The organism is Corynebacterium sp. Marseille-P3884 (assembly GCF_017942225.1).
GTDB lineage: Bacteria > Actinomycetota > Actinomycetes > Mycobacteriales > Mycobacteriaceae > Corynebacterium.
In genome coordinates this window covers 112,314-167,371 of sequence record NZ_JAGKSD010000005.1, presented here as the reverse complement: position 1 = coordinate 167,371, position 55,058 = coordinate 112,314, and the positions used below count along the sequence as shown (strand labels likewise).

Sequence of the window (55,058 nt, the reverse complement as noted above, 5' to 3'; positions counted from 1 at the left end):
CTTCGCGATCCCTCGGGCTTGACCCTCAATGCGCTTCATACGGCCGAGGTAGCGCTCCTTGTCGTTGATGTATCCGTGCTGATGAGAATCGGTGTCGACAGACATGGGCATGTCCTTACTTCTGGCGTTCCAGGACGGAACGCGTGCTGGCTTCGGGTGTGAGGTCGATGCGCCGCAGGAGTTGGGCGTTGAGCGCGACGACCACGGTGGAGGCCGACATCAGGATCGCGCCGATCGACATTGGCAGGACGAATCCCACCGGTGCCAGGATGCCGGCCGCAAGCGGCACGGAGATGAGGTTGTATCCGGCGGCCCACCACAGGTTCTGCTTCATCTTACCGTATGCGCGTCGTGAGAGCTGGATGATGGAGAGCACCGACCGGGGGTCGGAGCTGGCCAGGATCACCCCGGCCGAGGCGATGGCGACATCGGTGCCGGCGCCGATCGCGATGCCGACGTCGGCCTGGGCCAGTGCCGGGGCGTCGTTGACGCCGTCGCCGACCATGGCGACCTTCTTGCCCTCGTGCTGCAGTTGGGCGACCTTGGCGGACTTGTCCTCGGGGCGGACGCCGGCGAAGACGCGGTCGATGCCGAGCTCCCGTCCGACCTCGTTCGCCACGGCCTCGGCGTCGCCGGTGATCATGACGACCTCGACGCTCAGGGCGTGGAGGGCGTCGACGGCGTTGCGGGATTCGGGGCGGATCTCGTCGGCGAGCTTGAGGCCGCCGACCACCTGGCCGTCGCGGAGGACGTGCAGGATGATCGCGCCCTCAGAACGCCATTCCTCGGCTGTGCCGACCTCGTGCTGGCCGGTCTCCTCAAGCAGCCGGGGGCCGCCGACGCGGACCTCCTGGCCGGCGACAGTCGCGGTGACTCCGACGGCGGGCGAGGATGAGAAGCCGCTGGCCTGCTGAAGGGCGAGGCCCTTGTCCTTGGCGGCGGCGACGATGGCCTTGGCGAGCGGGTGCTCGCTGTCGGCCTCGGCCGAGGCCGCGAGGGCGAGGACCTGGTCGGCGTCGAGGTCGCCGGTCGGTTCGACGCCGGTGACGGTGGGCTCGCCCTTGGTCAGTGTGCCGGTCTTGTCGAAGAGCACTGCGTCGACCTGCCGCATCGACTCCAGGGCGAGGCGGTCCTTGACCAGCACGCCGCCGCGGGCGGCGCGCTCGGTGGCGATGGAGACCACGAGCGGGATCGCCAGGCCGAGGGCGTGGGGGCAGGCGATGACGAGTACGGTGATGGTACGGACCACGGCCTCGTCGGGCATGCCGATGAGCGTCCAGACGACAGCGGTGACCAGCGCCGCGCCGAGAGCGAACCAGAACAGCCAGGCCGCGGCCTTGTCGGCGATCCGCTGGGCGCGGGAGGAGGAGTTCTGGGCCTCGGTGACGAGCCGGTTGATCCCGGCCAGGGCGGTGTCGTCGCCGGTGGCGGTGATTTTCACCCGCAGGCCGGAGTCGGTGGCGACGGTGCCGGCGGTAGCTGTCTCGCCCTCGCCCCGAGAGACCGGGCGGGACTCGCCGGTGATCATGGACTCGTCCATGTCGGCGCGGCCGTCGACGATGGTGCCGTCGGCCGGAACGCTGCCGCCGGGGCGCACGATCACGACGTCACCCACAACGAGGTCGGCTGGGGCCACCTTAACGACGTTCTCGCCCTCGACGCGCTCGGCCTCGTCGGGCAGCAGTGCAGCCAACGAGTCGAGCGCCGAGGTGGTCTGGGCCAGGGAGCGCATCTCGATCCAGTGGCCCAGCAGCATGATCACGATCAGCAGCGCCAGCTCCCACCAGAACTCCAGCTCGTGATGGACAAGCCCGAGGGTCGCGGCCCAGGAGGCGAAGAAGGCCACCGTGATCGCCAGAGCGATGAGCAGCATCATCCCGGGCTTGCGGGACTTCAACTCGCTGACGGCGCCGGTGAGGAAGGGCCTGCCGCCCCAGACGTACATGACGGTGCCCAGTACCGCGGCGACCCAGCCCGCCCAGCCGGGGACCTCGTAGCCCAGCAGCATGGAGAACATCGGCGAGAGGGTGACCGCGGGGATGGCGATGACGAGGTTGATCCAAAACAGCCGGCGGAACTGGCCAACGTGGTCCCCGTGGCCGCCATGGCCGCTGTGATCTCCGTGGCCGCCATGGCCGCTGTGATCTCCGTGGACACCGTTCTCATCGAGGCCCGTGTGGTCTGAGTGCTGCCCGTGGTTCATGGCGTGGCCCTGGTGTCCAGTGTGCTGGCCCTCGTGCGTGCCGTGCGCCTCCGCCGAGGCGTGTGCGGACACAGACCCGTGGTGATGCTCGCCGTGAGCGGGTGCATCGGTTCCGTGACCGTGGTGCTGGTGTGAGTTCGGGTCCGTCATCGTTCTTCTCCTTCGTCATCGAGCCATGCCGCTCACCCGGTCGCCGGGCAAGCGAACGTCGGCTCAGGGCGCTGGTTGGATCTCGCTCTCGACGACCCACTTGTGGTTCGTCATCTTCATGCCGTCCGTCTCGTAGTCGACCATGTAGACCGTCTCATCGGTGGACGAAGCGATGGTGGCCCTCGCGCCCTCCATGCCCTCCATGTGCTTGGCGAGCAGCGTCACCGCTGTGCCATCGGTCAGGCGCTCGTCGCCGGCATCCTCGATTTCTTCCTGCACGACCCACTTGTGGTCCGTGACGGGGTCGCCGCCACCTGCGTTAGTGTAGTTCACGGAGTACGTGTACGTGTCGAATGCGCCGGAGATCGTCGCTGTCGCACCGTCCATGCCTTCCATGTGGTCGGCCGTGAGCTGTACCTCTGTGCCGACCGGGTATGTGGGGTCACTGGCTTCGGCGATACCCTCGGGTGCCGGTCCGCCGTCCATCGGGTGCTCCATCGAGTGATCCATTTCCTCATCTCCGCTTTCTGCATTGTCGCCGCCGTGGCCCTGCTCCTCAGTAGCCGAAGGGTCGGTCTGCTGGTCTTCGTCTGCTCCGCTGCTGCAACCGGCGAGCACGAGTGTCACTCCGAGCACTCCTGCTGCCAGCCCTGCTCGCAGTCTCCTCTGCATGTCAGCTCCTTTCATCATGACACCTACCCTATACCCCCCAGGGGTACTAGTCAAGGATTGCGCGTTGTACCGGCGTGAATCGATCGAATTGTCCTTCTCAGAGGGACTGCTCATGTTGGATGGGCAATGCGGCGATGAGGGGATGGTCGAAGCCCGCCGGTCCGATCTTCGCGGCTCCACCGGGAGAACCAAATTCGTCGAAGAACTCGACGTTGGCCTTGTAGTAGTCAGACCATTCGTCGGGCAGGTCGTCTTCGTAGTAGATGGCCTCGACGGGACAAACCGGTTCGCAGGCTCCGCAGTCAACGCATTCGTCGGGATGGATGTAGAGCGAGCGTTCGCCCTCGTAGATGCAGTCGACAGGACATTCGTCGATGCAGGCGCGGTCCTTGACGTCCGCGCAGGGAAGCGCGATCGCATAGGTCATGGCTGCTCTTCTTGGTCGGGTGCGGTTCGGCGGCGAGAGTCGGTGGGGAGTTCGGAGAAGTCGTCAGTCTCTGCCGGATCTGCGGCCGGCTAAGGAATGCGCAGGCGTAGGACGGTGGCTGCAAGGCTGAGGGCGATGATGATCGCACCGAGGACTGTCATCGTTCCTGACAGGGTGAGTACCGGCACGAGCAACCCGGCGACGATGGTGGGCACGCCGAATGCCAGGTAGGCGACCGTGTAGATCACAGCCATCACGGCGGCGCGTTCCGACGATGCCGTGTGGGGCATGAGTGTGCGCAGCACCCCGAGGAACGCTGTGCCGAACCCGGAACCGACGATCGCGACCGACACGACGTAGGCCGGGTAGGAACCGAGTGCGAGGGCGACGATGCTCGCTGCGGTGCCGAATGCCAGGGCGCTGGTCGCATACAGGCTGATGGTGCGGGCGGAACGCCGCTGCAGGACGGACGAGGCGGTGATTCCGGAGATCGCCAGTGCGAAGATGACGATGCCCGCGTGGGTGTGCGTGGAGCCCCCGAGCTCACTGCCGACGAGGCCGGCTCCGAGCGCGAGGAAGAGTCCGTTGGTCGCCCACCCGGCGATAATCGCGGGCACACCGGCGGTGAACATGCGGCGCAGGTGCAGTGGCACCATAAACCGCGGGCGGAGGTCGCCACGTCGTATCCGGGTCTTGGGGACCAGTTCCGGTGTGCTCCACACCGTCGCTGCCACGGTGAGGAAGGCGAGCACGAGCGGGCCGAAGACCGCAGCTGTCGGTTCGGGGGTGAGATCGAGGAGCAGCGCAGCACCGAGTGCCCCGGTCCCGAGACCGATCATCGGCCCGATCGTGTTCCACAGGGCTGCGATGTTCGGATGCGACGGCGGCTCGAAGTCGATCATCATCGCCGACAGGGCCGGGATGAGCAGACCCGCTGCGAGTCCTTGCAGAGCGCGGGCGACCAGGAGTGTCGCGAGGCTGTCGGCGAACCAGAACATGGCCAGGCTGAGTGCCAGCGCCAGGGAACCGGCGGTTACGACCGGACGTCGGCCGATGTGATCGGAGAGCGGTCCGAGGTAGAGCAGCGCGGCCAGGAGGGTGAAGGTGTAGACCGCGAATACGAGTGTGGTGGCGACGGGGACGAGTCCGAGCTGTTCTGCGATCTGGGGGTAGAACAACGACGGCGCGCTGGCAGCCGCCATCATGAGAATGGTCGCTGCCATCGCGAGCGCGAAACCCCGCCGCGGGATCTGCCTCGTATAGTCGCCCGCCATCGTCTATGCCTGCAGGCCGTGGAGCTGCTGACCCCACTGGTAGACGGTGCCGACCGCGTCGATGCCGGTGACGCCGACGACGGTGCCGTCGGTCTCGTGGCGCACGATGAACTCCTCGCCGGCTTCCACCTGGGCGTCTGCACCAGCGGTGTACCCGACTCCGGAGATCATCTGACCGTAGACCAGCGCCATGTAGGGGCTGCGCGGCAGGTAGGTGCCCGGATCGTCGCTGATGTCGAGGTCGTGCAGTGCGGCCTGTGCGGCGTGCGTGCCCTGCGCGGCGGCGTCTTCCCAATGGTCGATGCGCCAGACGCCCAGTGCTTCGTCGTGATGCGTAGCTACACCTCCGGCGGCGTAGACGTGGTCTGCTGCGGCACGGAGGCGATCATCGACGTCGATGCCGTTCGTCCACGGCGACGGGGCTGCGGGCGTCGTGCCGAGCGCAACGAGGAGTAAGTCGGCCACGATGCGTTGATCGTCGTCGAGGGTGATGGCAACACCGGATTCTGTTTCGTCGACATGCTGGAGAGTGCGACCGAATCGAGTCTGCACCTTGGCGGCATGGTCAGCGGCGAGGCGCTCAGCCACCGGCGCCCCAAACGCTCCGATGCCGGGAACAGAACTGCGAGAGACCAGCATGACCATGTGTCCGTCGGCTTGCAGCGACGAAGCGGTCTCGGCTGCGATGATTCCGCCGCCATAGATCGTCACTCGCGCCGGCCGTGCCAGGCTGGTCAGCAGATCGCGGATACCCATGGCATCTTCCAAGGAGTGCAGAGCAGTGACCCGGCCTTGTCCGACGTCGTCGCCTTCGAGTACACCCGCGGGCAGAGAGCGGGGCACGCTCCCTGTCGCGACAATGAGCGCGTCGTAGGAGACCTGCGCGCCGGAGGTCAGTTGGACCCGCTTCGCCGTAGTATCGACATCGAGCACGGTGTCGGCGATGACCTCAATCTGAGGTAGCGGGAGCTTGATCATCTCCGGCGGGGTCGGGCCGAACGCGATTCCTTTGATGAGCATTCGCGTGTAAGGCGTCTCCCCGGTGCGGGTCACCATCGTCACCCGGACGTCGTCACGTGTGGCGAGAGTGCGGGCGGCTGCGGCTCCGGCTGCTCCTGAACCGAGGATGAGGACGTGTTGTGTGGTCATAGGGAAACTCCTGGGCTGCAGGTCGTGATCGATTTGGTGTGCGGGCGTCAGGAGCGAACGAGACGGGCGATGGCCTCGGATGCCTCGCCGAGCCTCTGCTCGCTGACTGGTCCACCGGCGAGGGCGGCGTCGAGGACGCAATGCTTGAGGTGATCGTCGAGCAGTCCGAGGGCGACGTTTTCGAGTGCCCTGGTGGCTGCGGAGATCTGGGTGAAGATGTCGATGCAGTAGCGGTCCTCATCGATCATCCGATCGATGCCGCGGATTTGGCCTTCGAGGCGCCGCAGGCGATTGCGGTACGTCGCCTTGTCGCTGATGTATCCGTGGACGGACGGATCGCCGTCGCCTCCCGCCGGGCAAGTGTCGATGTGAGGTTCGGTCATTGAGGTCGGGGTGGTCATGTCGGTTCGCTCCGATCAGGCGCCGGGGTGCCGCAGCGGTGCCGCGGCACCCCGGCACGCTGGTGGATTACGCCATGTTGGCGGCGTATTTGGCGGGGTCCGAATCAAATGCGGGGCCGCAGCCGGCGCAGCAGAAGTAGTAGCGCTCGCCCTTGAAGTCGCGGTAGAGGCCGGCGGCCTCGGCGGTCTTCTTGCTGACCGGGGTGCCGACCATGACCGGGCAGGTGGTCATGTCATCGGCGCCCCCGCCGAGCAGGTTCTCGCGTCCACCGTTCTCGGCGGCGGGGTTAGTCTCGTTCGTGCTACAGCAGTTGCTCATTTTCTGGTGTTCCTTCTGTATCGGATTCGTATGGATGGGTGGGTTCTGTATCGGATTGGTATGGATGGGTGGGTTCTCGTTCGTCACTTCGTGGCGACGCTCTTGAACCCGCGCAGGCGGAGGCTGTTGCCGACGACGAAGACGCTGGAGAACGCCATCGCCGCGCCTGCGAGCATGGGGTTGAGCATGCCCAGCGCTGCGACTGGGATCGCGGCGGTGTTATAGGCGAATGCCCAGAACAGGTTGGTCTTGATCGTCGAAAGTGTCTTCCGAGACAGACGGATCGCGTCGACCGCGGCCCGCAGGTCGCCGCGGACCAGGGTGATGTCGGAGGCCTCGATCGCGACGTCCGTGCCGGTGCCCATCGCCAGGCCCAGATCGGCCTGCGCGAGCGCGGGGGCGTCGTTGACGCCGTCGCCGACCATCGCGACGATCTTGCCCTCGCCCTGGAGACGGGTGACGACGTCGACCTTGTCCTTGGGCAGCACCTCGGCGATGACCTCCTCGATGCCGACCTCGGCGGCGATCTGGCGGGCCACGGCCTCATTGTCACCGGTGAGCAGCACCGGGGTCAGGCCGATCTCCTTGAGCCCGCGGATCGCCTCCGCGCTCGTGGGCTTGACGGTGTCGGCGACGACGAGGATGCCGCGCGCAGCACCGTCCCAGCCGATCGCGACGACCGTCTTGCCTTCACCCTCAGCTTGAGCCTTCGCCCGTGCGACCTCCGGAGAGAGCTTCTGTGACCAGTCGGCCAGCAGCGACTCGCGTCCGACGACGACCGGGGTGCCCTCGACGATGCCCTGCACGCCCTTGCCTTCAACATTGGCGAAGTCCTCGGGCGTGGGCAACTGGCCGACTTCCTGGGTGGCGCCCTTGGCGATCGCCTGCGCGATCGGGTGCTCCGAGGAGTCCTCCAACGCACCCGCGAAGCGCAGCAGCTCGGCACGGTCCACACCGGATTCGGTGATCACATCTGTCAGGGTCATCTTGCCGCTGGTGACGGTACCGGTCTTGTCGAGCACGACGGTATCGACCTTGCGGGTGGACTCCAGCACCTCTGGGCCCTTGATGAGGATGCCCATCTGCGCCCCGCGGCCGGTGCCGACCAGCAGCGCGGTCGGAGTCGCGAGTCCCAGCGCGCAGGGGCAGGCGATAACGAGCACGGCGACCGCTGCGGTGAACGCGGCGGCGACGGGGAATCCGGCTCCCAGCCAGGCGCCGAGGGTGATGAACGCGACGACGATGACGATCGGCACGAACACGCCGGAGATCGTGTCAGCCAGACGCTGCACCTCGGCCTTGCCAGTCTGCGCATCCTCGACGAGCTTCGCCATCTGCGCAAGCTGCGTGTCCGAACCGACACGGGTCGCCCGCACGACAAGGCGGCCGCCCGCGTTGACGGTGGCACCGGTGACCGAGTCGCCCTCGCGGACCTCGACCGGTACGGACTCGCCGGTGAGCATGGAGGCGTCCACCGCGGAGGAGCCGGAGACCACGATGCCGTCGGTGGCGATCTTCTCACCCGGACGAACGATGAACTCGTCGCCGACCTGGAGGTCAGAGGTGGGGATCTTCACCTCAACGCCGTCGCGGAGCACGGCGACTTCCTTCGCGCCGAGCTCCAGGAGGGCGCGCAGCGCGGCCCCGGCCTGGCGTTTGGAGCGCTTCTCGAAGTAGCGGCCGGCGAGGATGAACATCGTCACGCCCGCGCCAACTTCGAGATAGATGTTCGCCGCGCCATCCGAGGGAGCGATCGTGAACTCGAACGGGTGCGTCATCCCGGGTGTGCCAGCGGTTCCGAAGAATAGTGCGTAGACGGACCACAGCAGTGCGACCGAGGTGCCCATCGAGATGAGTGTGTCCATCGTCGCGGTACCGTGCTTGAGGTTCGTCCATGCGGCCTTATGGAACGGCCAGGCTGCCCAGATGATCACCGGGGCGGCAAGCGCGAGTGAGGCCCACTGCCAATATACGAACTGCAGTGCGGGGATCATGGCCATGGCGATCACGGGAACCGTGAGCACAATGGCGCCGACTAGCCGATGGCGCAGCGAGGTGAGCTCAGTGTCTTCCTCCTCCCCGGCCTCGGTCTCCGACGTGTTCGCCGTGGTGCCCTTGGGCTTGGGCAGCGCAGCCGTGTAGCCGGTCTTCTCGACCTCGGCGACCAGCAGGCCCGGATCGTAGCCGGCAGGCACGGTGACCTTGGCCTTCTCGGTGGCGTAGTTGACCGTGGCCGCGACGCCCTCGAGCTTGTTCAGCTTCTTCTCGATCCGGTTCGCACAGGAGGCGCAGGTCATCCCGCCGATCTCCAGCTCGATGTCCGGCCCACCGATGGGGGGCGCTAATGTACTCATCCTCTTCCTTCTCTCTTCATCTCTCGTGCGACGCCAGGCCCTGCGGGTCAGTGGCCGCCGGTATGCGAATCGTCTGTCTGCGAGCCGTCACCATGCTCGGCGTCGATCACGAACTCGGCGGTGTGCACCTGCCCATCGACCTGGAAGTCCAGGTAGAGCAGGTAACGGTCGGCGGTCGGGGCCTCCGCTGCGAATCCGATCTCGGGTCCGGCCGTGTCCCTGGCCTGGGGCTCGTCGCCCTCGGCGTGGACGTGCAAGTAGGCGAGGTCGCCTTCGCGCAGCGCCACCAGGTGGCCAAACGCGCCCAGGTAGGGCTCCAGCGTGGTCACCGGCTGACCGTCGCGCTCGACCGAGATGGTGAGCTCGCTTGAGGTGCCGGCGGTAAGGTCGCCATTCAGGGAGACGGTGTATCCGTCGACCTCGTCGGTGGTCTGTGACTCGGTCTCAACAGGGGCGAAGTCGCCCGCCACCTCGACGGCGCGAGTCAGGGTGATCCCTTCGGCTCCCTCGCCCTCGGGTGTGAAGTCGGCGTACACGCGGTAGGTGCCCGCCTCGTCCCAGGTCCACGGCACCGACCAAGTGCCTGTGCTCGTGTCAAGCTCGGGGTGCACGTGCTGGAAACCAGTACCATCGGTGCGAACGGCGATCAGATGCAGGTCCTTCTCGTGCGCGGTAGTGTACTCGGTCACCGCTTCGCCGGACTCGTCGAGGATCTGGAAACTCAGGTCTCCATCCTCGCCTGCAGCCGTGGGAGCCTGGACTGGGGAAAGTACGAAGCCGTCCGCGCTTGCGGAGACCCCGTTCAGAGTGGGCTCCGCAGTTTCTTGCGCAGCGCCGCCGTGTCCTTCACCGTGTGTGTTCACGTCACTTCCTTCTGCCCATGCTGCTACGAAGCTGTCAGGAATGACGGCGCCGGCAAGGCCGAAGGCCCCGCCGAACGCCACCACCAGCCCGGCCCCGTAGAGCGCAAGCCGTCCTCCGGCCTTCATCAGACACGCACCGCCGAGTAGCCGGCCTCCTCGACCGCCGCGAGGACCTTGGCATCGTCAATCTCGCCCTCGGCGGTGACGTTAAGCTTGCCGGTCTGCGCGCTGACCTGGATGTCCTGGACGCCGGGGATCTCACCGACTTCCTCGCGGACCGACATCTCGCAGTGCCCGCAGGTCATGCCCGTCACCTGGTAATTGTTCGAAGCCATTATGTATCCTCCTTGTGTCTCTGTAGTACCCCTACCGGGTACCTGTACAAGTCAACAGTATACCCCTGGCAGGTATTCCGCAAGAAGGGGGTGGTCGTATGAGCCACATCGCACGCGTGCTGCAGACGATGGCTGGAGCGTCCGACATGCGCCTCGTGGCGAAACGATGCTGCGGGGCGACCCGCTGGACGGTGTCGCTGCGCGTCGGAGAGTAGTGGTCCCGGTCTAATGAGAACCGTGGACTTCCTTGCCACGTCGGCGAAGGCAGTGACGACCGGTACGGGCCGGACACCACCAAACACCGATCAGTCGCTGGTGCTCATGGTACGAAGCCGGCCATGTCAACTGGATTCGCAGGCGTTCGAGATTGGTGAGTGGAACAGACGAATCCCAGCTGGAGTGCTCAGTTACGCCGGAGACAGTTAGCAGCCCCTGTGCAGGCATTAGTCAGGAAAAATAACCCCTCACAGGTTGCTGGCACTGACGCTTTTAAAAACAAAGGGTTCGGCGCACTCGTGCAGGCGGCCCGGGAGTCTCAGGAAGTCTTCGAAACCATCACGGCAGATCCAGGCAACCTCAATAAGTTCCTGGAGGTGCTAGCGCACATGATTGTCGCCGCCAAGGACGAGCAGCAGTCAAAGTAATCATCACGATAGGCACCCTGTATTAGTGATTACCGGTAGGGGTGCCCTCATCTAGTAGTTACGTGGCGAGAACGGATGATTACCGTAGGAGTTGCACTCTTAGTACTCTGAAGTGTTCGTATTCGATTGACTCAGAAATCATTAACGAGTTCTAGCCCTGCCTGAGGGGCGAGAGGCAGGGCTAGAACTTATACATAGTGGCCGTTCGGGGGGAAGCAGCCTATAACCATTGTGCGGAGCTTCGACAAAAGTCACAAGGGATTGTTCACTCCAGTGAGCATTGGCAGTGAGGAAGAAAGTACTGGGGTTTATCTATGTGGTTTCTCTTTAAAGGCTCTTTGGTTATCTGTAGTCCTGGAGGCTGTGGTGCTTGGAGTAGTCCTGGTTGCCTCGGTGACAACCAAGCCTTTGATTTGGACGGCAGTACACATGAGTACCGCTAACCCCTATGATCCATAGTCGATGTCTTGTATCTATGCAGGATACTCTGCGGTTTTAGCATTTGTTGCAATATATTTCAAACACTGTTACTGCAGGTAAAACATATCTTTATGTGTGTCTCGCACAAAATGACAGTCATGTGTTTTACAGTTGAGAGATACTAAAGACGAAAGAAGGCCACTCGGCGGCAACCAAGTGACCTTCGCTTATCACCCAGTAGTAGCTGGGGGAAAGCATGTGCATGATTCTATCTAATGATTCCTCTCCGGGCACTTTGACCGGTGCGCGTGTTGGTACGCCATCTAGAGTGCGCCAGGATTGCGCAGGTCTAGATGATACTCCGGCAAGTCAGCTTGACCGGGAAAAACTCCTCCAGCATCTTGGGCGTGATGCGCTACACGGTTCTATCAGCCGTGACTTTCAAAGTGCTTACCGTGTCGTGGTAGATGAAGAAACCGGTAAGAAGCGCAGCGTTCCGAGACTTTATCGCACTGATTCGGAGAAACTCGGTCGATGTGAATACGTCATGCTGACGAATAAGCAATATTCTGCGGTTATGGTTATTGATGTTGACCAGCCCGGAGAATCTGGAGGCCATCCAGTTCATCTCAATGCTTATGTTAAAAGCGTTATCTTCGCCCTTGTCCAGCGAGGCATTGGGCCAGCATGGGCCGGGATTAATCCGCTAAGTGGTAAAGCTCAGTTTATTTGGCTGATTGACCCGGTGTATACCGGCAAAAATAAGCATTCCAGCAATATGGAGCTGCTAAAAGCTACGAGCCAGGAGTTAGGCGCTCTTCTCGCACATGACCCGCACTTTGCGCACCGTTTTAGTCGTAGTCCTTTTTATACTGGTAAGTCAGTAGAGGCATATCGCTGGTATCACCAACACGATCGCGTCATTCGCCTCCAGGACTTTCTAAGGCAGGTGCGTGAGATGGCTGGACACCCTCAGTACGGTAAAAACATGCGTCAGCAATTTAGCTCTGGTCGTGAACTCATCAATGCAGTGAAGGCTCGTCGAGAAGAAGCCCAAGCCTTCAAAGCTCTTGCAGAAGATGTTGAAAACGAAATAGGCGCAGGACTTGATCAATATGACCCAGAACTGATCGACGGCGTCCGTGTCCTTTGGATTAGTCAAGGGTGCGCGGCCCGTGATGAAACGGCGTTCCGCCATGCTTTAAAGACCGGACACCGGCTCCGTGCTGCTGGACAACGCCTCACCGATGCGGCCATCATCGATGCCTATGAGCATGCGTACAACATTGCGCAGCACGTGGGCGCGGCAGGACGGCGTAGTGAGATGCCGCCTATGCGTGACCGCCAGACGATGGCTAGACGCGTTAGAGGCTATGTTACCCAATCTAGGAACAATGAAGTGTCCTGGGTTTAGTTCCGATCATTTCTAGAGAAGGATTGGAATCATGCCAAGGAAGCAGCCGTGAACGTAAGGTTCGGCCCCGTCGAAAGTAGTAGCCCGGCTCCCGCCGAGGCCGCCCAGCAGGACCCGTGGAATAGTGCTCCGGACCGTGGCGGATTCGGGCAGAATGACGGTTCAGAACCACCGTTTTAAGCCTGCCTGAGGAGACCGAAACATGAAGAAGCTAACCGCCGTTATCGCCGTTGCCCTGGCCCTCCCCCTCGCTGCTTGTAGCAACGCCAAGTATGAGCAGGGGGCTGAGTACCTGACAGAGAAGGGTTACCCGATGGACGCTGAGACATTCCAAACCTTCGCAGATGGTACGTGCGAGTCCGTCAAGGACAGTGACAAAGGGGCCGAGGAGTCGATGGAAGCTAACGCTCAGTCACTGCAACTAGTCGGCATGGACAAAGAGGAGGCAGAGTGGGTAGTCGCAACCTCGGTCTCCATCGTCTGTCCGGAGGTCATCGACTGGTAGTCGAATAAGTGTTCGGCATTGGTCGCACGCGTATTCTACACTAGACGGCGCGTTGACCGCGACACGAAAGAGGCGATTATCGACTCGTGCTTGAGCTTGAGAACCAAACGGTAGCCGAGGCGTTCACACTACGCGAGAGTGTCCGATTGTTTGTGTGCGGGGGCTTGGTTTACAAGTAATCCGCGAATCGGTCAGGGTAAGCCACGGCTAGTTGGTTGATGACTTGTTTCCATCCGGTGGCTTTCGCTCCTTCAATATAGCCGTTGCATTCGATGTCGCGTTTCGCTTTCTTGGCTCGCTGGGCGGCGCGCTTGTCCTCGATATTGCAGATCATCAGCCACGACATTGCCTCTTCCGACTCGTGGGCCGACTTGGTTGCCGGTTCGGTGACGGTGCGGATGCCGAGGCTCTAACCTGTGTGCTCCGGCAGGTTACCGCCCCGGACCTCGTAGCGGGTCTCGGGGCGGTAATCGATTCGATGGGGGATGACAGGACGGTTCGATCCGCTAAGGGGGCCTCGACTCCACGTAGCGTTTTCGGTGCGTGATTCGTTTCGCGAGTCTGCGTCAGGAGTTGAGTTCGTCGTCCGTCGAGCTTTGAATCCACATCGGAGCGAAGCTCTCCGGACTTTCCATGTGCCGGGGCGTGGTGTTTCGATTGACTACCCCGCGAACCCTTACCGTGGTCTTCTGCTCCAGCCAGTTGAAAATGTGTCGCAAGTCGTAGTCCTGCTCCGACACGGACACCTGAAGTTTGTAGTTCATCTCGGCATCCGGGTTGAGCCGTTCACTATTCTTCGGAACCGCTAGTGTGACTTGGTACAAGTCGGAGTCCAGCGCTTCTTTTTCTACGCCGAGAAGCTTGCCAACAAATGTGTCCTTTTCCGGTTCAATTTGCACTGTCAATCGATTGGCTGTCTCAGTGAGCAAGTCGTGGCAGGACGCAGAGAACTCAAAGTGACGTGGAAGGCTGTTCGCACCGACAGTTTGACTGTGGGAAGGAGCCCACTCGAACTCGGTTGTCGCATCATTGGAGCCTTCAGAAAGAATTTCAGCGATTCCTACGATGAGTTCTCTGCTTACGCCTTGATTGACCATTTCGCGTAGGTCGTCGTCTTGGAGGTCGAACGTCGGTGGCTGGATAACGAACTCGTTGACTGCCTGAAGCGCCTTGGCTAGGGAAGACGTCATCACGCGCTTTTCGTCCGGAACCATCACTGGCAGTGCGTTGTCAACAGTAGGTTTGCCCAGCTTGACGTACACAGGGAGCTTGTAGGACCCCTTCTCCGTGAAGCCCGCCATGACTGATTCGTAGCGAACCTCATCAGCGGCAGACAAGTTTCCAACCTGAGCCGTTTGCTTTATTGCAGTATGCGCGACAGCTCGCCAAATCCGGTCTGCCCCAGAGAGCAGGTCGTTAACGACCTTAAGCTGGGCCGCGGATACACCGAAGTCGGTATCGGTTCCGACGTTGGAGCGAAACTCGCTGACATCCACATTCCACAGCAGTAGACGGCGTCGCAGAATGTCAGGACTTATCTGTTCCCAATACGCCAAGCGCTCGACAGTCGCTTCAAGTGCCCTGGGATCATCGTCAAATGATTTTGGTACTGCCACTTGGGTTTCGGGCTGACCTTTACGAGACCACAACTCGCCAAGTTCACCCCGGGAAACAGCGGACCACTCATGTTGGGCCAGCCATTCCGTAAGGTTGGAACGCTCAAGTGTGAAGCTCATGGCTTAAACACCTCCCCCAAAAGCGCTAATAGCGACATCGTGCCAGTCACGAATGGAATGAGATGTCACGCGATCTTCCGTTCCTAAACTCACGACTTTGGACTGGGCTTCCATATACAGGTTGTTCTTCGCGAAGTCATCGACCCGGGTCCAATACCCGCGGACAGGGAAACTCAGCAAGTCGTTATCATGGTTTGCCCATTTCCCGTCCGGCGAGTTGATAACCACCAGAACCAGAATTACTGGGATCTTCGACTCAGCCCATTTCTCAAGCCACTCCTTGTGGAGAGGGAACGAGAAATTGTCTTTCCAGTACTTCTCCTGAGTTGTGCTTTTCAGCTGCACACGCAGGTTAGTCTCTCGAAAGACGATGTCCCCGTCAATTGCCTGATAGTCCTGGCGGTGCGTGATGAACTGGAACCCATCCTGGGCGCAAACCTGGGCTACGTAGGCAGCAGAAAACTCTTCGGAACGCGCAGTCATGCCGATAGCAGCATCGAGAGGGTGCAACGTTCTCTCGTCAAGCTTCGGCAGTGGGTTCACGCTTCGAATGATAACGGGTACTGCTAGACAGGGAAGGTGCGGCATGAGGAAAAATCTATCTAGAGCTTCGTCCCATAACCATAACCTGGGAAAAGCGCCAACATTGCCTCCTCGCTTAGTGCCGTGAGGGCCGGGATTGTAATACTGCATATCCTAAATTGAGCAAAGGTTCTCACCCCAAACTGTCGAGCACCTCCCCGAGAAGACTGGGGAGCATGACCCACCACAATGCAGGCGCGCTCTGGTCACCGCGTACTTCGCCCTTACAACTTTTCGCCCCGTGTCAGCACGCAGCTTTCAACGCGTCCCTGTACTCGGTGGTCCAACTTCTATGCACTCGCTGCAAGGTGGAGCTTGCAACCACCGAGGTGGGTGAGCAAGTCAACTATTTCCAAAAAAGGAAAATGTTGGCGCTGAGCAGGAGAAACGGGTGATGGTTTAGGGGTTACTTGGGCAACACATACCCACCGTGCCATCACAGCCCCTCGGACGTGTAAGCAACGTGCTGCCGCGTGCAAGTGGCCCCCTCTCTTGCCACTCCGAATCGGCGCTAAGATGCACCTGCGCAGCAGTGTGAGTTTAGAGGGGATCGTAATCTCACATTCATTTCCTAGATAGCCCCGCTCCGGCAATAGGTGAACGGTGTCGTCTCGGCGACCTGGTCAAGTCGGCAGTTCGATAGCGCCCGGCTAACGGCTCAAGTAAAGCAGGAATCACCGACCGCGCGACACCGGGCAAAAAGTGTCGAAAGTCGTCCGTTTTTGGCAGTTCAACACCACCGCGCGAGTGTGGACAATTCGCAGCAATCCACTACCCGGGACTTGACCAGGAGTTTTCTGAAACCCCCCTTTTGCGTCAATCCAACCCCAGCACATCGAGGGCTTTTGGAGTCAGAGCGAGCTCTAAAGGGCGTTTCTTCACAGCGACGATAAGGCCGCTTTCCTGGAGTTCCGTCACGTGATCGCGAACGGTATTCCAGGAACGGTTGAGGTATTCCTGCAAGTCTCTTGCTGCCACCGGTGCATCGGGGCCGAAGAGCTTGGCTTGGCCAAGAATGAAAAGAATTTGGCCTTGGTTTTCGGGTAGTTCTACCTTCGCTGCGTTCTCACGCAGTGAATGAAGCGATGCCAGTTTTTCCGTAAGGGACTTTTCGAGCTGCTCTTGAGCGTCGGTCAAAATCGTGAGCATTTTGAGCAGGAAGAAGGTTCCTTCGCCTCGATTGAGAGGTGCCTCTGTCTCCTCGAACGCTTTGTAGTACTTGGCGCGCTGGATGGAAAACTGGTGCGATACTGACATTGCAGTGGGGGCGGACAGCGCCTTAATCAGGGCGAAAGCCAAGAGAAAGCGGCCGATGCGGCCGTTTCCGTCGTAGAACGGGTGAGTGTATTCGAACATGAAGTGCCCCATGAAAGCATTCACCAGGCGGTGGCTGTCCACGTTTTGCGTAGCAAGGAAGGTCTCGAGTCTCGCGGTGATTTCGGCTTCGTCCGTCGGGGCGGCATGAATCTCTTTCTGTCCATCGTGAATCGAAACTGAGTGGGCACGGAATAACTGACCGTCAGGCTTGTCGCTATCGGCAATCTCGTCGGCCAGAAGTTCGTCGTAAAGCGAGCGAAGCGCTTGTGGTGACTGGGGGAAGGCCCGTGCATCTTCCCGGGGAAAGAGCAGAGATGAGTACAAGGCTGCCATTTCGCGGAATCGCTTGTGCGCGGTTGTCCGTGGTTGCTTCAGTGCTTCGGCGATTTCCTGGCGAGTGGAGCGAATACCTTCGATGCTGTTCGTTGCCTTGATCTCTTCGATAAGGAGGTCGCTCAGGTAGTGGCTCTTGGCGGCATCGGGAAGTGATGCCCATTCAGGGGCGATCCGTAGTTCGTTGCTCCACACCTGCTCAATCGCTTCCACAACCTCGTTCGTATGCACGACAAACAAGGGGTGGTCGCCCACGTTGAAGTCCCAGGTGACCGTCGCGGGCGAGGAAAGACGCAGCTCGTGCTGCTCCTTTGCGATTTTTTCACCGTGTTGATGGCTGTGGAAGACCTGTTTTAGCTGCTTGTAGGGGCTCATGTTGCGAATTTCCCTGGTTGTCGGGGTGCAATTTAGAGACCTATCTTAAGCCTGTATTTTGCAAAAAGCCCGCATTTTGAAAAATACGGGCTGGGGGAGCGGCTGTAAATTGCAGTTTTGGTGTTAGCTCAGCTCCGTGATCTTGGCGAGCACGTCGGCTGCGGGCGGGTTGGTGGCGTGGGTGCCGTCGGAGTAGAGGACGGTGGGCACGACGCGGTTGCCGTTGTTGACGGACTCGATCCACTCGGAGATGGATTCGGTGCCGGGGGCATCGACATCGACGATCTCGACAGAGCCCTCCGGCAGGTCGGCGCGATCGAGGTCGGCGATGAGCCGAGAGCAGAACGGGCACCAGGAGGCGGCGAAGACGGTGACGGGGGAGGTCGTTTCCGGGGTGGTAGCCATTGTTATTGGGCCTTTTGTTCGAATCGTTGGAAGCGGTAGCGCAGCGGAGAGTCCTCAACGCCCTCGATAGTCACGCGGCCGCGATCAGAGGTGAACCAGTCAGTTTCGCTGACCAGGTCGAAATCCTCGGTGATCTGGGGAGCGTACACGGCATCGTGGGGGAGGTAAGGGGCGAGGTGGACGTCGATAAGCGTGCGCTCGATGACGTCGACCTCGTCGAGCGTGGCTTCATAAAGTTGAGCCCCGCCGATGATCCATGCGTCTGCGTCGAAGTCAGGCAGGTCGCGGTAGACGTACGCGCCCTTCGACCACGTGCCTGCTTCGCGCGAGGAAATGATGATGTTCGTGCGACTCGGCAGCGGTTTGATCGGCAGAGAATCCCACGTGCGACGACCCATGATGACCGGGCCGCCCAGCGTGGTCTCCTTGAAATGCTTGAGGTCCTCCGGCAGGTGCCACGGCATGCCCGCACCGTTGCCGATGATGCGGTCGACGGACTGGGCCCAGATTGCGCCGACCATTCTTATACCGAGACCTTCGCCGTGATTGTCGGGTGCGGGTCGTACCCGGTGACCGCAATATCCTCGAAGCCGTAATCGAAGATGGACTCCGCCTTGGTGAGCTCCAGCTGCGGGTACGGGCGCGGATCGCGCGACAGCTGTTCTTTGACCTGCTCAATGTGGTCGTTGTAGATGTGGCAGTCGCCGCCCGTCCAGATCAGCTCGCCGACCTCGAGGCCCGCCTGCTGCGCGAACATGTGGGTGAGCAGAGAATAGGACGCGATATTGAACGGCACGCCCAAGAACATGTCCGCGGAGCGCTGGTAGACCTGCATGGACAGCTTGCCGTCGGCGACGTAGAGCTGGAAGAGCAGATGGCACGGCATGAGCGCCATCTTGTCTAGCTCCGAGACATTCCACGCCGAGACCACGTTGCGGCGTGATTCCGGGTCGCTGGTGAGCAGGTCGAGCGCATTCTGGATCTGGTCGATGTGCTGGCCGTCCGGGGTCGGCCAGGAGCGCCACTGGACACCGTAGACCGGGCCGAGCTCGCCATTTTCATCCGCCCACTCGTTCCAGATGCGGACATTATTCTCCTGCAGCCAGCGGACATTCGAATCGCCCTTCAGGAACCACAACAGCTCGCCCACGACGCCTTTGAAGTAGACCTTCTTCGTGGTCAACAAGGGGAAAGAATCGGCGAGGTCGTAGCGCAGCTGCTTGCCGAACACGCTGATCGTGCCGGTGCCGGTGCGGTCGGACTTCGGAGCGCCAGTCTCAAGGATTTCGCGCAGCAGATCTTCGTACGGGGTGGGGATGGTCGTCCCAGTCATTCACTCACTCTTTGCGGGGTCGTGCGGGGGTGTGGTGCGGCTACTTGGCGATGCCTTCGTAGCTGCCGTGCTCTTCCTTATACGCCGCAGCGTGCTCAAGAATTTCATCGGCGAGCTCCGGGCGGCAGATCAGCAGGTCAGGGACATAGGTGTCCTCGTTGTTGAAGCGCACTTCGGTTCCGTCAAGGCGGGTGGCGTGAAGGCCAGCTGCCTTAGCGACGCCCACCGGGGCAGCCTGGTCCCATTCGTACTGGCCGCCGGCGTGAATATAGGCGTCGTAATCGCCGAGCAGCACGTGCATGGCCTTCGCGCCGGCAGAACCGATGCCCACGGCCTCGAAGTCCATCTTCTCTGCGACGTACTTCGCAACAGCTGGCGGACGGTTGTGCGACAGGGCGATCTTGCGGGACAGCGGGCCCTCGACGTGGCGCACGTCGGAGGACTTGAACACCACACCCAGGTCCGGCAGGCCGACCGCGGCGTGGGTGGGCACACCATTTTCGACGAGCGCGATGTGCACCGCCCAGTCCTGGCGGCCGGTGGCGAATTCCTTCGTGCCGTCCAGTGGATCCACGATCCATACGCGCGGGTTGTCCAAGCGAGCCAGATCATCGACCGCCTCCTCGGACAAGAAGCCGTCATCTGGGCGGTGCTGCGCCAGCACACGCGCGATCCAGTTCTGGGCGAGATCGTCGCCTGCCTCCCCCAACTCGCGGCCGCGCAGTAGGCCCACACCGCGGATGCCCTTGAGGATTTCGCCGGTGCCAAGCGCAATGAGGTTAGTCAACCGTGAGTCCGAGTACGTTGCCATCATGGCCTAGACCTTACCGCGTGCGCGGTGTCCTCGTGCGCTGTGTTAGGCCACATTCGCTTACTGTTACGCTGGGGCCGCGATCGTGTCTCTATGGGAATTAGGTGAGGGGCTTATGACGGGTGGCAATGATCTTGAAAGCCTCATTGATGAGTTGAAAAACATTGGTGCCGACTGGAATGCCCTTGAAGAGAAAGAAAAAGCAAAGGACCCCACTAGTGAAATCTTGCGTGCTTTCGACATCGGGGACGGAAGGACTTTGCTCATCGGACTGAGTGAGGCAGACACCGAGGTTGATGCGGAGACCTCCGGTACTGCCCGTGAAATGAATGACGAAGCTGGAGATTCTTCACCGGATCAAAGAGTGCTCCCGTCAAAAAGCTATGCTGAGCGGTCCGCGACGCTGAAACTCTACGTTAGGGATAAGGAACTGCTTCATCAATTAAAGCGCGCTGCATTCGAACAAGATATTAGCTTGTCTGCGCTGTGGGAGGAATGGGCTACTGAGTGGTTAAAGAAGCAGTCCTGACAGTTACCTCTCTGCGTATTCAGCAGTTCTGGCACCAGCAAAATTGAGCCGAAGTTGCGAGGGTGAGCGGGGCCGACCCGAGATAAACGCCAAGACGCCACAGTTGGAAATACGAATCCAAGGTGTGCGCGAATGCCGACAACCATGCTGACTGTGGCACTCCAACCTTCGTGGTGCCTGAGTCGAACGACCTGTCCATTCACCACGGTACTGTCGCCGTCTCGAAACACGAGGTGAACCCGTCAGTGGCGCCAACATAACACTTAACTTCCCACATAACATAACACCTGTGGGAAGTTAAGTGTTATGTTGACGTTTTTGCAGTTAGAGACGTTTTTCGGTTTGCCGTCTCACTTAACTTCCCACATAACATCCCACAAGTGTTAAGTAGTGGGAAGTTAGGTGTTATGTTCCGGCCGTCTATGGTGAAGGCGTGCCTGACAGACCTTCTGACCATCCCTCAAACGGGGAAACTGGTCGCATTCTCGACCGCTTCCATCCGCAGGTGGCCACGTGGTTCGAGGAGGTCTTCGCCGCGCCGACTCCGGTGCAGGAAGGCGCGTGGAAATCGATCTCGGAGGGGGAGAACACCCTCGTTGTTGCCCCGACGGGTTCCGGTAAGACGCTGGCGGCTTTCCTCTGGTCGCTCAATTCGATGGTGCAGCGCTCCGGCCAGCAAGCCCTGCATTTCGACGACAATGTGGCGCTCCAGCGCACCACCACGGGAACGCGCGAGGGCGTGCGGGTGCTCTACATTTCGCCGCTCAAAGCCCTCGGCGTGGATGTGGAGAATAACCTCCGCGCACCTCTCACCGGCATCGCCCGTGTGGCGCAGCGCATGGAGCTGGACATGCCGGACATCTCCGTGGCTGTGCGCTCCGGCGACACGCCACAGGCGGAACGCAACCGGCAGGCCCGCAAACCGCCGGACATCCTCATCACCACCCCGGAGAGCCTTTACTTGATGCTCACCTCCAAGGCCGCGGGGATCTTGAAGACGGTGGACACAGTCATCGTGGATGAGATTCACGCGCTCGCCGGCACCAAGCGCGGCGTGCACTTGGCGCTGTCGTTGGAACGCCTCCGTCGATTAGCGGGCGATTTCCAACGCATCGGCCTGTCCGCGACGGTGCGGCCGTTGGACGCGGTGGCGAATTTCTTGGGCGAGCGCACCACGATCGTGAACCCGCCGGCGGAAAAGAAGTGGCAGCTCGACGTCCACGTGCCCGTCGAGGACATGAGCGACCTGCCGGTGCCGGAGGAGGGCTCGCCGATCGGGGACGCGGTGATCGACACCTCGTCCATTTCCGACGATGTGCTCGACTTCAACTTGGACGGGCCCGAAGAGAGGAAGGACCTCGCTCCACCACCGACCCCGGGGCAGTCGTCGATCTGGCCGCATATCGAGGCGCAGCTCTACCAGGAGGTGATGGCGCACCAGTCGACCATCGTCTTCGTCAACTCCCGCAGGACAGCTGAACGGTTGACCAGCCGCCTGAACGAGATCTGGGCGTCCGAGAACGACCCGGACGCGCTCAGCCCGGACACGCGCCGCCCGCCGGCACAGTTGATGAAGTCGGTGGATGTGGCTGGCGAAGCCGCGCCCGTCATCGCGCGAGCCCACCACGGGTCGGTCTCCAAGGAAGAACGCAAGGCGACAGAGACTGCGCTGAAAGAAGGCACGCTGCGCGCGGTCGTGTCCACTAGCTCGCTCGAGCTCGGCATCGACATGGGCGCGGTGGACCTGGTCGTGCAGGTCGAATCCCCGCCGAGTGTCGCCTCGGGTCTGCAGCGCGTGGGCCGCGCCGGGCACTCGGTCGGTGCGGTCTCTGAAGGCTCGTTTTATCCGAAGCACCGCTCGGACCTAGTCCAAACTGCGGTGACGGTGCCGCGCATGCGCCAAGGTCTCATCGAGGAGCTCCACACACCGAAGAGCCCGCTCGATGTGCTCGCCCAGCAGACCGTCGCCGCTGTCGCGGTGGAGGACCTCGAGTTGGATGACTGGTACGAGACCGTCACTCGCGCCTGGCCCTACCGCGACCTAGCCCGGGAAGTCTTCGATGCTGTCATCGACCTCGTCATTGGCATCTACCCGTCCACCGATTTCGCGGAGTTGCGACCCCGCGCGATTCTCGACGGCACGACGCTCAAGGCCCGCCCCGGCGCCCAGCGCGTCGCCGTCACCAACGCGGGCACCATCCCGGACCGAGGCATGTTCGGAGTCTTCCTGGTCGCGAGCGATCAAGAAGGAGGACAAGGGCCGCGCCGCGTCGGCGAGCTCGACGAGGAAATGGTCTACGAGTCCCGCGTCGGCGACGTGTTCACGCTCGGCGCGTCGAGCTGGAGGATCGAGAACATCACGCGCGACCAAGTGCAGGTCTCTCCCGCGCCGGGCCACACGGGGCGCCTGCCGTTCTGGAATGGCGACAGCGCCGGCAGGCCGTATGAACTCGGTCTCGCGCTCGGCGCATTCCGCAGGGAAGCGAAGAGCGATCCAGCGATCATCGACGCGAGCCTCGACACCTACGCCCACGGCAACCTGCTGAAATACCTCGAGGAGCAGGAAGAAGCGACCGGGATCGTCCCCGATGAGAAGACGCTCGTGCTCGAGCGGTTCACGGACGAACTGGGGGATTGGCGCGTAGTGCTGCACACGCCGTTCGGCAAGGGCGTCAACGCCGCGTGGGCGCTGGCCACGGGATGGCGCGTGGCGCAGGAGACAGGCATGGACGCCCAAGCGGTCGCGGGCGATGACGGTATCGTGCTCCGCCTACCGCAAGGGGAGAAGGAACCCGACGGCTCGATCTTCGCGTTCGACGCCGACGAGATCGCCGACATCGTCACCGAGCAAGTGGGCAATTCCGCGCTCTTCGCCTCCCGCTTCCGTGAGTGCGCCGCGCGCGCTTTGCTCCTGCCTCGCCGCAATCCAGGCAAGCGCGCACCGCTCTGGCAGCAGCGGCAACGCGCAGAGCAGCTTCTCGACGTCGCCCGCAACTACCCGTCCTTCCCGATCATCTTGGAGACGGTCCGCGAGTGCCTCCAAGACGTCTACGACTTGCCTGCGCTGCAAGATGTTATGCGCAACCTGTCCACCCGCCGTATCCGCGTCGCGGAAGTGACCACGGACCAGCCGAGCCCGTTCGCCTCGAGCCTGCTGTTCAACTACACCGGTGCGTTCATGTACGAAGGCGACACCCCGCTCGCCGAGAAACGCGCCGCGGCGCTCGCGCTCGATCCGTCGTTGCTCGCGAAATTGCTCGGCACCGTCGAATTGCGTGAGCTTCTCGACGCCGACGTGATCGCCGAGGTCGATGCCTCCCTGCGTCAACTCGGAAAGGCCGAGACTTCGGAGCAGTTCGCTGACACGCTCCGCATCGTCGGACCCGTTCCCGTCGATGAGCTCGAGCTCTACACCTCGGTTCCCGTCGCGGCACTCGAAGAGAGCCTGGGCAAGCGGATCATGCGCGTGCGCATCGGCGGCCGTGAGCATCTCGCCCAATCACTCGATGCGCCATTGCTTCGCGACGGCCTCGGCGTCCCCGTCCCGCCCGGCATCGCCGCCCAGGTGGCCACGATCCCGGATGCGCTCAGCCAGCTGGTCAGCCGGTGGGTTCGCACACGCGGGCCGTTCACCCTGCGCGACCTCGCCGCCGCATTCGGTCTGTCCGTCGGTGCTTCCTATGAGACGTTGAAGCGCCTCATCGAGAACGGCAAGGTCATCGAGGGCCATTACCGCCAGGGCGTCGACGAGCAGGAATACATGGGGGCAGAGGTCCTGCGGATCGTGCGCACACGCTCGCTCGACGCCGCTCGAGCGCAGACCCGCCCGGTCTCCCAGTCGGCCCTTGGCCGCTTCATGCCCGCCTGGCTCAATATCGCTCCGGCGGGGCAGCGGCCGGCACTCCGCGGCGCCGACGGCGTCTTTTCTGTCATCGAGCAGCTCGCCGGGATCCGTCTGCCCGCCAGCGCGTGGGAGTCGATGATCCTTCCCAGCCGCGTCGGTGACTATTCCCCGGAGATGCTCGACGAGCTCACGTTGTCCGGTGAAGTGCAGATCGTCGGGGCCGGTAAAGCCGGTGCACGCGACCCGTGGATCATGCTGCTTCCCGCCGACTATGCCGCGCAGCTCATTCCCGTTCCGGAAGAGCCGCTGCTGAGCCTCACTCAACAGCGCGTGATGGACAAGATCAACGTCGGTGGCGGTTATCTCTTCGCCGACCTGCTCGGGCCCGCATCAGAATCGTTCACCACCTCCGATGAACTCCGCGAATCCATGTGGGACTTGGTTGAAGCTGGACTCATCGCGCCCGATTCCTTCGCGCCGATCCGCGCGCGCCTGGCCGGCGGCAAGCACGGAAAGACGGCCCACCGCGCGAAGCGTCGGCCGTCGCGAAGCCGCATCCGTTCCGGCCGCACGACATTCGCCAACGTCACGCCGCCGGACATGACGGGACGCTGGGCCGCGACGCCCACGCCAGACACCGACCCCACGCAGCGCTCGCTCGCGCACGGCGAGGCGTGGCTCGACCGCTACGGCGTGGTCACCCGTGGCAGCATCGTCGCCGAGGACATCGTTGGTGGGTTCGCCCTCGCGTATAAATCTCTTTCCGGATTCGAAGAAGCCGGAAAGGCCATGCGCGGCTACCTCGTTGAGGGGCTCGGCGCGGCGCAATTCTCCACGCCTGCCACCATCGACCGTCTGCGCGGCCACCAGGATTACGACGACCTCGTCGGCTGGCCGTCCGGTACGAAGGAACCCAAGGTCTACGTCCTCGCCGCCACCGATCCCGCCAACCCGTACGGCGCGGCTCTCCCATGGCCCGACACCGGACCCACCCGCTCGGCGGGAGCACTCGTCGTGCTTATCGACGGCCTGCTCGCCGCCCACATCACCCGCGGCGGTAAGACAATGACCACCTTTTTCGACGGTTTCCCCGAAGACACCGCCACCGAGGATGAATTGCTCACCATGGTCGTGGGAGCACTCACTGACGCGGTGGCGGCGGGAAGGTTGTCACCGTTGACCGTCGAAAAGCTCAACGGCGAGCCCGCATTCACTCTGAAGAATCACGGTGCCGGCGCATCCCCGCGCGGAGCGAAGATTGGTGGAAAAACTGTTGCCGCACCGAAGCGGCGGGGACGGACGGTCGCCGACGCGATCAAATCGATGGAGCTGGGCGGGGACCTTGATTTCGACGATCATTGACGGACAATCGCCGCAGACCCTAGAATGTAGTCACGTTACTACTTGAGGGGGTTATGATGACGTATCTCATGTCGGCCCGAGAATTCAATCAAGGGCTTAGCCAGGCGAAACGTGTGGCATTGGAAGCGCCAGTGGTCATCACTGACCGGGGGGAACCGTCACACGTACTCATGTCTTACCGGGAATATGAAAAGCTGACACACTCTCCCGAAAGTTTCGTGGAAAAACTACTGATCGAAGATCCAGTCGACGTGGAGCTTGAGGACGTTCAGCTGGGATTACGCCCTGTGGAATTTTGATGTATCTCCTCGACACAAACGTCATAAGTCAGTTCCACAAACCTCAACCGGACAGAGGAGTTCTTAACTGGGTGGGGAAACATAACGAAGCGGACTTTTCATTTCCGTAGTCACTGTCATGGAGATCGAAATCGGAATCAAGCGACTCGGGCGGCGCGATCCAGAACAGGCAAGACGGCTCCAGAGATGGTTAGATCAATCGGTCCTCAAGGGATTTGAAGGGCGGATTGTGCCGATTGATCTTGATACGGCCCGGCGCTGTGCCGCAAGCCACGTGCCGGATCCCGCTCCGGAGAGGGATGCCCTCATCGCAGCCACCGCGTCCTCACGTGGATTCACGGTGGTGACCCGCAATGAAAAGGATTTCCGTCGATTGGGCGTGTCAGTGTTGAATCCGTTCGGAGCGCCAGATGCCTGAAGGAGATTCCGTCTACCAGCTGTCCAAACGGCTGCAGTTCATGACCGGGCGTGAGGTGACGGCGTCATCGTTGCGTGTACCGCGGTTCGCTACCGTCGACTTCACCGGCATGACAGTGGAGCGCGTGTGGCCGTACGGCAAACACCTTTTCATGCAGTTCGGGGCCGCCGGGTTTGAGCCGCAGATCCTGCACACGCACCTGAAGATGGAAGGCACGTGGTCCGTGCACCGTGCTGGGGCTCGCTGGTCGAAGCCCGGCCACACCGCGCGCGTCGTGCTCCAGCTTTTCGACGACGCCGGCGACATCGAGCTCGTCGGCCACTCCTTGGGGCTTGTCGACGTCTTCCCCGCGCGCGAGTATGAGGCCGAGATGGGCTACCTCGGACCTGATCTTCTGGCCGACGACTTCGACCACGACGAGGCGATGCGCCGCATCCTCGCCGACCCGGACCGGGAGATCGGCAGAAGCTTGCTCGACCAAAACCGCGTCGCCGGCATCGGCAATGAATACCGCGCCGAGATCTGCTTCCTCGGCGGCGTCCATCCGGCGCGGACGGTGGCTGAGGTGGGGGAGCAGGGCGTCGACAAGCTTCTGCGCATTGCACGCCGCCTGATGTGGGCGAATAAAGATGAGGTCAAACGCGTATCCACTGGCGTGAAGCGCGCGGGCGAGACCGCCTACGTGTTCGGGCGCAACAAAAAGCCCTGCCGCCGGTGCACCACCTTGATCACCAAGGGGTTTCTGGGCGGACAGGGCGATTTAGAGCGCGTGATCTGGTGGTGCCCCAGCTGTCAGCCGGAGCCTGCTTCACAAGCCGAGTAAGGTGAGAGGTTCCGTTCTTGTACTCGAATTACTGAGGTCGGACCCCTGCTACTTGGCCACCCTCTGTCGTTACCACGACCCCGTTGGTGAAGTTATTGGATGCTTCTCTGAGCGATGAAGTCACAAAGCGAGCATCTAGGCGAGATCCCAAGACGTGGGCCAGGGCCACAACTGGCCCTCCTCGTGGAATCAAACCCAGCAGGGCGGCCACAAGGGCATCTCCGTCTTTCCCGGAAGCAGCTTCATCATGCATCGCCTTCGCCTCGCAGCTATTCAGGTGGAAGGACTTGATCTCCCGATAGCTATTCCCAGGTCCAAGTGGTTCTTGTCGCGATTCTCCTTCGCGACTTTCGCCTACGCAGGCTTCTTGAGCTGTCGCCGTTGGAGCGATGAGAACTGTGCTAAGAGAGACTCCGGCCAGAGTGATCCCCAGCGCCTTCTTGAGAGTCATGATGCTCATTTCTTCGTTTCCTTTCGATGACGAAGTTGGACACAAGAGCGAAACATGCGCCAATCGCAACCCCGGCGAGGAGGATAGTCGATCGAGCAGGCTGCTCTATGTCTCCTACCGTGACGATGAGTAGAGCGATAGTCAATGCTCCTAAGACAAGAGCGATCTGAATAATGTACTGGACCTTGGCGGACATACTATTGTGGCCTTTCTCACATGTGATGTTGTTTGAAGCGGGGTGGAAATCCAAACTACTCTTTTTGAGAAACCTACACCCTGGAGCGTGAAACTGCAGAAAGCAAGCTGCCGTTCCGCTAGACCTTGCCAAGGGAACTTCTCTAGGCCATGGCCCAGAGCAATTTCTTCACGCCCTTTGAGCTTCCAATTTCAGGCACTCTGCGCTACCAATTTCAGGCACTCTGCGCTACCAATTTCGGGACCCCCACGCTACTAATTTCAGGGTTCAGGAAGAACCTTCCTAAGCGCTCGGCGCCTCGTTCTTCTCCCGGATCGCGCGGCGGATGAAGAAGATGAGGAAGCCGAGCAGGATCAGGATGAGGATCACGTAGACGACCTTGGAGTACTGGTCGATGTAGCCGGTGACGGCCTCCCAGTTCTCGCCGAGCTTGAAGCCCAGGAAGATGAGGATGAAATTCCAGACGGCGGAGCCGAGGGTGGTCCATAGGCCGAAGGTGAGCAGGTTCATCCGGTCCAGGCCGGCGGGGATGGAGATCAGCGAGCGGATGCCGGGGATCAGGCGGCCGAAGAGGATTGATGGCCTGCCGTATTTATCGAACCAGGCGAGAGATTTATCCACATCGGATGCCTTGACCAGCCACATCCAGTCGGCGATGGCGCGCAGGCGGTCCGCTCCGAGCCAGGCGCCGATGCCGTAGAGAATGTACGCGCCGACCACGGAACCGATCGTTGCCCAGATGAACACCGAGACGAAGTTCAGTGAACCCTGGGCGACGGTGAAGCCGCCGAGCGGCAGGACTACCTCGGAGGGGATCGGCGGGAAGAGGTTTTCCAGCAGGATGGCGATGCCGACGCCGGGGGCGCCGAGCGTATCCATCAAACTGACAATGAAGTCAATGATCGCGGACATGGCAAGTATCTTGCCTTATGAGATGTCGGTCGACCAAGAATGAACCGGCGCGCCAGTCTTCTGATTCTCCAAGTAGAGCTTCAACATTTTCGCCAGAGCTTCCTGCCGCTCCGGTGTCGCGGGCTTGGTGCCGGGGCCGTATTTATCCAGCACATCCAGCTGCCAAGTTGCGCCGTTCTGGCGGTGCCATGCGCGGCCCTCAATGACCTTCAAGTACTTGTCGGCCAGTTCTTCATCGACATCGAGGAGGCGCAATCCCTCATGAGCCTGGTCGAGCAGATGATTGAGGACGAGGTTGGACACGTCGATGCGCCCCAGCGTCGGCCACGTCATCGTCGCGCCAATGCCGTCCCTGGCACCGGCGTAGAAATTGCTCCGCGCATCGTCGAAGGTCAGGCGCGACCACACTGGGCGGGTCTGCTCACCCAGGAATTTCGCGAGCCCGTAGTAGAACGCGGCGTCGGCAATGATGTCGATCGTCGTCGGGCCCGCAGCAAGCAGGCGGTTCTCCACACGGATATGGGACAGCTCCAGCGACGGATCGTAGATCGGGCGGTTCCAGCGCCATACCGTGCCGTTGTGCAGGTTCAGGTAATGCAAGCCCGGGCTGTTGCCGTCCATCATCGGTTTGCCCGCGTCAGTGCGGGATTCCGGAATGAGCGGGGAGAAGTACCGGACGTTTTCCTCGAAGAGGTCGAACACACTCGTGATCCAGCGCTCGCCGAACCACACGCGCGGGCGCACTCCTTGGTTGACCAGGGTGTCCGTGCGGGTATCGATGGATTGCTTGAATACCGGGATGCGCGATTCATGCCACGTGCGGTGCCCCATGAACAGCGGGGAGTTCGCGCTCAACGCCACCTGCGGGCCAGCGATCGCCTGGGACGCATTCCACGCTTCCGGGAAGCGGTTCGGCGCGACTTGGAGGTGCAGCTGCATCGATGTGCAGGTCGACTCCGTGGCGATGTCATCGAAAGTGGCGCGGTAGCGCTCCTGCCGCGCGACGTCGATATGCACGAGCTCGCCGCGTGCTTCGACGACCATATTCGACAGCGCGGAATAGCGGTTCTCCTGCGTCATCCACTCGTCGCTTTGCAGATAATCAGTGGTCACCGTCGGCAGTGTGCCGATCATCGCCAGATTCGCGCCAGCTTTTCGCGCTGCCTTATCGACGGCCCGTAGACGCTCATCCAGCCCCTCGTGCAGCACCGTCAACCCGTCGCCGGACAGCTCCATCGGCGGGTGGTTCACCTCGACGTTGTATCGGCCAATCTCGGCCTGGAATTCGTCGGAAAGCTCGGCGAGCACTTCCTTATTGCAGCCCGCGGGAGCCATCGTGTCGTCCACGAGATTGAGTTCGAGCTCGAGCCCGATGGTGCCGTGATCGACGAATTCTGCCTCCTGGAGGTGGCGATCGAAGATCTCCAGATCGTCCAGGAGCGCTTGACTGTATTTGGTCCGCTCTTTGGGGGTGTATGAATCGCGTGAAACGGCATCGCCCATGCGCAAATCTTATCCGTGCGCATGGCGGGATGCACCGTATTCACACCCGCATTGCATTCATATGCGGCTATTTCTTGCTGCGGTACCACCCGATGAGCGCATCGGTGGAGGAATCACCAGTGTCAGGTTCTTCCGTACCAGAGACTGCGCCAGCGAGCTCATTCGCCTGCGCCTTGCCCAGTTCCACGCCCCACTGGTCGAAGGAATTGATGCCCCAGATCACGCCCTGCGTGAACACGATGTGCTCGTACAGCGCGATGAGAGCGCCCAGCGCATGCGGTGTGAGTTCCTCCGCAAGGATCGTGGTGGTGGGGCGGTTGCCAGGCATGACCTTGTGCGGGGCCAATTGCTTATCGACGCCACCTGCCTCCACCTCTTCCTGCGTTTTCCCGAAAGCCAGCACCTTCGTCTGCGCGAAGAAATTCCCCATGAGGAGATCGTGCATGGAGCCTTCCCCAGTAGCGGTGGGCAGATCCTGTTTCGGATTGGCAAAGCCGATGAAGTCGGCTGGAACCATCGTCGTGCCCTGGTGGATCAGCTGGTAGAAGGCGTGCTGGCCATTCGTGCCGGGCTCGCCCCAGAAGATCTCGCCGGTGTCGTAGGTGACCGGGGTGCCGTCGATACGCGTGCTCTTGCCATTCGACTCCATGGTGAGCTGCTGCAGGTACGCCGGGAAGCGGGAGAGATCCTCGGAGTAGGGGAGCACCGCGTGAGTGTCTGCGCCGTGGAAATTGCGGTACCAGATATTCAGCAAGCCCATGAGCGCCGGAATATTTTCCTCCAGCGGTGCCGTGCGGAAGTGCTCGTCCATCGCGTTGAAACCCTCGAGGAAACGCATGAAGTCCTGCGGGCCGATCACCGCCATGAGCGAGAGACCGATCGCCGAATCGACGGAGTAGCGGCCGCCGACCCAGTCCCAGAACGGGAACATATTGTCAGTGTCGATGCCGAATTCGGCGACCTTCTCCGCATTCGTCGACACCGCCACGAAATGCTTCGCGATAGCCGTCTCATCCCCGTCGAACTGCTCCAGCAACCAGCGCTTCGCCGCATGCGCGTTGGACAGCGTTTCCTGGGTGGTGAAGGTCTTCGACGCCACGATGAACAAGGTCTCGCCCGCCTCGGCATCGTCGAGCACGCTCGTCATGTCCGCGGGGTCGACATTGGAGACGAACTCCGCGGTGATTCCCGCCGTCGCGTACGTGCGCAGTGCCTTGGCGGCCATCGCCGGGCCCAAGTCGGAGCCGCCAATACCGATATTGACGACCTTCTTGATCGTGTGGCCCGTGTGACCGAGCCACTCGCCGGAGCGCAGCTTCGACGCGAAATCGCGCATCCGGCCCAGCACCTCGTGCACGTCAGCCGCGACATCCTGGCCGTCCACCTCGAGGTCGTCTTCCGCGGGGATGCGCAAACCGGTGTGGAGCACCGCGCGGTCTTCGGTGGAGTTGATGTGCTCGCCGGTGAACATCTTCTCCGTCGCGCCTTTCAGGTCCGCCTCCTCGGCGAGGGCCACCAGTGCTTTGAGAACGTCCTCGTCGACGAGGTTCTTCGACAGGTCCACGTGCAGGCCTGCCGCGTCGAACGTGAATTTCTCGGCCCGGCCACTATCGGTGTCGAACATCTCTCGCAAGGTCTTCTTGCTCTTCTCCGCGTGGAGTTTCTGCAGTTCGTTCCATGAGGTTGTGGAGGTGATGTCGGTCATTGCCACTCCTAGAGGGGGTCATCGAGAGGATCTGCGGTCAATGCCTCCCAGACTAATGAAACTTACGGAACCCGGACCCGAATTTCGGCCATAATGGGAAGCCATGAGCATCGTGAAGATCAACGCAATCACTGTCCCCGAAGGTGCTGGCGAGCAGCTCGAGCAGCGCTTCGCAGCACGCAAGCACGCCATCGACTCCCAGCCCGGCTTCGAGGGGTTCCAGCTGCTGCGCCCGGTCAAGGGCGAAGACCGCTACTTCGTAGTCACCCGCTGGGCCGACGAGGAGTCCTACAAGAACTGGTGGGCCGGCGAAGGCAAGGCCGCCCACGCTCACAAGGACGGCGAGGAGCCCCGCAAGCCGGTCGCATCCGGTGCCGAACTCCTCGAATTCGAAGTCGTGCTCGATTCGCTCGAGCAGGACTAGTTCGTTTGAGGGCGCTCTAGAGCACCCAGCCCCTACGATCCCAACTTGCCCCGGCCGAGTCGCAGCAAAATGGCGGCGAGGTTGGGGCCTTCTTCACCGAGCTCGTCGCGGAACTGGTTGATGATGGCTACTTCGCGGGTGTGGACAAGGCGGGTGCCGCCGGAGCCCATGCGGGTCTTGCCGATGGCATTAGCAATCTCAGAGCGGCGCTTCACGGCGTCGAGGATGACGCGGTCGAGCCGGTCGATTTCTTGGCGGTAGGCCTGGATCTCCTCGTCGGTCAACGGGTCGTCGGTGCCGGATGGGTGCCTGATATCGCTGTTCTCCACGCTCATAACCATTGATTCTGCCACGAATTTCACAGCGTGTTCGGACGGCTCCGGACGAGTGGTTCTCCCCGCCAAGTACGGTAGGAGCCATCATGGGAACAGATTTGATTTTGGGGTTGAATCCGCAGCAGAAGGCAGCCGTTGAACACTCCGGCAGCCCGCTGCTCATTGTCGCTGGCGCTGGATCCGGCAAGACGGCTGTGCTGACGCGCAGGATCGCGTATCTGCTGCAGGAGCGCGGGGTGGCGCCGTGGGAGATTCTGGCCATCACATTCACTAATAAGGCTGCCACGGAGATGAAAGAGCGCGTCAGTCAGCTGATCGGGCCGCAAGCGGAGCGGATGTGGGTGGCCACATTCCACTCAGTGTGCGTGCGTATTCTGCGGCAGCAGGCGCAGTTGGTCAACGGCCTGAACACGAACTTCACTATTTATGACGGGGATGATTCCCGGCGTCTGCTCGGCATGATCGCCAAGGAAGCGAACCTGGATCTGAAGAAGTTTTCGCCCCGTGCGCTGGCGAATGCGATCTCGAACCTGAAAAATGAGCTGATCGGTCCGGAGCAGGCACTAACGAACGCCGAGAAGACGAAGAATCCGTTTGAGACGACGGTGGCGAAGGTCTATGCCGAGTACCAGCGTCGTCTGCGTGAGGCGAATGCCGTGGATTTCGACGATCTGATCGGCGAGGTGGTCGGACTGTTCCAGCGCCACCCCCAGGTGGTGGAGTACTACCGGCGTCGGTTCCGCCACGTGTTGGTGGACGAGTACCAGGACACGAACCATGCGCAGTACGAGCTGATCCACACGCTCGTCGGTAACGGTGCGGATGCGCCGGAGCTGGCCGTGGTGGGTGATTCGGACCAGTCGATTTATGCGTTCCGCGGTGCGACGATCCGCAATATTGAGGAATTCGAGCGTGACTACCCGAATGCGACGACCATCATGCTGGAGCAAAACTACCGCTCGACGCAGAATATTCTCGCCGCAGCCAATGCAGTGATTGCGCAGAATGCCGGTCGTCGTCCGAAGAAGCTGTGGACAGATTTGGGGCAGGGGGAGAAGATCGTCGGGTACGTCGCGGACAATGAGCACGACGAAGCACGTTTCATTGCCAGCGAGGTCGATGCCCTGGCCGATAAAGGAGTCGGCTACTCCGATATCGCGGTCATGTACCGCACGAACAACTCGTCGCGTGCGTTGGAGGATATTTTCATCCGCGCAGGCATTCCGTACAAGGTGGTCGGCGGCACGCGCTTCTACGAGCGCAAGGAAATCCGCGACGTCATCGCCTACTTGCGCGTGCTGGAGAACCCGGATGATTCGGTGAGCATGCGCCGCATCATCAATGTGCCGAAACGCGGCATCGGTGACAAGGCGCAGGCGATGGTCGCGCTGTATGCGGACAACCATCAGATCAGCTTCGGGCGTGCGCTTATTGACGTCGCGGGTGGGGAAGGCGATGCCATCTCGTCCCGCTCTCGGAACGCTATCTCCGGGTTCGTCGACATTCTGAACGGTCTGCGCGTTGATATGGACGAACTCGTCAACGAGGTGACTGGCATGCCGGATTTGGGTGGTTTGGTCGCCCGCATTCTGGATGTGACCGGCTACCGCGCGGAGTTGGAAGCTTCGAATGACCCGCAGGACGGGGCACGGCTGGACAACCTCAACGAGCTTGTGTCGGTGGCCCGGGAGTTCTCGTCCGATGCCGCGAACACGATGGCGTACGAGGAGTTCGACCCGGACAGCGGTGAAGCGCAGCCAGGATCGCTGCAGGCGTTCTTGGAGCGTGTCTCCCTCGTCGCTGATGCGGACCAAATCCCGGATGAGGGACAGGGCGTTGTAACGCTGATGACGTTGCACACGGCGAAGGGATTGGAATTCCCAGTCGTATTTGTCACCGGCTGGGAGGACGGGCAGTTCCCGCACTTGCGCGCACTGGGTGATCCGGATGAACTCGCGGAAGAACGCCGTCTTGCTTATGTCGGCATTACCCGCGCACGCGAGCAATTGTACCTGACCCGTGCGATGCTGCGGTCCTCGTGGGGCTCCCCGGTGACCAACCCCGCCAGTCGCTTCCTCGCGGAAGTCCCTGAGGACCTCCTCGACTGGCGGCGGGTGGAACCGGAGCGCTCGTTTTCCTCGGACGCGTGGGGCAGTCCGGTTCCCGCGCGACGCACGAGGCGCCGGAGTGAGAGCAGCGTGAAGGTGAATAAGAACCTTCAGCTGGCGAAGGGGGACCGTGTCAACCACGCGAAGTACGGGCTGGGTACGGTTATGAGCGTTGACGGTGTCGGTCCGCGGGAGACCGTCACCATCGATTTCGGTTCGAGTGGAACGGTGCGGCTCATGCTCATCGGCGGCGTGCCGATGGAGAAGATCTAGCCGCTTAGACGGTGATGCCGCGCTCGGCGAACCACGGCACCGGGTCCACTCGGTTCTCGCCGTCCGGCAAGATCTCAAAGTGCAGGTGCGGGCCGGTGGAGTGGCCCTCGTTGCCCATCTCGGCGATCTGCTGGCCGGCGGAGACGCGGTCGCCCACATTCACGTTGAACGAGCGGACGTGGCCGTAGACGCTGATGGAACCGTCGTCGTGGCGCACACGCACCCATTTGCCGAAACCGCGTGCCGGGCCGGCGTTGATCACGGTGCCGTCCATGACGGCGAGGATCGGGGTGCCCAGATCATTGGCGATATCGATGCCGTAGTGGAAGGTGCCCCAACGTGGGCCGAAGCCGGAGGTGAAGCGGCCCTGGGTCGGCATGACGACCTTATTTCCGTTCGAGGTGGTGCCTGACTGATCGGTGACAGACGTGGTCGGGACGTCGGCGGTGGCTTCCTCTTCGTTGTACTCGGGAAGCACGCGGGGGTCGTAGACGACCTGGTAGCCCGCGGCAGAGAAGGTCGCGCCCTTGGAGAAAATGTCGTCGAGCGCCACACCGATCGACGGCAGGGCGGGGCCGAGACCATCGACTTGCTGTCCGTTGACGGAGACGGAGAGTGCGTGGGCGGGAATAGCGGTCAGGGGGATGCTCAGTGCCACGGCGGCGACGAGGAGGCGTCGTTTCATGTCGTCTGTCGTCCTTTTACGCTTCGGGAGTATAGGCATTTTCCAACTCGCAACATGCTAGCGGCAGAAACCACCCCAATCAATGCCATTTATTGCTGTTGACGTGCAGAAAAGGGCGAAACTACATCCAAAAATGCAGGTAAAAGCAGTTAGCTAGTGTGGCAAGAGTGAATTATGTGAATTTCCCGCCGGGGGTGAAAAGCGCATAAAAATTCCCCCCGGGTGAGCTGAACTGCTCCCCATTAGTTGGACTGAGAAATCAGTTACCGACTAGTGGGGAGTAGTTTTCATTGAGAGCACGAAGTTCGCTAAGTGAAGAGCAGCGCGAGCAGTTGGTGGAGTGTTTCGAACAGGGCATGGGATACCGAGCAGCTGCGAACATCGTCGGGGGTTCGACAAGCGCAATACGCAACTTCTATCGGCGGTTTGAGCTGCATGGCAGGCTATGTCTTGTGGAGAAACCGACAAAGCAGCAGTATTCGTTCGAGGTCAAAAAGGAAGTTGTCCAGCGCCACCTTGCCGGCGAGACAAGGATGGATCTTGCCCGTGAGTTTGGCCTGTCGTCAGACCAGCTCGTCAAAGATTGGTCCCGGAAATGGCGCAAAGGTGGCGATGAGGCGCTAAAGCCGAAGCCGAAGGGCAGACCCAAAGGCTCGTCTGCACCGAAGCGGCTTACAGAAGAAGAGAAGCTGCGCCGTCAGATCGCGCGGTTGGAAGCGGAGAACGCTTATCTAAAAAAATTGCGGGACTTGAGGAACCAGGGACGCGCCTGAAAGTCCAGGCGATCGTCATCCTCAAGTCACAGCATCGTCTGCAATACCTTTTGGATGCGGCGGGCATGCCGAGATCGACGTTCTTCTACCACCAGAAACGACTCAGCGAGCCGGATAAGTACGCAGTGCTCAAAGACGCGATCCGGGAAAGCTTCGAACGCAACAAGCATCGCTATGGCTACCGGCGGGTGCTACTGGACCTGCGCAACCAGGGCTGGGTGGTCAACCACAAGCTCGTCTACAAACTCATGTGCGAGATGGGTCTTCGAGCCAAGATCCGCCAACGCAGGCCTTATGTTTCCTACGCTGGGACGATCAGCCACATCGCTGACAACAAGCTCGACCGCAAGTTCACCCCAGATCAGCCAAACACCGTCTTTGTCAGCGACGTCACCGAGTTCAGGGTCGCAGGCCGCAAGGTGTATTTGTCGCCGGTGATGGACTTGTTCGACCGCTCCATCGTTGCCCACACCGTTGCCACATCGCCGTCGACAGCGTTTACCACCGATTCTTTGTCCAAGGCGATCGCAGCGTGTGCACCTGAACCCGGGTGGATGATGCACACCGATCAAGGCTTCCAGTACCAGCATGCCTCCTGGCGTGACCTAATCGGCGACAACGGTGGTGTGCAGTCGATGTCGCGTAAAGCCAACTGTTACGACAACGCGGTCATGGAGAACTTCTTTGGACACTTGAAGACAGAGATGTACCACGGCGAAGTCTTCGACACCGTCGCAGAGTTCAACCAAGCGATCGACGAGTACATCGGGTGGTACAACACCGAACGCATCCAACAACGACTAAAGGGCCTGACTCCGATGCAATATCGGAATCAGACCCTTGAAGCCCTCACCGCCTAGAATTAAACCAGTCCAACTTTCGGGGGCTAGTTCAAGCCGGGGGGAATGAAAACTTTTTAGAGGGAGATGCCGCGCTCGGCCAGCCACGGGGCCGGGTCGATAGCCTCGCCACCGTTCGGGTGGACCTCGAAGTGGAGGTGCGAACCGGTGGAGAAGCCGCGCGAACCCATGCCGGCGATCTTCTGGCCGGCGTGGACCTTGTCGCCGACGGCGACGTCAATGGTCTCCATGTGGCCGTAGACGGTGATCGTGCCGTCCTCGTGGCGCAGGCGGACCCAGTTGCCGAAGCCACCAGCCGGGCCTGCGTCGATGACCTCGCCGTCGGACACGGCGCGGATCGGGGTGCCGATGGCATTGGCAATGTCGACGCCCTTGTGGAAGGAGCCCCAACGCGGACCGAAGCCGGAGGTGAAGGTGCCCTCAGCCGGCTTCACGGACAGCGGTGCGCGGGCAGCGAGATCGGCGGCGGAGCGAACCTTTGCGTACTCAACAGCCTTCCCCAGCTGTTCAGACAGGTTGTCCACGGGCTTGTACTCGCTGATGGCGAGGATCTGCGGGGCTGCCTCGGCGGCCTCGTCGGTGGCATCCTCGAGCGCTGCCTGGGCTGCGCTTGCGTGGTCTGCGTTCGCTGCGGATGCGGCGGAGATTCCGCCGGATGCCACGGCGCCAGTTGCTACCGCGACTAATGCCACACGACCCTTGTTCGTGCTCTGCTTGCGGTGCTTGCCTGCGGTGCGGCGTGCGCTCGAAGAGTTCAAGGTGTACCTCGTTGAGATCGTCATTGGGTAACGGTTCGTTCTGGAATCGTAACCTCTTTGTTATCTACGGGGAGTAACAGTAGCGAGTCTCAGCGCCGCAAGCAAGCTAAGTAGTGAGATTCATATATTCGTGTATGAACCTTCATGCGTTACACAGCGATTGGGAACGGTTACTGAATCGTGTCCCAGCTCCCAATCGCACCGTCCACGTGCCAAAGTTGAAGGTGATGAGCAAGAAGTCTAGTCCGCCAAGTAGATCGACTGGCACGGCACCGTCGATAAGCCGTCGCCGTGCCCGCGCGGAGCGTAACGACGCCGCGAACCGCACACCCGCTACGGAGCAGGCTCCCACGACGATGAAGGAGCGTGTCCGGCACTACCTTCCGTACGTGGGTGTTCCGAACCTCGTTGTGGTGCTCGGCATCGTTGTCGTGTGTCTGGGGACGATTCTGCTCACGGGTGGCCGTCTCGCTGCTTTGCCGTCGTCGATCGCGGAGCTGTGGTTCGTACTGCACGGCGTTCCGGTGAGTTTTCAGGGCGTGACGCTCGGCGCGATGCCGCTGGCTCCTGTCATTGGGGTGGCGGCGCTGATCGCGTGGCGTGTGCGTGCGGCTACCCGCGAACGCGTGAGCATTCTCGACCTGTACGTGATCTTCGGACTGGTCGTGCTCATACCGTTCACACTTTCCGCGGTCGCGTGGTTCATGGTGGAAGATGCCACGGCAGTCTTTCCGTTGGCGCCGCCTGCGCTCCACAAGGCCCTCCTGATACCGGTCGTCGTCCACCTCGCGGGCATGGCGTGCGGCATGAGCGGCCGCCTGTGGAAAGCGCTTCTTGCGCGTCTCGGCGCGCCCGATTCGCTTTACGACGCCGCCCGCGCCATCGTTCGCCTCTGCCTCCGCTTGCTCGCCGCCGCGGCGGTCGTGTACCTGATTTTCCTGGCGCTCGGGTTCGGTCGGATCAACGAGCTACTCGGCGAGTTCCCGACCTTGGGTGCCGGTGGCGGCTTCGCGTTGGTCGCGCTGAGTCTGCTGTATCTGCCGAATGCCGCGGTGTCCACCCTGGCTGTTCTTCTGGGCGCGCCTTTCGATATCGCCCAGGGCGGAGTGTCTCTCTTCGGCGCCGCGCTGGTACCGCTTCCGCCGTTCCCGCTGTTCGCCGCTATCCCCGGCGATGTTCCAGTCTGGGCCCCGGTCCTTTTGGTCATTCCGGCCGCTGTGATGATCCACTTCGTGCTCTCCCGCCGTTTAGTTGGACTCGGAATTGTCTTCGCGGCTGCGCTGGCGGCTGCTTTCGCCGCGGTAGCGGGACTCATGTCCGGCGGCGAGGTCGGCGCCTACGGCTGGGTCGGCCCGAATCCGTGGTTCTTCGCCCTCGCCGCGGCCCTGTGGACAGCTCTCATCTCGGGTGCCGCCTGGCTCGTTGCCTACTTCATGCAGACGCGCAACGAAGAGAAACTCGAGGAAGAGGAGAAGCCAGAAGAAGAGGAGCCGGAAGAAGAGCCTGAGCCGGAGGTCATCGAGGCAGAAGAAGAGCCTGGGGAAGAAGCAGAAGAAGCAGAGCCCGAGGTCATCGAAGCAGAAGAACCCGAGGAAGCCGAAGGATCTGAAGAAACAGAGGAACCCGAGGACGAGGGGGACGTCGATAAGCCTGCTGCTTCTGGGGGCGGGTCGACGGCGATCTCGGTGAAAAGCGAGGAGCAGCTAGACTGATCTTCCGTGGCAGAGACTTCTCAGACTTCTGTAGCGGTGCTCGTCTCCGGATCGGGGACGTTGCTTCAGGCGATCCTGGATAACCAGGGCTCATATTCGGTCGATCTTGTGGTCGCCGATGTGGAATGCCCGGCGTTGGACCGCGCGCGCAAAGCAGGCGTGCGCACTGAGGTCGTGGCGCTCGAGGGTGACCGGGACGATTGGAACCGGCGGCTCGCTGAAACGGTGGGGGACCCGGATCTCGTGGTGTCAGCCGGCTTCATGAAAATCGTGGGGGAGGCGTTCCTCGCGCGTTTCGAAGGTCGTCTGATCAATACCCACCCGGCGTTGCTGCCTGCTTTTCCCGGCGCCCACGCGGTGCGCGACGCGCTCGCGTACGGCGTGAAGGTCACAGGCACCACCGTCCACTACATCGACGCCGGTGTGGATACCGGCGAGATCATCGCCCAGCGTGCGGTCGACGTGCGCGAGGGGGAGACTGAAGAAGACTTGCACGAACGCATCAAGGAAGTCGAGCGCGCACTCATCGTGGACACGTTGAACCGCGCCGAACCCTCAACTACTGGAAAGGTCGAATTCCGAGCATGAGCAATCGCACCCCCATCAAACGCGCACTGATCAGCGTTTACGACAAGACCGGGATTGAGGAACTCGCTGCCGCTCTGGCAGAGGCCGGGGTGGAGATCGTCTCCACCGGTTCCACGGCGCAACGCATCAAGGACACAGGCGTAAAGGTCACCGAGGTCGCTGAGGTGACTGGCTTCCCAGAGGTCCTCGAGGGCCGTGTGAAGACACTGCACCCGCACGTGCACGCCGGCATCCTGGCTGACCTGCGGAAGGACGACCACGCCAAGCAGATCGAAGAGCTCGGCGTGAAGCCGTTCGAGCTTGTCGTGGTGAACCTCTACCCGTTCTCCGAGACGGTCGCTTCCGGTGCTGGCTTCGATGAGGTCGTCGAGATGATCGATATCGGCGGCCCGTCCATGGTCCGCGCGGCGGCGAAGAATCACCCGTCGGTGGCGATCGTCGTCGATCCCGCCAAGTACGGGGACGTTGCGGAAGCCGTCAAGGCCGGCGGCTTCGACGAGGGCCAGCGCCGCCAGCTCGCGGCCGACGCGTTCGCGCACACGGCACAGTACGATGCGGCTGTTTCCACCTGGTTCGATGAGCAGCTGGGAAGTTCGAAGCAGCTCCGTTACGGCGAGAACCCGCACCAGGCCGCAAGCCTCACCTCCGACGGCACCGGCCTGGCCGGCGCTACCCAGCACGGCGGCAAGGAGATGTCCTACAACAACTATCAGGACGCCGATGCGGCGTGGCGCGCATGCTGGGACCACGAGCGCCCGTGCGTCGCCGTGATCAAGCACGCCAACCCGTGCGGCATCGCTGTTTCTGAGAACTCCATCGCCGAGGCTCACAAGAAGGCCCACGCCTGCGACCCGGTCAGCGCCTACGGTGGCGTGATCGCCGCCAACCGCGAAGTCACCTTGGAAATGGCCGAGCAGGTCAAGCCGATCTTCACTGAGGTGATCATCGCCCCGAGCTTCGCCGACGACGCGCTAGAGCTGCTGCAGACCAAGAAGAACCTGCGCATACTCACCGCCGAGAAGCCGGAGCGCGAGGGCAAGGAGATCAAGCAGATCTCCGGCGGCATGCTCGTCCAGGACCGTGATATCTACCAGGCTGAGGGCGACAAGCCGGAGAATTGGACGCTCGCCGCTGGCGAAGCCGCTGACGAAGAGACCCTCAAGGACCTCGAGTTCGCATGGAATGCCATCCGCTGCGTGAAGTCCAATGCCATTCTCATTGCCGCCGACGGCGGCGCTGTGGGCGTGGGCATGGGCCAGGTAAACCGCGTCGATTCCGCGAAGCTCGCTGTCGACCGCGCTAACACTCTCGACGAGGGACGCAACCGCACAAACGGTGCAGTCGCCGCATCGGACGCGTTCTTCCCGTTCGCCGACGGCTTCCAGATCCTTGCCGACGCAGGTGTGAAGGCCGTTGTCCAGCCGGGCGGTTCCATCCGCGATGAGGAGGTCATCGCCGCTGCGAATGAAGCCGGTGTCACGATGTACTTCACAGGGACGCGCCACTTCGCACACTAGGGACTAAACTAGAGGTCTTTGAAGGACCTTTTTCTCGCGGAGCAAAGGATAATCAACGTGAGCACACCGACGTGGGACACACCTGAGCAGCCAGCCCCGAAGAATTCGAACACTGCTTTGATCGTCGTCAGCACGATCGCGGTGATGCTGGCTCTTGCCCTCGTCGGCTTCCTCGCGTTCTACTTTTTCTCCGGTTCGAAGCAGGAGACCGAAGAGACCGCAGCATTGTCCAAGATCTCCGCGCCTGAGTCGGCGCCGGCATCAAAATCCACGGTCACGCAGACTGTTGACGCGCCGCCGCCGACCAAGGAAGAAAAGCCGAAGTGCGACTATTCGTCATGGGATGTCACAGACTCGCAGGTGACCACCCCGGGCTTTGCCAAGAACGTCTTCAATGACTTCAAGGCGGCATGCCGTGAGGAAGGGGGCCCGAATGTGACGCTCGTGGATGTCTACAGCCCCCGTACCGGTAAGAACTACACGATGACCTGCCGTGACCGCGGAGACCAGGTCGTGTGCACCGGTGGCCGTAATGCGGCGGTATATATCTCGTGAGGAAAGCACTGACCGGAGGCGTGCTGGGGGCGGCGCTGTGCCTCACCGCTTGCACCGTCGGCGACCCCCTGGAAGAGCCGGCACCCGTCGATGTCACCACCGTGACTGAGACCGCCAAGCCCACGTCAGAATCGCCAGAACTGTCGGAACCGTCAGAAGCGGCGCAGCCGAAAACTCCTGAAAAGCGCGAACCTTCCGGCGCTGATGTCAACGCTGAGCTCACCTCCGCAGTCGAGCAGGTCGTCGCAGCGCACGGAGGAACAGCGGCGGTGTCGATGGGCGAGTCGGCCGCCGGCGACGCATCCGGTTTCGCGTCCTGGTCCACGATGAAGGTCCCGGTGGCGATCGCTGCTCTCAAAGAGCACCCCGAGATGACGGTGGAGGCCACCAACGCCATCGAGGTCTCCGATAACGGGGCAGCGGACATGCTGTGGAATGCCACCACTCCGGAAGCGGTGGAAGCTGTCCTCGCCGAAGGCGGAACCCCCGTCACGGTCGAAAGAAATATCACCCGCCCAGGCTTTTCCGCCTTCGGCCAGACGCAGTGGAGCGTTGCCGACCAAGCGCGGTTCGCGTCGAACCTGGGCTGTGTCGCAGGCTCTGGCCCGGTCCTCGAGATGATGGGGAATGTCGCCCAGAACTACGGCCTCGGAACGATCCCGGGGGCGCGGTTCAAAGGGGGATGGGGGCCGTCGATAAGCGGTGCGTACGAGGTCCGTCAACTGGGACTCGTGCCGGACGCTGCAGGCCGCACGATTCCCGTCGCTATCGCTGCGAGCGCGGCGGACGGCACCTACGAATCCGCGCAAGTGATGCTCACCCAGCTCGTGACCGAGCTCGGCCCAGCTCTCAACGCCGCTCCCGAAGCCGCCTGCACATAAAAAAATCTCCCCCGCCTCCAAAACTGGATGCGGGGGAGAAGTCGAAACTCTACGCTGTCATCGTCAACCTTGGCTAATTAGCGGGTCGTGAACGGCAGGAGAGCCATCTCGCGTGCGTTCTTCACAGCGGTAGCGACCTGGCGCTGCTGCTGCGGCGTCAGGCCAGTGACGCGACGCGAACGGATCTTGTGGCGATCGGAGATGAACAGACGCAAGGTCTCAATGTCCTTGTAGTCCACAGCTTCGATGCCCTTGGCCTTGAGCGGGTTCTTCTTCGGGCGGCGGGACTGCTCCATCCGCACCTTGCGGTTGTTATTGCGCTTCATTTACATGCACTCCCTTGCTTACCACGAGGACTTGCGGACGCCCGGCAGCTCACCGCGGTGGGCCATCTCGCGCATACGGACGCGGGACAGGCCGAACTTGCGGAGGTAGCCGCGGGGGCGGCCGTCGTGCGAGTCGCGGTTACGGACGCGAGCCGGGGAGGCATCGCGCGGCTGACGGTTGAGCTCAAACTGAGCTTCGAGACGGTCCTCGTCGGACGTCTCCGGGTTACGGATGATCGCCTTGAGCTCCTGACGGCGCTCAGCGTAACGCTCGACGATCTCCTTGCGCTTCTCGTTCTTAGCGATCTTGGACTTCTTCGCCATTCTTATCGCTCCTCGCGGAATTCAACGTGCTTGCGCGCAACCGGATCGTACTTCTTCAGCGTGATGCGGTCCGGGTTGTTGCGCTTGTTCTTACGGGTGACGTAGGTGTAGCCGGTGCCCGCGGTGCTCTTGAGCTTGATGATCGGGCGGATATCGTTACGTGCCATGAGCTAGATCTTCTCCCCTCGGGCGCGGATCTGAGCAACGACGGACTCGATGCCGTCGCGATCAATGATCTTCAGACCCTTGGTGGAAACATTGAGCGTGATGGTACGGCCCTCGGAGGGCAGGTAGAAACGCCGCTTCTGCACGTTGGGGTTCCAACGGCGCGAATGGCGGCGGTGCGAGTGAGACACGGTTTTGCCGAAAGACGGCTTCTTTCCCGTGACCTGGCAATGTGCCGACATTGGTTACTTCTTTCTCCTAGCCGCTTGAGCCACGGAGACTATGAGGTGGACGCCGCGCTCGCAAATGGTTATCGGCCGGAAATGTGAGGATGGCCGTGATGAACGAGGGCGTCGCAAGTCACCGGTTGACTAAGCGTAAACGTGTACTTCGACAACAGCGAGAGTAAACACTACACGCGCGGGAACTCATTTCATAATCGCTTGTTCGCTTATCGACGGCCTGCGCCCGCAAGGATTTCGTTTGCCTTCTGTGGTTTGCCTTCTGTGGTTTGCCTTTAGGTAAAAGGTGGAAATGCGACCTGGCATTTTGTCCCGCGAGTCTTGCAAAAGGCAAACCACAAAAGGCAAACCAGGGCTGGCAGGGCCGATTGATTTCGAGAATGCATTTAACCCCTGTAAGATGTTTCGAGTTGTTCGATCAGGTGCGTGCGCGATACTTACGCACTGTTCGAATAAAGACCATTTTCGAACCCAACTCAGGCACGATCCGGATAAGCATCCCGGAACCGACCTGAAGTATCAATCCTGAGGGAAACGAAGAGATGAAAAAAGATATCCACCCTGATTACCACCCGGTGATCTTCCAGGACGCAGGTACTGGCCGCCAGTTCCTGACCCGTTCCACCGCGACCTCTGACCGTACTGTCCAGTGGGAGGACGGCAACGAGTACCCGCTCATCGTCGTCGACGTGACTAGCGAGTCGCACCCGTTCTGGACTGGCGCACAGCGTGTCATGGACACCGCTGGCCGCGTCGAGAAGTTCAACCGCCGCTTCGGTGGCATGGCCCGCCGCAAGAAGAAGTCCGCCAACTAATCGCGGTAAAGGAGGAAAGACACCATGGCAACCCCGAAGTTCCGTAAGTCCCGTTCGAACACGCACCACCGTCGTTCCCAGTGGAAGGCTGACAACGCCGCACTGCAGGAAGTCAAGATCGACGGTCAGACCGTGCGTATCCCGCGCCGCCTGGTCAAGGCTGCTGAGCAGGGCCTGATCGACGTCGAGCAGTTCTAAGCTCGGTGCCAAAACTCGATAGCTAGAAGCCGGTCACCGTTATTTTGGTGGCCGGCTTTTCGCATATGCAGGCGAAATTGCCCATAATAGATCGCATGAAAGTTCTGGTGGTCGACGATGAGCAGGCAGTCCGCGAATCCCTGCGCCGTTCCCTGAAATTCAATGGGTACGACGTCATCCTGGCAGAAGATGGCGTGCAAGCCTTGGACATGATCAGGGCCGAGCAACCGGATCTCACCATTCTGGATGTGATGATGCCGCGTCTCGACGGACTCGGGGTGTGCCGCGAACTGCGCTCCACTGGGTACGACCGACCGATTCTCATGCTCACCGCCCGCGACGGTGTCGCCGAGCGCGTCGCCGGCCTCGATGCTGGCGCGGACGACTACCTGCCCAAGCCGTTCGCTCTCGAAGAGTTGCTGGCCCGCGTGCGCTCCCTGTTTCGCCGTGCGCAGGCGGACGCGGCGGACGTCGAGAAGCGAGGCCCTAGTGCTGAGCTGACTTTCGAAGACCTACACCTCGATGCGATTTCCCGCGATGTCTACCGCGGTGACCGGCACATCTCCCTGACGCGGACTGAATTCTCCCTGTTGGAAGTTCTGATGCGCAACCCGCGTCGCGTGCTGTCCCGCCAGACGATTCTCGAGGAGGTCTGGGGGTACGAGTTCCCGTCCTCCGGTAATGCCTTGGAGGTGTATATCGGGTACCTGCGCCGGAAAACTGAGGCTGGCGGCGAGGCGCGTCTGATCCACACTGTCCGTGGCGTGGGTTATGTCCTGCGGGAGACCGCTCCGTGATCCTTCGCCGCATCACTGCGGACGGAGATATGGATCTGCGTCCGGCGCGCACCTCTCCCGTCCGCGGCAGGATCGCCACATTTGCGGGCGCGGGCGTGGCAACGGCGGTTGGCGCGACCGCAGTGATGTCGTATATCGCCGTGTTCGGCGCAATGGAGGAGCATGAACTCAGTGCACTGAATTCCCGCACCATCGCGCTGATGCGGCAGGTGGATGACGGCACGGCGGATGATGAGGCGCTGCGGTCGATCGTCGATAAGTTCAGGGCCGATAACCCTGGCTACCGTGCGTCTGTCTCGCGGCAGGAACACGAGTTCTTCGTTGGCGATCCAATGCCTGTGGACCGGATGGCGCGCGACGGTGATCCCGCGAATTGGTCGCAGCTCGAATACGGAGACGAGATGGTCTCCGTGCTGCGTAATGATCACGGCACGACGGTCGCGGTGGCGCACAACCGTGCTCATTTCTCGCACCTGCAAAGTCGGCTGAAAGCGATTCTCGCGGGCATCGTCGGTCTGGGCACCCTGCTTGCGGCACTGACGGGCAGCATCATTGCGCGCGTGACTGTTCGCCCTGTCGGCCGTCTCCGTCGCGCAATGGACAATGTCTCCACTGAAGGGAGACTGGAGCCCATTGAGGTCGTGGGTAGTGATGAGTACGCCAAGCTGACTGAATCGCTCAATTCGATGATGGAATCGCTCAACGAATCGCGCGTGCGCCAAGCTCAGCTCGTCGCTGACGCGGGCCACGAATTGCGCACGCCGTTGACGTCGATGCGCACGAATATCGAGCTCCTCATCATGCTGCACCGTTCCGGGCAGATGGCGCAGATGCCGCAGGAGGAACTCGACGCGCTCGAAGATGATGTCAACGCCCAAATGGGGGAGTTGTCCACGCTCATCGGTGACATTGTGGACTTGGCGCGCGAGGACGACCTGCACAAGGAATTCGAGCCGGTGCGACTGGACCACCTCCTGACAGAGGCAATGACCCGCGTGCAGCGCCGCCGCCCGGACGTGAATTTCCGATTCCGCGCAGACCCGTGGATCCTCGACGCCGACCGCGCCGCCTTATCGCGCGCGCCCGTCAACCTCCTCGACAACGCCGCGAAATGGTCCCCGCCCGGCGGTGTCGTGCGCGTCTCCTTGCGCGCGGCGACGCGCAGCGCCGTGCTGATTATCGACGATTCCGGACCAGGCATTGATCCGGAGGTCCGCGAGAAAGTCTTCGAGCGCTTCTACCGAGCGCCCGAATCGCGCTCCATGCCGGGTTCGGGATTGGGCCTGTCCATTGCCGGACAAGTTCTCGAGCGGCACGGCGCTTCCACCGCGATTGAGGACTCCGACGACGGCGGAGCACGCATCCGCGTCGTTTTTCCGGGCCGGCCCGCACAGTGATTGCTCAGCAACTACTACGATAAGGACGGATCAGAATAAAGAACTGACACAGCGTTAAAGAGGACAATCACCGAGCATGACAACTCCGGAAATGAACCAAGGTTTCGGCGAGCCCGTGGTGCCGCCGCAGTATAGCGAGCCATTCCCCGTCCAGCCGGAGAAGAAAAAGGGGTTGGGGGCGGGAGCAGTCCTCGCTATTTCGCTCATCACAGGTCTGATCGGAGGCGTGGGCGGCGGTGCCGCCGCGAGCATGCTGACCGGCAGCGAGACCTCTATTGGTGCCAGCAACAACCAGAACTCGCTCGAGGCCCCGGTGAAAAAGGAGCGCACTCCGGCACCGGACGGTTCCGTGGAGAAAGTCGCCGAGTCGGTTCTGCCGGCTGTCGTGTCCATCGAGGTGGCCACGCGCAAGGGTGGGGCAGAAGGCTCTGGGTCGATCATCAGCGCTGACGGCATGGTGCTCACGAACCACCACGTTGTCGCGGAAGCTGGCGGCGAAGGCGCGCAGGTGCGCGTGACGCTTAACGACGGCACGAAGCACCCCGCTAAATTCATCGCCTCCGATGTGAACACCGATGTCGCCGTGATTCAGATCGAGGGCGTCAAGGACCTGCCCACGATCCAGTTCGGCGATTCCAGCGACCTTGCCGTCGGCCAGTCCGTCGTAGCGATCGGTTCGCCGCTCGGTCTATCGGCGACGGTGACCACGGGCATCGTCTCAGCCCTCAATCGCCCCGTGCGTGCGGCCCAAGGTGGGGGACAGTCCTCCCTGATGGACGGCATTCAGACCGATGCCGCGATCAACCCCGGTAACTCCGGCGGCCCGCTGGTGGACATGAACGGCCACCTCATCGGCATGAACTCCGTCATCGCGTCGCTGTCGCAGGGTGAGTCGGGTGAGGCGGGCTCCATCGGCCTCGGCTTCGCCATCCCCTCGAATTTCGCGCGTCGCGTCGCCGAACAGCTCATCAACGAAGGTAAAGCCCGCCAGCCGATGTTGGGCGTTGAAGTAGACATTCGTGCCCAAACGGGCGGTGCACTCGTGAGCAAAGTCCAGCCCGGCAGCCCAGCGGAGAAGGGCGGACTTAAAGCCGGCGACATTGTTACCCGTATCAATGACCGTTTGATCGAATCGTCGGATGCCCTCGTCGCAGCTACCCGCTCCTTCGATTTCGGTGAGACCGTGGAGCTCGAGGTCCACTCCGAAGGCTCCGAGGAATCCAGAACGGTAGAGGTGACTCTAAGTTCCGAGTAGGTTCTCTAAGTAGCAAAGAGAATCAACGACGAACCGCGAGGAGCCCGATCATGTCAAACACTCTTGACGCGCTAGACCTCAACGAGCCGGACGAGGCATTCCTGCTCGCATCGGAGGCGGAAGTCGAGCTGCCGGCCCAGCCATGCGCGCTCGCGGTTCTGATTAGCGATCACAAGCGCAACGGCGCTATCGCCGAGGGTACGGACCAGCTGGTCCTCGAGCTGCTCCAGGAGATGGGCTACAAGGTCGACGGCGTGGTTAGCGTGAAGTCGAAGAAGTCCGAGATCCGCAAGGTCATTGAAACCGCAGTCGTCGGGGGTGTTGACCTGGTGGTCACCGTCGGCGGCACTGGTGTCGGCCCGCGCGATAAGGCCCCGGAGGCGACTCGCGCAGTGATCGACCAGCTCGTCCCCGGCGTGGGACAGGCGGTGCGCGCATCCGGCCAATCGTGCGGCGCTGTCGATGCCTGCACGTCCCGCGGCATCTGCGGCGTGTCGGGTTCGACCGTCGTGGTCAACTTGGCGCCGTCGCGTGCGGCGATCCGCGACGGTATGTCGACGATCGCGCCGCTGGTCGCCCACCTCATCAGCGAGCTGCGCAAGTACAGCGTGCAGTAAATGGCTTCCCGGAAAAGACGTCGGGCACGGCGCATCTTGGATGTCGATTACGACAGAAAAGCGGACCGCCCGGAAACCGGACGGTCCGCTGGTGATGGCGAGCGGATCGTTGAATTAGACGATGCGCTGCCGGAGGGTGACGCAGCCGCTAACTACGAAGAGGAGCGGCCGCCGCATCACGGAGATTAGCCCTTGATCTGCGGGTTCTTTCCCTGCGCGAGCAGGTCGCGGATCTCGGTGAGCAGCTCCTGCTCGGTCGGGTCTTCAGCGTTCGGGTCGATGCCCTTGCGGATCTTCTGCTGCTCATCCAGCTTGTTCATCGGGGCGACGATGAGGAAGTAGACGACAGCGGCGATCAGCAGGAAGTTGATGATCGCGGTGACGAGAGCGCCAAAGTCAATGAAGGTGGACTCGTCGCCGGAAATGATCTTGAAGCCGAAGGAGAAGTCGGCGCCGCCGATCGAGTTGATCAGCGGGTTGATGATGTTGTCGGAGAAGGCGGTCACGATGGCGGTGAATGCGGCACCGATAACGACACCGACTGCGAGGTCGATGACGTTGCCGCGCATGATGAAGTCTTTGAAGCCCTTGAGCATGAGGATTCCCTCCTAGGGGAGTAGCGAAGTTTAGTGCCTGACAGAAGTTACTACAGTGAATTAGATAAGACCATCACCCACTGTCCAAGTTTCCAGAGATTTCAACGAAAATTCGCATAGTTCATCGCTCGCGATATGCTATGACCACCGCGAGCGGCGAGGTCAACGACGCGGCTGCCACTGCCGACGCATCACGGTGCCGCAATAAGAGAAGTAGTCCCGAACTGGGGTCATCATCTTCTTCAGGCGCTCCGGCGATGACGACTATTCCGGATTCCGCCACCGTGATCGCTTCTTTTTCGCCGGCGGTGACGACGGACACGTGGTCGCCGTGGTGGAGCATGGGAAGGATGTCGGGGTCGGCGAGCTTGACCGGCACCAATGTGAACTCGTCGGCATCATCGCCCACTAGGGCACTGACTAGGTCAGGGCCGAGCAGTCGCGTCGCGGTGACCACTTCCCCGGCCGACGCATGCGAGGCGACGATCTGTCCGGACGCCTCCTCCAGCGAGGCCACAGCAGAAGACGGCACGGCATCTTCCGGGAGCGGACGCACCGCGAGATCATCAGCTTCGACCACGTCGCCCGGGGCCACGTCGCGCGCGAAAACGACTACGCCGGGGTCGGCGTTCGCCCTGTTCATCAGGGCACTCAGTGCTGCGCCGGCGACCAGAACAGCGGCAGCGCTTCGGCGCAGCACAACGGCCCGGCGGTAGCCGGGAGTGCGGAGAAAATCGAAAAAGCCAGACAAGTCCATGCTTTATTGGACTGCCGGACCACCCCGTTCGGTTCCCAACCACATGAAACCTGACTGCGTCACGGCGCCGTCGATGGGGTGGTCGTGTGGTTCGCTTGGCAGTTCATCGTGGACTTCGTCGTCATAAACAAGCGCGATAATCGGGCACGTCACGCCGTCCAGCGCGCGATCGTAATAGCCCGCGCCTTGCCCCAGCCGCACGCCCGAACGGTCCACGCCGAGAGCGGGAACGATCACGGCATCGCACGAGAGCTTGCTTAACGACGCCTCACCCGGCCCCTCCGGTTCCCCGATCCCGAAGTGCGCGCCACGGTGTAGTTCACCCGAATATTTTCCCCACCGCAGATCCCCCTCTGTCGGGGTGATCGGCAGCCACACCTCGTGGGTTTTGCTCAACTCAGGCAGGAGATATTCGCCGCCTGGCTCGCCAGACAAAGGGGAGTAGGCAGCCACGCGCGTCCCTGGCTCGAGCCAATCGAGCAGGTGGGAGACCACAGCGGCGTCGATAAGCGAATGCTCACTCTTTGCGCGCCGCCGACGCGTCTCGGTGCGGATTGCTTCTTTCGCGGAGTGGCCTACACGGAACACGGAATCATTGTAGGTAAACTGCTCATTCATGCAGAATTCTGACCAGAAGCCGGACGCAGCCGTGAAGACTGTCGTCGTGCCGGCCGCCGGAATGGGAACGCGTTTCCTGCCGGCGACTAAGACTGTTCCGAAAGAACTGCTGCCTGTGGTTGACACCCCTGGCATTGAGTTGATTGCGGAGGAAGCTGCCCAGTTGGGGGCCGAGCGCCTCGCCGTGGTGACAGCGCCGGGCAAAGATGAAGTCATGGAGCATTTCGGCGAATTCGAGCAGCTCCGTGCCACGCTGCTTGGTCGCGGTAAAGAGGAGCAGGCACAGAAAGTCTCCCGCGCTGCCGAGATCATCCGGGCGGAAGCTGTCGTACAGGAAGAGCCGCTCGGGCTCGGCCACGCAGTCGGCTGCGCGGAGTCGATCCTTGATGACGGCGAGGACGTCGTCGCCGTGATGCTTCCCGACGACCTGGTGCTGCCCACCGGCGTGATGGAGAAGATGGCGAATGTGCGCGCGGAGCTCGGCGGCTCTGTGCTGTGCGCATTTGAAGTCAGCCCGGAAGAAGTCTTCAATTACGGCGTTTTCGATGTCCGCGACGTTGAGGGCCATGACGATGTCAAGCGCGTTGTCGGCATGGTGGAAAAGCCGGACCCGGCCGACGCACCTTCTAATTTCGTCGCGACCGGCCGTTACTTGCTCGACCGGAAGATCTTCGACGCGCTCCGCCGCATCGAGCCCGGCAAGGGCGGTGAGCTGCAGCTGACCGACGCGATTGAGCTGATGATCAACGAGGGGCACCCGGTCCACGTCGTCGTGCACAACGGCAAGCGCCACGACCTGGGCAACCCGGGCGGGTACATCCCCGCCAATGTGGACTTCGGGCTGCGCCACGAGAAGTACGGTCCGGCGCTGTACAAGGCGATCAAGCAGATCATCGCTGATTACGAGGCGGAACTCTAGGACCATCCAGGAGGGGACCATGCGTAGTGTCGACGACCACCTTGCCTTGATCATCGATGCGACGATGACGCCCGAGCCGATCCGCATCGGCATTACCGACGCGCTTGGCCTCATGTGTGCCGAAGAGGTGCAGGCGACCTCGCCGCTGCCCGGATTCTCCCAGGCCGCGGTGGATGGCTACGCAGTCCGTGCCGTCGATGTCGGGGGCGGAAAGAGCCTCGGCCACAAAGAGGATTCGCCTGCGCCTGAGGCTTCCCTCCCTGTTGTCGGTGAAGTGGCCGCTGGCTCCCAGAAACCACTGCGCCTGCAGCCCCGCCAGGCTGTCCGCGTTGCGACGGGCGCGCCGCTGCCCACGCTTGCCGACGCAGTTCTACCCCTCGAATGGTCCGACCGTGGCCGCAAACGCGTCACCCCGCATCGCCCGGTTCGCTCCGGCGACTTCATCCGCCGTGAGGGTGATGATATTCAGCCCGGCGATATCGCTGTCCGCTCCGGTGCGGTTCTCGGCCCGGCTCAGATCGGCCTGCTCGCCGCCACCGGCCGCGATAAAGTGCTGGTCTACCCGCGCCCCCGCGTGACTGTGATGTCGTACGGCCTCGAGCTCGTCGACATCGACCGCAACCCTGGCCTGGGGCAGGTCTACGACGTCAGCTCCTATGCGGTGGCCTCTGCCGCGAAAGACGCCGGCGCAGATGCGAACCGCGTCGGCATCATCAATGCCGAGCCGCGCCGACTCAAAGAGCAGCTCGCTGTCCAGGCGCAGAAGAGCGAGTTCATCGTCATTACAGGTGCCGTCGGCGGTTCGAGTGCGAAACCCATCCAGGAGGCTCTCGGCGAGCTGGGCGATATCGACACGACCCGCGTCGCCATGCATCCTGGTTCCGCTCAAGGCTTCGGTCTCATCGGCGAGGATCGCATCCCGGTCTTTCTGCTCCCGTCGAATCCGGTGAGCGCGCTAGTGATTTTCGAGGCGCTCATCCGCCCGGCAATCCGTACGTCCTTGGGCAAGCGTGTCCCGACCCGCCGCACGGTCAAGGCGCGCGCTTTGGGGCGTATCGAGTCCATTCCAGGCCGTCTCGGCTTCATCCGTGCCCGCCTGATGCGAGATGCGGAAACGCACGATTACCTGGTCGACGGCATCGGTGGTGTCTCCGGCAGCCCGGCCCACCTGCTCGCCGGACTGGCTGAGGCCAACGCCATCATCCGCATTCCCGCCGATGTCTCCGAGGTCCGTCCCGGCGATATCGTGGACGTGCTATTCCTCCAACAGCGGGCTTAACGATGTTCAATTTCCTCGGTCGGGCAAGCCACCCCGGCTGGCCCGAACCGACCCCTACCGTGCACGTCCCAGGGGCGACGCTCCGGCTCCGGCCGCTGGCTGCGAGCGACGGAAAGAGCTGGGCCCGGATGCGCATCCAGGATGAAGAGATTCTCCGCCCCGTCGAGCCCACCGTGCCCGGCACGTGGGAGGAAGCCCATTCGCAGGCGGCGTGGCGGTCGAATTGGCAGAATCTGCGCCGCTTCGCCCGCGACGGAATCATCGTTCCGCTCGCCATCGAGCTCGATGACCGTTTCATCGGGCAAGTCACGCTGGGCAATATCCAGCACGGAGCGATCGGGGAGTGCTGGGTTGGGTACTGGGTGTATTCGCGGTTCGCGGGCCGTGGCATCGCCACCGTCGCGTGCGCACTCGGTGTGGACCACGCCTTCGCCCGCATCGGCCTTCATCGAGTCACCGCCACCTATCTGCCGAACAACCCGGCCTCGGGCAAAGTGCTCGCGAACGTCGGCTTCCGGGAGGAAGGTTTTTTGCGCGAGAATTTGCATATCGACGGAGCGTGGCGCGACCACCATCTCGTCGCCCAAAACATCGACGACCTGCCCGGTTCCGCCATCGAACGCCTCGCCGCCCGCGGCCGCTGCTGGATCTAGAAATTCCCGCTTCCTTTCGCGGCGTGGGTCGGTCATTGCCGGACGAGATCTCTATAACCTCAGCCAGGAAACGTGCCCGAAAGCAGAAAGGTCGTGGCGTACATGTCCGGCAGCCTGAGCCTGATCATCGTCCTCATCGTCGTGGTGTGGGCGATTGTTCTCGCCCCGATGGTGTTGGGGGACTCGAAGCCGATCCGGCGCTCCGGCGAGGGCTACGACGAGACGCGCGTGCTGCACGAGGGTAATACCCCGCTCGCTACGCGTCGTCGCCCGCGCGTGACAAAGGCTGACATCCACAGCTTCGACGAGGACGACGCCGACTACGAGGTGCTCGAGGCAGAAGACGAAGCAGCAGCATCCGAGGAGGAAGCAGCGCTTATCGACGACGCCCCCTCCGGCTCCACCTCCCTCAAGAAACTGTTCGCCCGCAACTCCATCGACGGCGAAGTGGTGGAAACAGAGACTGACACAGACCTTGACGCTGAGACTGAAACAGAACTCGACACTGACATTGACCCCGAGTCTGAAACTCAGCCCGAGTATGAGCTCGATGCCTCCTACCTCTCC

58 protein-coding genes and 1 pseudogene (2 of these 59 cut by a window edge) are annotated in these 55,058 nt (G+C 61.7%); 26 read left to right on the top strand and 33 right to left on the bottom strand.

The window, feature by feature from the left end; translation table 11 throughout:
* The 11 genes from J5Y21_RS04725 to J5Y21_RS04675 form a co-directional block, all read right to left on the bottom strand.
* A protein-coding gene (locus J5Y21_RS04725) for a metal-sensitive transcriptional regulator (protein WP_070478524.1) crosses the window boundary here: on the bottom strand, window positions 1-105 show its start. Its footprint begins 201 nt before the window's first position; the window shows 105 of its 306 coding nt (coding positions 1-105); the start codon lies at window positions 103-105; its stop codon lies beyond the left edge, outside the window.
* A gap of 10 nt (window positions 106-115) precedes the next feature.
* Window positions 116-2,203 (bottom strand): heavy metal translocating P-type ATPase, encoded by a 2,088-nt coding sequence (locus J5Y21_RS04720; protein WP_202032245.1) that lies wholly within the window; start codon window positions 2,201-2,203, stop codon window positions 116-118.
* 213 nt (window positions 2,204-2,416) lie between these two features.
* Window positions 2,417-3,025: a YdhK family protein gene (locus J5Y21_RS04715; RefSeq protein WP_070478521.1), complete on the bottom strand. Its 609-nt coding sequence runs from the start codon at window positions 3,023-3,025 to the stop codon at window positions 2,417-2,419.
* 97 nt (window positions 3,026-3,122) lie between these two features.
* Window positions 3,123-3,452: a ferredoxin gene (fdxA, locus tag J5Y21_RS04710; RefSeq protein ID WP_070478519.1), complete on the bottom strand. Its 330-nt coding sequence runs from the start codon at window positions 3,450-3,452 to the stop codon at window positions 3,123-3,125.
* An 89-nt stretch (window positions 3,453-3,541) separates the two neighbouring features.
* Window positions 3,542-4,675, bottom strand: coding sequence for an MFS transporter (locus J5Y21_RS04705; RefSeq protein ID WP_234461439.1), 1,134 nt, complete (start codon window positions 4,673-4,675; stop codon window positions 3,542-3,544).
* A 54-nt stretch (window positions 4,676-4,729) separates the two neighbouring features.
* Complete coding sequence (locus J5Y21_RS04700) at window positions 4,730-5,875, bottom strand: NAD(P)/FAD-dependent oxidoreductase (RefSeq protein WP_070478515.1); 1,146 nt, start codon at window positions 5,873-5,875, stop codon at window positions 4,730-4,732.
* A gap of 47 nt (window positions 5,876-5,922) precedes the next feature.
* The gene (locus tag J5Y21_RS04695) at window positions 5,923-6,258 is read right to left on the bottom strand and encodes a metal-sensitive transcriptional regulator (RefSeq protein WP_070478537.1); all 336 of its coding nucleotides are present in this window, start codon (window positions 6,256-6,258) and stop codon (window positions 5,923-5,925) included.
* An 85-nt stretch (window positions 6,259-6,343) separates the two neighbouring features.
* Window positions 6,344-6,595, bottom strand: a complete 252-nt coding sequence (locus J5Y21_RS04690) for a YHS domain-containing protein (RefSeq protein ID WP_070478513.1) — start codon at window positions 6,593-6,595, stop codon at window positions 6,344-6,346.
* Between the two features lie 83 nt (window positions 6,596-6,678).
* Window positions 6,679-8,949, bottom strand: coding sequence for a heavy metal translocating P-type ATPase (locus J5Y21_RS04685; RefSeq protein WP_070478511.1), 2,271 nt, complete (start codon window positions 8,947-8,949; stop codon window positions 6,679-6,681).
* 47 nt (window positions 8,950-8,996) lie between these two features.
* Window positions 8,997-9,812 carry a hypothetical protein gene (locus tag J5Y21_RS04680; RefSeq protein ID WP_083290899.1) on the bottom strand — a complete coding sequence of 272 codons (816 nt, stop codon included), beginning with the start codon at window positions 9,810-9,812 and terminating at the stop codon, window positions 8,997-8,999.
* 125 nt (window positions 9,813-9,937) lie between these two features.
* The gene (locus J5Y21_RS04675; RefSeq protein WP_070478508.1) at window positions 9,938-10,147 is read right to left on the bottom strand and encodes a heavy-metal-associated domain-containing protein; all 210 of its coding nucleotides are present in this window, start codon (window positions 10,145-10,147) and stop codon (window positions 9,938-9,940) included.
* Between the two features lie 434 nt (window positions 10,148-10,581).
* Here J5Y21_RS04675 and J5Y21_RS04670 point away from each other — a divergent pair, with 434 nt between their 5' ends.
* From J5Y21_RS04670 to J5Y21_RS04660, 3 genes are all read left to right on the top strand, one after another.
* On the top strand, window positions 10,582-10,791 hold the full coding sequence (locus tag J5Y21_RS04670; RefSeq protein ID WP_070478506.1) for a hypothetical protein: 210 nt from the start codon (window positions 10,582-10,584) through the stop codon (window positions 10,789-10,791).
* A gap of 682 nt (window positions 10,792-11,473) precedes the next feature.
* Window positions 11,474-12,625 (top strand): replication initiation protein, encoded by a 1,152-nt coding sequence (locus J5Y21_RS04665; RefSeq protein ID WP_210573287.1) that lies wholly within the window; start codon window positions 11,474-11,476, stop codon window positions 12,623-12,625.
* A 202-nt stretch (window positions 12,626-12,827) separates the two neighbouring features.
* Complete coding sequence (locus J5Y21_RS04660; protein ID WP_210573285.1) at window positions 12,828-13,130, top strand: DUF732 domain-containing protein; 303 nt, start codon at window positions 12,828-12,830, stop codon at window positions 13,128-13,130.
* Between the two features lie 169 nt (window positions 13,131-13,299).
* Here J5Y21_RS04660 and J5Y21_RS04655 read toward each other — a convergent pair.
* The 8 genes and pseudogenes from J5Y21_RS04655 to J5Y21_RS04620 all read right to left on the bottom strand — a co-directional run.
* Window positions 13,300-13,473, bottom strand: a pseudogene (locus J5Y21_RS04655) (IS256 family transposase); the annotation flags it as partial.
* A gap of 223 nt (window positions 13,474-13,696) precedes the next feature.
* Complete coding sequence (locus tag J5Y21_RS04650) at window positions 13,697-14,866, bottom strand: hypothetical protein (protein WP_210573283.1); 1,170 nt, start codon at window positions 14,864-14,866, stop codon at window positions 13,697-13,699.
* Window positions 14,867-14,869: 3 nt separating this feature from the next.
* Window positions 14,870-15,409 carry a DUF4365 domain-containing protein gene (locus J5Y21_RS04645; protein WP_210573281.1) on the bottom strand — a complete coding sequence of 180 codons (540 nt, stop codon included), beginning with the start codon at window positions 15,407-15,409 and terminating at the stop codon, window positions 14,870-14,872.
* 855 nt (window positions 15,410-16,264) lie between these two features.
* Entirely contained in the window at window positions 16,265-17,473 is a 1,209-nt protein-coding gene (locus tag J5Y21_RS04640) for a Fic family protein (protein WP_210573279.1), read from the bottom strand.
* A gap of 123 nt (window positions 17,474-17,596) precedes the next feature.
* Complete coding sequence (locus J5Y21_RS04635; protein WP_210573276.1) at window positions 17,597-17,878, bottom strand: glutaredoxin domain-containing protein; 282 nt, start codon at window positions 17,876-17,878, stop codon at window positions 17,597-17,599.
* 2 nt (window positions 17,879-17,880) lie between these two features.
* Window positions 17,881-18,399: a dihydrofolate reductase gene (locus tag J5Y21_RS04630; protein ID WP_210573274.1), complete on the bottom strand. Its 519-nt coding sequence runs from the start codon at window positions 18,397-18,399 to the stop codon at window positions 17,881-17,883.
* A 2-nt stretch (window positions 18,400-18,401) separates the two neighbouring features.
* Window positions 18,402-19,211, bottom strand: coding sequence for a thymidylate synthase (locus tag J5Y21_RS04625; RefSeq protein ID WP_210573272.1), 810 nt, complete (start codon window positions 19,209-19,211; stop codon window positions 18,402-18,404).
* 40 nt (window positions 19,212-19,251) lie between these two features.
* Window positions 19,252-20,025, bottom strand: a complete 774-nt coding sequence (locus J5Y21_RS04620) for a 3'(2'),5'-bisphosphate nucleotidase CysQ (protein ID WP_210573270.1) — start codon at window positions 20,023-20,025, stop codon at window positions 19,252-19,254.
* 112 nt (window positions 20,026-20,137) lie between these two features.
* Between J5Y21_RS04620 and J5Y21_RS04615 the strand changes: the two genes are divergently transcribed.
* The 5 genes from J5Y21_RS04615 to J5Y21_RS04595 all read left to right on the top strand — a co-directional run bounded on the left by J5Y21_RS04615 (window position 20,138) and on the right by J5Y21_RS04595 (window position 27,297).
* Entirely contained in the window at window positions 20,138-20,551 is a 414-nt protein-coding gene (locus J5Y21_RS04615) for a hypothetical protein (RefSeq protein WP_210573268.1), read from the top strand.
* A gap of 433 nt (window positions 20,552-20,984) precedes the next feature.
* Window positions 20,985-25,757, top strand: coding sequence for a DEAD/DEAH box helicase (locus J5Y21_RS04610; RefSeq protein WP_349236938.1), 4,773 nt, complete (start codon window positions 20,985-20,987; stop codon window positions 25,755-25,757).
* Between the two features lie 56 nt (window positions 25,758-25,813).
* Window positions 25,814-26,056 carry a type II toxin-antitoxin system prevent-host-death family antitoxin gene (locus J5Y21_RS04605; RefSeq protein WP_210573266.1) on the top strand — a complete coding sequence of 81 codons (243 nt, stop codon included), beginning with the start codon at window positions 25,814-25,816 and terminating at the stop codon, window positions 26,054-26,056.
* Between the two features lie 118 nt (window positions 26,057-26,174).
* Window positions 26,175-26,474 carry a type II toxin-antitoxin system VapC family toxin gene (locus J5Y21_RS04600; RefSeq protein ID WP_246874943.1) on the top strand — a complete coding sequence of 100 codons (300 nt, stop codon included), beginning with the start codon at window positions 26,175-26,177 and terminating at the stop codon, window positions 26,472-26,474.
* The gene (locus J5Y21_RS04595) at window positions 26,467-27,297 is read left to right on the top strand and encodes an Fpg/Nei family DNA glycosylase (RefSeq protein ID WP_210573263.1); all 831 of its coding nucleotides are present in this window, start codon (window positions 26,467-26,469) and stop codon (window positions 27,295-27,297) included. The genes J5Y21_RS04600 and J5Y21_RS04595 overlap by 8 nt, the downstream gene beginning before the upstream one ends.
* Window positions 27,298-27,325: 28 nt before the next feature.
* On the opposite strand, the gene J5Y21_RS04590 is transcribed toward J5Y21_RS04595, so the two are convergent.
* The 4 genes from J5Y21_RS04590 to pgi all read right to left on the bottom strand — a co-directional run bounded on the left by J5Y21_RS04590 (window position 27,326) and on the right by pgi (window position 32,064).
* Window positions 27,326-27,757, bottom strand: a complete 432-nt coding sequence (locus J5Y21_RS04590) for a hypothetical protein (protein ID WP_210573261.1) — start codon at window positions 27,755-27,757, stop codon at window positions 27,326-27,328.
* Window positions 27,758-28,226: 469 nt separating this feature from the next.
* On the bottom strand, window positions 28,227-28,856 hold the full coding sequence (locus tag J5Y21_RS04585; RefSeq protein ID WP_210573259.1) for a DedA family protein: 630 nt from the start codon (window positions 28,854-28,856) through the stop codon (window positions 28,227-28,229).
* Between the two features lie 15 nt (window positions 28,857-28,871).
* Window positions 28,872-30,359 (bottom strand): glutamate-cysteine ligase family protein, encoded by a 1,488-nt coding sequence (locus tag J5Y21_RS04580; protein WP_210573257.1) that lies wholly within the window; start codon window positions 30,357-30,359, stop codon window positions 28,872-28,874.
* Window positions 30,360-30,426: 67 nt separating this feature from the next.
* Window positions 30,427-32,064: a glucose-6-phosphate isomerase gene (gene pgi, locus J5Y21_RS04575; RefSeq protein ID WP_210573255.1), complete on the bottom strand. Its 1,638-nt coding sequence runs from the start codon at window positions 32,062-32,064 to the stop codon at window positions 30,427-30,429.
* Window positions 32,065-32,167: 103 nt separating this feature from the next.
* On the opposite strand from pgi, the gene J5Y21_RS04570 reads away from it, so the two are divergent.
* Window positions 32,168-32,488 (top strand): antibiotic biosynthesis monooxygenase, encoded by a 321-nt coding sequence (locus J5Y21_RS04570; RefSeq protein WP_210573253.1) that lies wholly within the window; start codon window positions 32,168-32,170, stop codon window positions 32,486-32,488.
* Window positions 32,489-32,520: 32 nt separating this feature from the next.
* Here J5Y21_RS04570 and J5Y21_RS04565 read toward each other — a convergent pair whose 3' ends face one another.
* Complete coding sequence (locus tag J5Y21_RS04565; protein ID WP_210573251.1) at window positions 32,521-32,823, bottom strand: chorismate mutase; 303 nt, start codon at window positions 32,821-32,823, stop codon at window positions 32,521-32,523.
* Between the two features lie 86 nt (window positions 32,824-32,909).
* Between J5Y21_RS04565 and pcrA the strand changes: the two genes are divergently transcribed.
* The gene (gene pcrA / locus J5Y21_RS04560) at window positions 32,910-35,204 is read left to right on the top strand and encodes a DNA helicase PcrA (protein ID WP_210573250.1); all 2,295 of its coding nucleotides are present in this window, start codon (window positions 32,910-32,912) and stop codon (window positions 35,202-35,204) included.
* Between the two features lie 4 nt (window positions 35,205-35,208).
* On the opposite strand, the gene J5Y21_RS04555 is transcribed toward pcrA, so the two are convergent.
* A complete protein-coding gene (locus J5Y21_RS04555) occupies window positions 35,209-35,889 on the bottom strand; it encodes a M23 family metallopeptidase (protein ID WP_210573248.1) in 681 nt (226 codons plus the stop codon).
* Between the two features lie 290 nt (window positions 35,890-36,179).
* On the opposite strand from J5Y21_RS04555, the gene J5Y21_RS04550 reads away from it, so the two are divergent.
* Window positions 36,180-37,522 (top strand): IS3 family transposase gene (locus J5Y21_RS04550; protein WP_246874942.1). Its coding sequence is split into 2 segments (ribosomal slippage): window positions 36,180-36,621 and window positions 36,621-37,522, totalling 1,344 coding nucleotides; the frame shifts between segments, so codons are not numbered across the junction.
* A gap of 56 nt (window positions 37,523-37,578) precedes the next feature.
* Here the strand turns inward: J5Y21_RS04550 and J5Y21_RS04545 are convergent.
* Window positions 37,579-38,304: a M23 family metallopeptidase gene (locus tag J5Y21_RS04545; RefSeq protein WP_210573246.1), complete on the bottom strand. Its 726-nt coding sequence runs from the start codon at window positions 38,302-38,304 to the stop codon at window positions 37,579-37,581.
* Between the two features lie 203 nt (window positions 38,305-38,507).
* Between J5Y21_RS04545 and J5Y21_RS04540 the strand changes: the two genes are divergently transcribed.
* The 5 genes from J5Y21_RS04540 to J5Y21_RS04520 are packed head-to-tail and all read left to right on the top strand — an operon-like array spanning window position 38,508 to window position 43,533.
* Window positions 38,508-39,992 carry a DUF6350 family protein gene (locus tag J5Y21_RS04540; RefSeq protein ID WP_210573244.1) on the top strand — a complete coding sequence of 495 codons (1,485 nt, stop codon included), beginning with the start codon at window positions 38,508-38,510 and terminating at the stop codon, window positions 39,990-39,992.
* Window positions 39,993-39,998: 6 nt separating this feature from the next.
* Entirely contained in the window at window positions 39,999-40,580 is a 582-nt protein-coding gene (gene purN / locus J5Y21_RS04535; RefSeq protein ID WP_210573242.1) for a phosphoribosylglycinamide formyltransferase, read from the top strand.
* Window positions 40,577-42,097, top strand: coding sequence for a bifunctional phosphoribosylaminoimidazolecarboxamide formyltransferase/IMP cyclohydrolase (purH, locus tag J5Y21_RS04530; protein WP_210573240.1), 1,521 nt, complete (start codon window positions 40,577-40,579; stop codon window positions 42,095-42,097). Before purN ends, purH begins: the two co-directional genes overlap by 4 nt.
* A 57-nt stretch (window positions 42,098-42,154) precedes the next feature.
* Window positions 42,155-42,652 carry a hypothetical protein gene (locus tag J5Y21_RS04525; RefSeq protein ID WP_210573238.1) on the top strand — a complete coding sequence of 166 codons (498 nt, stop codon included), beginning with the start codon at window positions 42,155-42,157 and terminating at the stop codon, window positions 42,650-42,652.
* Window positions 42,649-43,533, top strand: coding sequence for a hypothetical protein (locus J5Y21_RS04520; RefSeq protein ID WP_349236937.1), 885 nt, complete (start codon window positions 42,649-42,651; stop codon window positions 43,531-43,533). The genes J5Y21_RS04525 and J5Y21_RS04520 overlap by 4 nt, the downstream gene beginning before the upstream one ends.
* Before the next feature lie 77 nt (window positions 43,534-43,610).
* Here the strand turns inward: J5Y21_RS04520 and rpsR are convergent, their stop codons facing one another.
* From rpsR to rpmB, 4 genes are read right to left on the bottom strand one after another with little or no spacing between them, the layout of a single operon-like run.
* Complete coding sequence (gene rpsR, locus J5Y21_RS04515) at window positions 43,611-43,859, bottom strand: 30S ribosomal protein S18 (RefSeq protein ID WP_076599274.1); 249 nt, start codon at window positions 43,857-43,859, stop codon at window positions 43,611-43,613.
* An 18-nt stretch (window positions 43,860-43,877) separates the two neighbouring features.
* Window positions 43,878-44,183 (bottom strand): 30S ribosomal protein S14, encoded by a 306-nt coding sequence (gene rpsN, locus J5Y21_RS04510; protein WP_076599275.1) that lies wholly within the window; start codon window positions 44,181-44,183, stop codon window positions 43,878-43,880.
* A gap of 2 nt (window positions 44,184-44,185) precedes the next feature.
* The gene (gene rpmG / locus J5Y21_RS04505; protein WP_012359793.1) at window positions 44,186-44,350 is read right to left on the bottom strand and encodes a 50S ribosomal protein L33; all 165 of its coding nucleotides are present in this window, start codon (window positions 44,348-44,350) and stop codon (window positions 44,186-44,188) included.
* 3 nt (window positions 44,351-44,353) lie between these two features.
* Window positions 44,354-44,590, bottom strand: a complete 237-nt coding sequence (gene rpmB / locus J5Y21_RS04500; RefSeq protein ID WP_075466037.1) for a 50S ribosomal protein L28 — start codon at window positions 44,588-44,590, stop codon at window positions 44,354-44,356.
* A gap of 542 nt (window positions 44,591-45,132) precedes the next feature.
* On the opposite strand from rpmB, the gene J5Y21_RS04495 reads away from it, so the two are divergent.
* From J5Y21_RS04495 to J5Y21_RS04470, 6 genes are all read left to right on the top strand, one after another.
* Entirely contained in the window at window positions 45,133-45,405 is a 273-nt protein-coding gene (locus J5Y21_RS04495) for a type B 50S ribosomal protein L31 (protein WP_210573235.1), read from the top strand.
* A gap of 24 nt (window positions 45,406-45,429) precedes the next feature.
* Complete coding sequence (gene rpmF / locus J5Y21_RS04490) at window positions 45,430-45,603, top strand: 50S ribosomal protein L32 (RefSeq protein ID WP_210573234.1); 174 nt, start codon at window positions 45,430-45,432, stop codon at window positions 45,601-45,603.
* Window positions 45,604-45,698: 95 nt separating this feature from the next.
* The gene (locus tag J5Y21_RS04485; protein ID WP_210573233.1) at window positions 45,699-46,400 is read left to right on the top strand and encodes a response regulator transcription factor; all 702 of its coding nucleotides are present in this window, start codon (window positions 45,699-45,701) and stop codon (window positions 46,398-46,400) included.
* Window positions 46,397-47,797, top strand: a complete 1,401-nt coding sequence (locus tag J5Y21_RS04480; RefSeq protein WP_349236936.1) for a HAMP domain-containing sensor histidine kinase — start codon at window positions 46,397-46,399, stop codon at window positions 47,795-47,797. The genes J5Y21_RS04485 and J5Y21_RS04480 overlap by 4 nt, the downstream gene beginning before the upstream one ends.
* 91 nt (window positions 47,798-47,888) lie before the next feature.
* Window positions 47,889-49,052 (top strand): trypsin-like peptidase domain-containing protein, encoded by a 1,164-nt coding sequence (locus tag J5Y21_RS04475; RefSeq protein ID WP_349236940.1) that lies wholly within the window; start codon window positions 47,889-47,891, stop codon window positions 49,050-49,052.
* Window positions 49,053-49,102: 50 nt separating this feature from the next.
* On the top strand, window positions 49,103-49,669 hold the full coding sequence (locus J5Y21_RS04470; RefSeq protein WP_210573231.1) for a molybdopterin-binding protein: 567 nt from the start codon (window positions 49,103-49,105) through the stop codon (window positions 49,667-49,669).
* Between the two features lie 185 nt (window positions 49,670-49,854).
* On the opposite strand, the gene mscL is transcribed toward J5Y21_RS04470, so the two are convergent.
* The 3 genes from mscL to J5Y21_RS04455 all read right to left on the bottom strand — a co-directional run bounded on the left by mscL (window position 49,855) and on the right by J5Y21_RS04455 (window position 51,610).
* On the bottom strand, window positions 49,855-50,265 hold the full coding sequence (gene mscL, locus J5Y21_RS04465; RefSeq protein ID WP_210573230.1) for a large-conductance mechanosensitive channel protein MscL: 411 nt from the start codon (window positions 50,263-50,265) through the stop codon (window positions 49,855-49,857).
* 121 nt (window positions 50,266-50,386) lie between these two features.
* Window positions 50,387-51,016, bottom strand: a complete 630-nt coding sequence (locus J5Y21_RS04460) for an SAF domain-containing protein (protein ID WP_246874941.1) — start codon at window positions 51,014-51,016, stop codon at window positions 50,387-50,389.
* 9 nt (window positions 51,017-51,025) lie between these two features.
* The gene (locus tag J5Y21_RS04455; RefSeq protein ID WP_210573228.1) at window positions 51,026-51,610 is read right to left on the bottom strand and encodes a 5-formyltetrahydrofolate cyclo-ligase; all 585 of its coding nucleotides are present in this window, start codon (window positions 51,608-51,610) and stop codon (window positions 51,026-51,028) included.
* A gap of 28 nt (window positions 51,611-51,638) precedes the next feature.
* Between J5Y21_RS04455 and J5Y21_RS04450 the strand changes: the two genes are divergently transcribed.
* From J5Y21_RS04450 to glpR, 4 genes are all read left to right on the top strand, one after another.
* On the top strand, window positions 51,639-52,559 hold the full coding sequence (locus J5Y21_RS04450) for a UTP--glucose-1-phosphate uridylyltransferase (RefSeq protein ID WP_210573227.1): 921 nt from the start codon (window positions 51,639-51,641) through the stop codon (window positions 52,557-52,559).
* Between the two features lie 19 nt (window positions 52,560-52,578).
* Window positions 52,579-53,838: a gephyrin-like molybdotransferase Glp gene (glp, locus tag J5Y21_RS04445; RefSeq protein WP_210573226.1), complete on the top strand. Its 1,260-nt coding sequence runs from the start codon at window positions 52,579-52,581 to the stop codon at window positions 53,836-53,838.
* 2 nt (window positions 53,839-53,840) lie between these two features.
* Window positions 53,841-54,491 carry a GNAT family protein gene (locus J5Y21_RS04440; RefSeq protein ID WP_210573224.1) on the top strand — a complete coding sequence of 217 codons (651 nt, stop codon included), beginning with the start codon at window positions 53,841-53,843 and terminating at the stop codon, window positions 54,489-54,491.
* 72 nt (window positions 54,492-54,563) lie between these two features.
* A protein-coding gene (gene glpR / locus J5Y21_RS04435) for a gephyrin-like molybdotransferase receptor GlpR (RefSeq protein ID WP_210573222.1) crosses the window boundary here: on the top strand, window positions 54,564-55,058 show its beginning. The gene runs 564 nt beyond the window's last position; the window shows 495 of its 1,059 coding nt (coding positions 1-495); its start codon is at window positions 54,564-54,566; its stop codon lies off the right edge, out of view.

Bases quoted from the DNA above. Each gene is read 5' to 3' on its own strand.
- J5Y21_RS04720 (WP_202032245.1), bottom strand. From the start codon at position 2,203: ATGAACCACGGGCAGCACTCAGACCACACGGGCCTCGATGAGAACGGT.
- J5Y21_RS04715 (WP_070478521.1), bottom strand. From the start codon at position 3,025: ATGCAGAGGAGACTGCGAGCAGGGCTGGCAGCAGGAGTGCTCGGAGTG.
- fdxA (WP_070478519.1), bottom strand. From the start codon at position 3,452: ATGACCTATGCGATCGCGCTTCCCTGCGCGGACGTCAAGGACCGCGCC.
- J5Y21_RS04705 (WP_234461439.1), bottom strand. From the start codon at position 4,675: ATGGCAGCGACCATTCTCATGATGGCGGCTGCCAGCGCGCCGTCGTTG.
- J5Y21_RS04700 (WP_070478515.1), bottom strand. From the start codon at position 5,875: ATGACCACACAACACGTCCTCATCCTCGGTTCAGGAGCAGCCGGAGCC.
- J5Y21_RS04695 (WP_070478537.1), bottom strand. From the start codon at position 6,258: ATGACCGAACCTCACATCGACACTTGCCCGGCGGGAGGCGACGGCGAT.
- J5Y21_RS04690 (WP_070478513.1), bottom strand. From the start codon at position 6,595: ATGAGCAACTGCTGTAGCACGAACGAGACTAACCCCGCCGCCGAGAAC.
- J5Y21_RS04685 (WP_070478511.1), bottom strand. From the start codon at position 8,949: ATGAGTACATTAGCGCCCCCCATCGGTGGGCCGGACATCGAGCTGGAG.
- J5Y21_RS04675 (WP_070478508.1), bottom strand. From the start codon at position 10,147: ATGGCTTCGAACAATTACCAGGTGACGGGCATGACCTGCGGGCACTGC.
- J5Y21_RS04665 (WP_210573287.1), top strand. From the start codon at position 11,474: ATGATTCTATCTAATGATTCCTCTCCGGGCACTTTGACCGGTGCGCGT.
- J5Y21_RS04660 (WP_210573285.1), top strand. From the start codon at position 12,828: ATGAAGAAGCTAACCGCCGTTATCGCCGTTGCCCTGGCCCTCCCCCTC.
- J5Y21_RS04650 (WP_210573283.1), bottom strand. From the start codon at position 14,866: ATGAGCTTCACACTTGAGCGTTCCAACCTTACGGAATGGCTGGCCCAA.
- J5Y21_RS04640 (WP_210573279.1), bottom strand. From the start codon at position 17,473: ATGAGCCCCTACAAGCAGCTAAAACAGGTCTTCCACAGCCATCAACAC.
- J5Y21_RS04635 (WP_210573276.1), bottom strand. From the start codon at position 17,878: ATGGCTACCACCCCGGAAACGACCTCCCCCGTCACCGTCTTCGCCGCC.
- J5Y21_RS04630 (WP_210573274.1), bottom strand. From the start codon at position 18,399: ATGGTCGGCGCAATCTGGGCCCAGTCCGTCGACCGCATCATCGGCAAC.
- J5Y21_RS04625 (WP_210573272.1), bottom strand. From the start codon at position 19,211: ATGACTGGGACGACCATCCCCACCCCGTACGAAGATCTGCTGCGCGAA.
- J5Y21_RS04620 (WP_210573270.1), bottom strand. From the start codon at position 20,025: ATGATGGCAACGTACTCGGACTCACGGTTGACTAACCTCATTGCGCTT.
- J5Y21_RS04615 (WP_210573268.1), top strand. From the start codon at position 20,138: ATGACGGGTGGCAATGATCTTGAAAGCCTCATTGATGAGTTGAAAAAC.
- J5Y21_RS04605 (WP_210573266.1), top strand. From the start codon at position 25,814: ATGACGTATCTCATGTCGGCCCGAGAATTCAATCAAGGGCTTAGCCAG.
- J5Y21_RS04600 (WP_246874943.1), top strand. From the start codon at position 26,175: ATGGAGATCGAAATCGGAATCAAGCGACTCGGGCGGCGCGATCCAGAA.
- J5Y21_RS04595 (WP_210573263.1), top strand. From the start codon at position 26,467: ATGCCTGAAGGAGATTCCGTCTACCAGCTGTCCAAACGGCTGCAGTTC.
- J5Y21_RS04590 (WP_210573261.1), bottom strand. From the start codon at position 27,757: ATGAGCATCATGACTCTCAAGAAGGCGCTGGGGATCACTCTGGCCGGA.
- J5Y21_RS04585 (WP_210573259.1), bottom strand. From the start codon at position 28,856: ATGTCCGCGATCATTGACTTCATTGTCAGTTTGATGGATACGCTCGGC.
- J5Y21_RS04580 (WP_210573257.1), bottom strand. From the start codon at position 30,359: ATGGGCGATGCCGTTTCACGCGATTCATACACCCCCAAAGAGCGGACC.
- pgi (WP_210573255.1), bottom strand. From the start codon at position 32,064: ATGACCGACATCACCTCCACAACCTCATGGAACGAACTGCAGAAACTC.
- J5Y21_RS04570 (WP_210573253.1), top strand. From the start codon at position 32,168: ATGAGCATCGTGAAGATCAACGCAATCACTGTCCCCGAAGGTGCTGGC.
- J5Y21_RS04565 (WP_210573251.1), bottom strand. From the start codon at position 32,823: ATGAGCGTGGAGAACAGCGATATCAGGCACCCATCCGGCACCGACGAC.
- pcrA (WP_210573250.1), top strand. From the start codon at position 32,910: ATGGGAACAGATTTGATTTTGGGGTTGAATCCGCAGCAGAAGGCAGCC.
- J5Y21_RS04555 (WP_210573248.1), bottom strand. From the start codon at position 35,889: ATGAAACGACGCCTCCTCGTCGCCGCCGTGGCACTGAGCATCCCCCTG.
- J5Y21_RS04545 (WP_210573246.1), bottom strand. From the start codon at position 38,304: ATGACGATCTCAACGAGGTACACCTTGAACTCTTCGAGCGCACGCCGC.
- J5Y21_RS04540 (WP_210573244.1), top strand. From the start codon at position 38,508: ATGAGCAAGAAGTCTAGTCCGCCAAGTAGATCGACTGGCACGGCACCG.
- purH (WP_210573240.1), top strand. From the start codon at position 40,577: ATGAGCAATCGCACCCCCATCAAACGCGCACTGATCAGCGTTTACGAC.
- rpsR (WP_076599274.1), bottom strand. From the start codon at position 43,859: ATGAAGCGCAATAACAACCGCAAGGTGCGGATGGAGCAGTCCCGCCGC.
- rpsN (WP_076599275.1), bottom strand. From the start codon at position 44,183: ATGGCGAAGAAGTCCAAGATCGCTAAGAACGAGAAGCGCAAGGAGATC.
- rpmG (WP_012359793.1), bottom strand. From the start codon at position 44,350: ATGGCACGTAACGATATCCGCCCGATCATCAAGCTCAAGAGCACCGCG.
- rpmB (WP_075466037.1), bottom strand. From the start codon at position 44,590: ATGTCGGCACATTGCCAGGTCACGGGAAAGAAGCCGTCTTTCGGCAAA.
- J5Y21_RS04495 (WP_210573235.1), top strand. From the start codon at position 45,133: ATGAAAAAAGATATCCACCCTGATTACCACCCGGTGATCTTCCAGGAC.
- rpmF (WP_210573234.1), top strand. From the start codon at position 45,430: ATGGCAACCCCGAAGTTCCGTAAGTCCCGTTCGAACACGCACCACCGT.
- J5Y21_RS04485 (WP_210573233.1), top strand. From the start codon at position 45,699: ATGAAAGTTCTGGTGGTCGACGATGAGCAGGCAGTCCGCGAATCCCTG.
- J5Y21_RS04475 (WP_349236940.1), top strand. From the start codon at position 47,889: ATGAACCAAGGTTTCGGCGAGCCCGTGGTGCCGCCGCAGTATAGCGAG.
- J5Y21_RS04470 (WP_210573231.1), top strand. From the start codon at position 49,103: ATGTCAAACACTCTTGACGCGCTAGACCTCAACGAGCCGGACGAGGCA.
- mscL (WP_210573230.1), bottom strand. From the start codon at position 50,265: ATGCTCAAGGGCTTCAAAGACTTCATCATGCGCGGCAACGTCATCGAC.
- J5Y21_RS04450 (WP_210573227.1), top strand. From the start codon at position 51,639: ATGCAGAATTCTGACCAGAAGCCGGACGCAGCCGTGAAGACTGTCGTC.
- glp (WP_210573226.1), top strand. From the start codon at position 52,579: ATGCGTAGTGTCGACGACCACCTTGCCTTGATCATCGATGCGACGATG.
- J5Y21_RS04440 (WP_210573224.1), top strand. From the start codon at position 53,841: ATGTTCAATTTCCTCGGTCGGGCAAGCCACCCCGGCTGGCCCGAACCG.